The following is a 57671-nucleotide window of genomic DNA, read 5'->3' on the forward strand; positions in this document are numbered from 1 at the left end:
TTGAGCAAGCCCGTGAATCATGCGCCGTTCATGTACAGGCCATGCTCGACTTCCACTCCATGGGTGTTCCCACTGTGGATTACGGCAACAACATCCGGCAGGTGGCTTACGATGCGGGCGTCAGTCATGCCTTTGACTTCCCGGGCTTTGTTCCGGCCTATATTCGCCCGTTGTTCTGTGAGGGCAAAGGCCCCTTCCGTTGGGTTGCGCTGTCGGGCGACCCCGAAGACATCTACAAGACCGACGCCAAGATCAAAGAGCTGTTCCCTGAAAACAAACCGGTACAGCGCTGGCTCGATATGGCGCGCGACCGCATCGCCTTTCAGGGCTTGCCGGCACGCATTTGCTGGCTGGGCCTGGGCGAGCGCCACGTGGCCGGGCTCGCGTTCAACGAGATGGTGCGTAGCGGCGAACTGAAAGCACCTATCGTTATCGGGCGCGACCACCTGGATACGGGCTCGGTCGCCAGCCCCAACCGCGAAACCGAAGCCATGCTCGACGGAACCGATGCCGTATCAGACTGGCCCTTGCTCAATGCCCTGCTGAACACGGCAGGCGGTGCCAGTTGGGTATCGTTTCATCATGGCGGGGGCGTGGGCATGGGCTACTCGCAGCATGCCGGCATGGTCATTGTTGCCGATGGCACCGATGAGGCGGCCAAACGGCTGGAGCGCGTGCTGATCAACGACTGCGGTTCTGGCGTCATGCGCCATGCCGATGCCGGCTACAAGGCGGCCATTGATTGCGCCAAGCGCTTCGGCCTGCACCTGCCCATGATCAAGTAAGGCTTCTTTATGTACACCGCTGCCGACATGACGCAATGGAAAGGTCGCATTGATGCCGCCGAGGGCGCCGCGGGCCTGCGCTGGCACCAGCTTATCCAGCCTGTAGCCGCAGGCGCCCATCAAGGCGTGGCGCTTACGGGTTTTGCCTGTGATGCGGGCGTTCATCGTAACCACGGCAGGCCGGGCGCGCATAAGGGGCCCGATGCCATACGTGCGATGTTGGGCAATATGCCGGCGCATGAATGTCGCTGGTTGTTTGACGCCGGCAATATCTCGCCTCAGCGCGTGGGCGAGCACGACGGCCTTGAAGCGGCACAAGATGCACTTTCTCAACACCTGGCGGGGCTTTTGCATCAGGGCCTGCTACCGATCACCCTGGGCGGGGGCCATGAAATTGCCTTCGGCTCATTTGAGGGCCTGGCGCGTTACCTGCAGGTGTCCTCCACCTCTGCGCCACGCATCGGCGTCATTAATCTGGATGCGCATTTTGACCTTAGGCAAGCCGACCGCGCCAGCTCGGGAACGCCTTTTCGACAAATCGCTGAAAGCTGCCAGCAACGCGGCTGGATGTTCAATTACTGCTGCCTGGGAATCAGCCGCTTTGCCAACACGCAGGCCTTGTTCGACCGCGCCGAATCGCTGGGGGTAATGTGGATGCTTGATGAAGAGCTCAACCACATGGCACGCAGCGACCTTATTGCGCGGCTGGATGCGTTCACTCACAACGTTGACCACATTTATTTCACTATATGCCTCGATGTGCTGCCGGCACATATCGCTCCTGGCGTCAGCGCCCCAGCGGTGCTGGGTGTTCCGCTGGATATCGTTGAAACATTGGTCGACCGCATTGCCTCGTCGGGCAAGCTGCGCCTGGCCGACATCGCCGAACTTAACCCCGAGTTTGACATTGATCACCGAAGCGCACGCGTTGCAGCGCGGCTGGTGGCACGCATCGCCAACCAGGCAAGCTCACTATGAACGACACTAGCCCCCACTGGGATTCACTCTGGCTGAACGTGAAGCTGGCGACCATGAGCCCTGCCAGGCGCTACGGAGAAATTCCCGACGGCGCCATTGCCGTGCGCGACGGAAAAATCGCCTGGCTGGGCCCGCGTAATAAGCTGCCCTCCAGTGCTCAAGCCCAAGTAGAACACGACGCAGGCGGCGCATGGCTTACTCCCGGGTTAATCGACTGCCACACACATATTGTCTATGCCGGCAATCGCAGCAACGAATGGGAGGCCCGGCTTAATGGCGTGGCGTACGAGCAAATAGCGCGTCAGGGCGGCGGCATTGTTTCAACCGTGCGTGCAACCAGGGCGGCCGGCTTTGACGAGCTGCTTGCCGCCAGCCTGCCACGGGTCCACGCCTTGGCAGCCGAGGGCGTGACCACACTTGAAATCAAGTCAGGCTATGGCCTGGACTTGCCCAACGAAGAAAAGATGCTGAAGGTCGCCCGTGCCATCGAACAACGCACAGGGCTGACCGTACGCACCACCTTTTTGGGCGCTCACGCCCTGCCCCCCGAATACGCCGGGCGCCCCGACGACTACATTGACGAGGTGTGCGGCAACATGCTGGAGTCGCTTGCGAAACGTGGACTGGTCGATGCGGTCGATGCCTTTTGCGAGAACATCGGCTTTACGCCCGAGCAGACCGAACGGGTCTTCAAGGCGGCCCGCCGCCATGGGCTGCCGGTCAAGCTGCATGCCGAACAGCTTTCCGATCTGGGCGGCGCCGCGTTAACGGCCCGGTATGGGGGGCTTTCGGCCGACCACCTGGAGCATTTGTCACATGATGGCGTAGCCGCCATGGCCGCAGCGGGTACCGTGGCTGTTCTACTGCCGGGCGCCTTCTATTTCTTGCGCGACACTCGTCTGCCCCCCATTCAGGCACTGCGAGACGCCGGCGTACCCATGGCGGTGGCCACCGACTGCAACCCGGGCACTTCGCCCATGACCTCCCTCCTGCTGGCCATGAACATGGCGTGCACGATTTTTCGGCTGACTCCGCAAGAGGCCTTGGCCGGCACCACCCTGCACGCTGCGCGCGCCTTGGGCCTGGCTGACTCGATCGGCAGCCTCGCGCCGGGCAAGAATGCCGACTTCGCCCTATGGGAAATCGACCGCCCCGGCGACCTGGCCTATGCCATGGGTTTCAACCCCTGTGTGCAAATAGTCAAAAACGGAAAGGTCGCCGGTCAGGTTTAATCCGCTAACTCCCTGCGAACCCAAGCGCGCATCATTTCCATACCAGCCTGCCACTCGCCACCCTCGACCGGGTTTCGATCAAGCGCGAGCTCGACACGTTGGGCGAGCAGCCGCCGCACGCGGGCATTACCAAGAACAAATCATGATCCCTGCTTTACTTATTTTCCTGGTCACCATCGTGCTGGTCATCTGGCAGCCTCGCGGCCTCAGCATTGGCTGGAGCGCGTCATTGGGCGCTGCCCTGGCGCTCATCTTCGGTGTGGTCGGCGTAGCCGACATCCCCGTGGTGTGGGGCATAGTCTGGAACGCGACGGCGACGTTCATTGCCATTATTATCATCAGCCTGTTGCTTGACGAGGCCGGCTTTTTTGAGTGGGCCGCGCTGCATGTGGCACGCTGGGGCGGCGGACGGGGCCGCCTTTTATTTGCCTTGATCATCTTGCTGGGCGCGGCCGTATCGGCATTTTTTGCCAACGATGGCGCGGCACTGATCTTGACGCCTATTGTCATGGCCATGCTGCTTGCCTTGGGTTTTACGCCGGCGGCAACGCTTGCGTTCGTCATGGCGGCCGGCTTTATCGCCGATACGGCAAGCCTGCCGCTGATCGTGTCAAACCTGGTCAACATTGTGTCGGCCGATTTTTTCGACATCAGCTTTGCACGCTACGCCGCTGTAATGGTGCCGGTCAATTTCGTTTCGGTGGCCGCCACCCTGGCGGTCTTGCTGCTGTATTTCCGCACGAGCATACCCGTGCGCTACGATGCCGGCCAGTTGAAGGCTCCACGCGATGCAATTCGAGACTGGGGAACGTTCCGCGCCGGCTGGTATGTACTGACTTTGCTGCTTGTCAGCTTCTTCGCTCTAGAAGGCTTTGGCATTCCGGTTAGTGCAATTGCCGCACTGGGCGCTCTGATATTGCTGATTGTGGCTGCTCGCGGCCATGTAATCAGCACCCGCAAGGTCATACGGGAAGCCCCCTGGGCGATTGTCGTTTTCTCACTGGGCATGTACCTGGTCGTGTACGGCTTGCGCAACGCCGGGCTGACGGACATGATCGCGGGCTGGCTTGATGCGCTTGCCAATGAAGGCCTATGGGCGGCCACCATCGGCACAGGCGTGCTGACCGCCCTGCTTTCATCGATTATGAACAATCTGCCTACCGTACTGATCGGTGCGCTGTCGATTGAGGCAAGTGAGGCAAGCGGGCTTGTTCGAGAGGCCATGATCTATGCCAATGTCATTGGCAGCGATCTGGGTCCGAAAATCACCCCCATCGGAAGCCTGGCCACACTGCTATGGCTGCATGTGCTTTCGCGCAAGGGAATGACCATAACGTGGGGCTATTATTTCCGGGTGGGTATTGTGCTGACCCTGCCGGTGCTGCTGCTTACCCTTGCGGCGCTGGTGCTGCACCTGCAGACGCTGTAAGCGAAGCCTTGGCCCTCATGGCTGCTGCAATGGCCTCTTCGGAATGCTTAATGGTTCTTTCGAAATCACTGCGTAGCGGCCGAGTCAGCTCGGGAAGAATCTTTCGCTCGCCAAAATCCTTGACGCTGTTTACATCGACTTCGAACCTATAACTTAAATTATGGGCGTTTTGAACCTCGGGCGTACGCCACGCCCGACATTCGAAACCAGGTTCGAAAGAGGTCTTCAGGGTTTTTCCGCTGGGCAAGCCGCCCCGATGCGCGAATACGCCCAGAACGCGGCAATGGCGCCCGGCACCTTCTTCTGCGTCAACAAGAACCCAAGCGTCAAAAGCCAGAAACGAAACGTCGTAGGTGCTGCCGTTTCGAACCATGTACTCAAAGTCCATCTTGCCCGAGAACCGGTTTCTTACAAAACCGATCGGCGTAAACGTTATTTTGTTGAGTTCAGTGGTCGCCGATTCGACTTGCTGTTCTTCTTGCGCCCAACGCTGAGCATGTTTGGCCAGACCCTTGGTCGATTCGCCTATCTCGGCTGAGTGGCGCTTGATGGAGTACTCTGCCTCGTTCTCTATCAATTTGCGGGGCGTAATGGTGGAATAAGTGGCCGTCAGCTGCTCAAGCGTAAAGTTGCGAACAGCCCAGTTATACGCTTCTTGCTGTGCGGGCGTCATGCTTGCCCAGGCCGCGCTTAGTGTTTTCTGATAATTGGCTTCGCTGTCGGTGACTATGTTTTTGTCAATGCCCGCTTTGCCGCAGCCCGACAATACAAAGGCCGAGGCCAAACCTAACGAAACCAAAAAAAAAATGCCGGAGCGCATAAATAATCTCATTTATTGCCATTACAAAGGCCAATGCGACGCGGGTATAAAAAGCAAAGCACCAATCGATCAATTAGTCTGAACACCTTGATCAGAAAGGTAGCTTCCATGCCGGTTGGTAGGGGGTTGAAATTATACAGCCCGGCCGAAATTACGACCCGCTGCGGGGCAAGTGTTTAAAGCCCGCGACTAAGGCGTAATGCCCCGGGCGTGACGCCGGTAAGACGACGAAACACGCTGTTCAAGTGACTTTGGCTTGAAAACCCGGTTCGCACGGCAATTTGACTGATGGCTTCGTCGGAGCCAAGCAGCAGCTGCCGTGCTCGCGCCACCCGGCGTTGCAACACATATTGGTGTAAAGGTTCGCCGGTATGCCTCTTGAATGCCCGGGCGAAGAAGCTCGGACTGTAATTGGCCACTTGGGCCAGCGCAGCCAAGCTCAGGTCGCTGCCCAGCTCGGCATCGATATAGTCAAGCACGCGCCGCATGCCAATATTTGATATACCTCGGCGCATCGCCGCTTGCGCCGGGCGCGTATCGGCATCGCCCAAGGCGAACAAGGTCTGAACCGCCAAAGCATTGGCAAGACTGTCGACATACAGACGGTCGTCGGCGCCCGGCGCACGCAAGGCCGACAGCACCGCCAGCGACAACTGCTCGAGCAAGGGCTCGGCCTCGCCCAAAATAGGCCGAATCTGCATGCGGCGCTCGTCGCCCTCAAAAACATGGTTTACAACCTGTTTGAGCAATGAGCTGCGCAAATAAAGCAGCATGACTTGCGGAGTCCCTTCGACCCGCCAGCAGGTGTCGGCACCCGCCGGGATGCTGCCAAAATACCCGGGCCTAAGCAAAGCGCGATGCGACGCGACATTGCCTGAAATATGCCGGGTAATGCTTGCCGAACCAGACACACAATATGCCAGGCAAAAATGGTCGACCCCGCCTATGGCGGCCGACCACGACTGTTCGTTGGCAACTGACACGTAAAGATCGTGCCAGCCCTTTCCCTCGCTGGACAATTCCATACGGTTTCCCGGCAAAGCGGGAATACGATGGGTTTCGCGTAGCGGAAACTCGCCGTGCGATCTGAGCTGCGCCTGTGCCATCACTTGCCAAGCTCCGTAGTTCACATCGTTATAGATTAAGGAAGTTGCTGTCCTTTACCCCATCAGGGTTTGTACCAGATCGGTTTCTGAAAGAACCGCGCGAAACCTGATAGCCGCGTCTTTTGCCCGCCTTTACAGTCGACTCATAAAAATTGAATGACAGGCATCAAACCGGGAGACTAACCATATGATTCACACCGATGTATTGGTCATAGGCGGCAGTCTGGTGGGGCTTTCTGCTGCAGCCATGTTGGCCCATCACGGCGTGCAGTGCCTGGCTGTAGAGCGCCACGAGGGAACGGCCATACATCCGCGCGCGGGCCACTTTCACCTGCGCACGCTTGAGGCTTTTCGCGCCATTGGCCTGGAAGACGCAGTGCGCCGCACATCCGAGGCGCAGTTTGACCCCGATGGCGGCATCAGTGCGGTCGAATCCCTGGCGGGTAAGGAGATAGCGAAATATATCGCTAACCTGAACGAAGGGGTAGAGCACCACAGCCCCAGCCGCAGGCTGTTTCTGACCCAGCAAAGCCTTGAGCCCCTGTTGCGTCAGCGGGCACAAGAGCTGGGTGCACAGCTGCGGTACAGCACCGAACTTATCGATTTCGAGCAAGACAGTCTGGGTGTAACCGCAACCGTACGACATGTCGAAACAAGGCGAGAAGACACCATACAGGCGCAGTACATGATCGCCGCCGATGGCAATCGCAGCCCGGTGCGCCACCAATTGGGCATCGGCATGTCTGGCCATGGGCAGCTTTCGCATAGCGTTACCCTGTACTTTCGAGCTGACTGCGCCAAGTGGCTTCAAGGCCGCAACCTCGGAGTCATCTACGTTAAAAATGACGATCTGCGCGGCTTCTTCCGTATGGAGCGCAGCGGAAAAAGTGGCTTCTTGGTCGTCAATACCGTAGGCGACGTCAACCGCCCCGAAGCGCACAACATCGCCGACGTCATCACGCCGCAAATCGCAGAGCAGCTGGTGCGCTCGGGCCTTGGCGACCCCGATGCAACCATCGTCATCGAAGATGTCGCACGCTGGCAGGCCGTGGCCGAAGTGGCACAGGCATTCAGCAAGAATCGCGTTTTTCTGGTGGGCGACGCCGCCCACATCATGCCGCCCACGGGTGGCTTTGGAGGTAACACCGGCGTGCAGGACACGCACAATTTGTGCTGGAAGCTTGCACTCACACTACAGAAAATTGCTTCACCCGCGCTGCTCGATACCTACGATTCCGAGCGTCGCCCCGTCAGCGCCCTTACAGTGGAACAGGCCTACACGCGCTATGTGCTGCGCATTCACCCCGAACGCGACCGCGAGGGCATGCAGCCGCTGGTCGACGACCTGAATATGGAGATCGGTTATTTGTACCGGTCACGCATCATCATGCCGGTGCAAGACGACCACGATCGTGTCTACGAAGACCCACGCCAGGCAACAGGTCGCCCTGGTAGCCGGGCTCCACATCTTTTACTGCAACGCAATGGCCAAGAAACCCCCGTAATCGATCTGGTGGCAAACCGCCACGTACTGCTTGCGGGGCCCGAGGGCGAAAAATGGGCGCCGCCCGCCCAAACTGCAGCAACCCGTCTCGGGCTTCCTTTGGACATATACGTATTAAACGGACAGGGCGCAGTCAGCGACGCGCAGGGGGCGTTCCCCTCGCGCTACAACGTCTCGAGAAGCGGCGCGGTGCTGATCCGCCCCGACGGATTCATTACCTGGAAGGCCGAATCCGACCAAAACGCCGACACACCGTATATGCAAGCTGTGCTGCGCATCGCCCTGGGCTGGACGGCATGAAGGCACGACCCTGAGCGTCGCTCAACGACGCAACAGGACCTTTTCCGGCCCGAAATACATTGTGTCAACGCGGCTTATCACCTCGGCGTCCAACTGCCCTACCGCGCCGGCCAGAGCCAGCCGGGCAAGGGCATATTGCAGGCGGGCCTGGGTCAGGTCCAGCTGCGCGCGGTAGCTTTGTTCTTGAACATCGAGCACATCCAGAACGGAACGCGTTCCCAGCTGGTACCCCATACGGGTGGCCTGCAACGCTTCGGCACTGGACTTCACCGCCAGCACCAGCGCCTGAATACGCTGTGCACCGCTTACCACCGCCTGATACTGCCGCGTTACCTCGACAGCAATCCTTTCCCGGGTGGCGGCCAGTTCTTGTAGCGCTCGCTGATGGTTGTGTCTGGCCTGCTTGACCTGAGCACTGACCAGGCCTCCGGAATAAATTGGCACGGCCAGTTGCAAGCCGATGGATGTGGTATTACTGGATTGATCACGGGTGGAAATGGTGTCGGCGTCGACGTTGCGACGTGCGGCAATCAGATCCAGGGTGGGCAGGTGTCCGCCAAAGGTCCGGTCGATCTCCTGATCCGAGACACGAAGATTCTTCTCGGCGGCCTGGATCTCGGCGTTGTTTGTCATGGCCATCGCCAGCCAGCTTTCCTGGGTGGGCGGGTCGAGCGGCTGCGGCGCAAAATCCGACTTAACGGCGGTAAGCTGCGTGGGGGGCTGACCCAGCATTTCCTGCAGCTCGCGTTGCGCCACAGAAAGCTCATCTTCGGCCTTGATCAGCTCAGCCCGCGACAGATCGCGCCTGGACACGGTTTCTCTCACCTCAGGCAATGTACCCTCGCCTGCATTGAAGCGAGAATGTGCTGCCTCCACTTGCTTCTCATTGGCCTGAAGCTTGCTCTTGGCCAGCACAACGTTCTCGTAAGAGAGCAAAGTTTGAAAATACCGGTTGATCAGCCGCAACGAGGTGGACTCGGCCCGGGTCTCGAAAACCGCCAGGCTGTAATCGGCTCGTGCGTGTCCTTGACGGTACTCGGCGATACGGCTCCAGTTGAATAGAGTCTGCGTCGCACGAATTTCGTTGACGCGACTCATGTAGTTCAGGTCGGTGCACTCAGGGCCGCAAGCACCTGGGCCTTCCAGCGTGCCGCGAATTTTATGTCGCCCCAGCGAGGCGTTGACTTGCGGCAGCAGCCCCGCCCTGCCGATGGCCCGGTTGGCCTGCCCCGCTTCGCGTTCACTGATGGCAGCCTGATAGGTGGGGTCGTTCTGCATTGCGCTTTGCCAGGCTTGCGACAGCGTCACGGCCCCACCGGTATCTTGAGGCGGCGTGGCAGAAGCCGCCGATGCGGTGCAGAGCCAGGCCAAAAGCCAGTAAAGGCTGACCACTTGAACGGTTCGCATTTACTGCTCCTTGAACGACTTATCAAGCCTTTCAAGGAACGGCTTGAACAAGTAGCTGAGCATGGTGCGCTCGCCGGTACGAATCAAAACCGATGCGGGCATGCCCGGGCGGATGACGTTCTCGCCCAACATCGGAACGCCCTCCTCAGTTACTTCGATCTGGGCAAGGTAATACGGTGTTTTGGATTCGGGGTCGGTGAGGCGGTCGGCCGACACGGTAAGCACTTTGCCCGGAATATTGGGCGTGCGCGCGTGATTGAAGGCGGGAAACGTAATCTCCACGTCCAGACCGGGGGCCATCTTGTCAATCGCCTGCACGGGCACCTTGGCGTGGATGAGAAAGGCGTGCGCATTGGGAACCAGCTCCATCAACACCGTGTCGGGGCCTATTACCCCCCCGATGGTATGTACGCTAAGGTTCTGTACATATCCGCGGGTGGGTGCGCGCACCTCGGTCTCTCGAACGGTGTAGTCCAGCGCATTCAGTCGATCACCCAGGGCAGAAGCCTCTTTTTGCACGTCTGACAATTGCGACTGCACTTCTTTTTGGTAGTCCTGACTACGTTGCATGATGCGAAGCTTGAGCTCTGCAATCTGATTTTGCGCACGACCCACCTCAACCACGTCGCCCGACAGCGACGCCCTGAGATGAGACGCATCACGCTCCAGCTCAAGCATGCGATTGCGGGGCAAATAGCCTGCCTTGGCCAGTTCGCGGACCCCCTTGAGTTCGCTGTTTATATAGCCCACCTGCGCCTGCCGGTTAGCGTGCACCTGCACCAGGCCTTTAAGCTGAGCCTCGGCCCCGCGCTGGTTTTCGAGCAGAATGGCGATTTCGCCGCTTAGCGCTTCGCGCCGTGCATGAAATAAGCGCTCTTGTGCACGGCCGGCCTCGATAAACCGCGGGTCGTTCTGGAAGCGCTCCATTAACTCAGGATCGTGAACAATCGTGGACAGGCCGTCGCGCTCGGCCAAAAGTCGAGCCTCAATAACCCGGGCGGTAATGTACTGAGAGCTGACCACACCCTGCTCGGCCAGGGCTCGCGTGCGGTTCAGGCGCAGCAAGACCTCTCCGGCATCGACCTGGTCGCCTTCGCGCACTAGAATCTCTTCCACCGTACCGCCCTCAAGATGCTGAATCACCTTACGATTGCCGGCGACATGCACGGTGGCATCGGCCGGAACGCCGGCATCGAGCGGCGCAAAGGCCGACCAGTAGACGAAGCCGCCGAAACCGAGCAGCAGAATGACCAGCCCCCGGCGCAAGGGCTTGTGGGAATTGAGGTCTACATCTACCACGCTATCGTCGGACATTTGCACAAGGCTTCTGGAGGACGTGTTCATGATGTACCTATCCGTTGGAAACAACTTGAAGGGCTGCATTGGCCTTGGCCTGTGCCGTCGCGGCTTGGGCATTGGCCTTGGCTTGGGCGGTAACGGCATCTACCTTGGCCTGGGCGCCGGCAGCTATCGCCTGAATCTGCTGCTGACGCAGAGCCTTCAGAACCTCTTCGCGCGAGCCATACATGTCGACTGCGCCATCGCGCATCACAAGCAATTTCTCGACGACATTCAGAACATTCATGCGGTGAGTGATGATGACCACAGTTGCGCCACGCTGCTTCAAGCCCGCAACCGCCTCGACCAACGCACCCTCGCCCAACTCATCAAGATTTGAGTTGGGTTCGTCGAGCACGACCAACGCCGGGTCGCCGTAAAGTGCGCGCGCCAACGCAATGCGCTGTTTCTGGCCCCCCGACAACGAGGCTCCGTCGACGCCCAGCCGGGTATCGTAGCCCTGGGGCAGATGCAATATCATGTCGTGAACACCGGCCTTCTGAGCCGCCCGAATCACTTGCTCGTCGTCCTGATCTCCGAATCGCGCAATGTTCTCGGCGATGGTGCCCTCGAACAGTTCGATGTCTTGCGGCAAATAACCCAGATGCGGGCCAAGCTGCTCTTTGTTCCAGTGAAAGACATCGGCGCCGTCAAGCCGCACGTTGCCCCGGTTGGCCTGCCAGACCCCCACCAGCAACCGGGCCAGGGTCGATTTACCGGAGGCGGACGGCCCAATAACCCCTATGACTTCGCCCGGTTCAACCTTGAAGCTGACGCCCTTCAAAATCGCTTCCTTACCGCCCGGAGCGGCCGCTACCACGCCGTCAAGCTCCAGCCTTCCTTTGGGCGCCGGCAGACTAAGGCCGTGTTCGTTAGGGGGTGCCGCCTTCAGCATGTCGTCAATGCGCCCGTAGGCGGCTCGCGCACTTAGAAACTGTTTCCAGGAGCCGATCACTGCTTCGACCGGCCCCAAGGCCTTGCCCATCAAGATAGAGCAGGCGATCATCATTCCGGCCGTGATGGAGCCGTCTATAACCAGCATGGCACCGGCGCCCAGGCTGAGCGACTGCAATGAAATCCGTACGAATCTCGTCAACGAGCTGATGCGAGCACTGCGATCGGACGCCAGCGTCTGCAAAGAAAGCACCCGCCGATGCTGGCCGAACCAGCGCGACTGCAGGCCGGGCAACATGCCCATCGATTCTATGACCTCGGCGTTGCGCAGATGATTATTGGCGAACTGCCCCGCCGCCATCGAGGCGCGGCTTGCCTCGGCCAGCGGCTTCTGTGTCACGGCATGCGTCACACAGGCCAGAATGAATAGAACAATAGATCCACCCAGGGTCAGATGACCCAGCAAGGGGTGAACCATATACGTAACGGCTATGTAAATAGGTGTCCAGGGGGCGTCAAAGAACGCGAACAGTGCATTGCCCGACAAGAACTGACGCACATTGGCCAGATCTTGCATGGCCTGAGAGGGATTGCCCGGCGCACCCACCAGGTTGCGTTCGAACGCGGCGCTAAAAACACGCGTATTAAGCATCATGTCGAATCGGTTGCCTATGCGGATCAGCACCGACGAGCGTGAGAACTCGAGAAAGGCAGACAACAGAAACAAGCCCACCACCAACAAGGTCAGCATCATCAGCGTGGTTTCGTTGCCGCTGGCAAGCACCCTGTCGTATACCTGCAGCATGTATAGCGACGGCGTAAGCGCCAGAATATTAATGACACAACTGAACGCTGCCAGATAAAAGAACGTCATACGAAATCGTTGAAGGGCAGTGCTCAATTCAGTGCGTCGTGACGGTTTCATGAAAGTACCCCTTTTATGCCTGCGTACCCAGCGTGGGAGCATGCAGTCCAAAGCTGACCGTACCCCCGCTGTTCAAGAACTCGAGGTCCAGGTCTTCGGCGCCGGCCAGCGGCTGATCCGGCGTGCCCGCCTTGCGCTCTTGGGCCATGCGATGCAACTTCGCCACATGCTGGACGGAGAGCAACTGACAATAGATGACGGGCAAGGCACCCGTACGACGAAGCTCGTCAAATTCGCTGGTGCCCAGTTTCTCAAGGGCGGCTTTATTGATGCGAAACAAGCCTTCGGCATACTGAATGCCGACCTCGGTTTCGCACTTGAACTGCCACGGCTCGATAAGCCTGTGTTTTTGCAGCACACTACAAACGCGCCGGGTTGCCTTTCTGTGATTGGCAACCTCAACCATGAACTCAAGCACCTGCGTCAGACAAGGCGCCCGCTCGCCCTGTTCGTCGAAAAAAGGTTCGCCACCGGCTTTCACCAGCAGGTCGCTGTCTTCAAGTACGCAAAGTATCGGCTCCCCGTCGCGCGTCGCTCCCAATGCAAACGGATGGCTTCGGTAAGCGGCTGGAATATAGTCGCCCAGCCAGCTCCCGTCTTCGGCAACAAACAGATTCTGCCCAGGCTCCAGCCCCTGTACCGCGACGGGAACCAGGTTTTCGCGCACCATGATGAAGCCCACGGGCATGGCCAGGCATGCCCGCGAGATCTCGGGCAGAACCAGGTGCACCACGGCATCGGCCGCGGCATGTTCATAAGAGCCAAAACGCTGCCACATCAGATCGGCATGTCGCTCTTTTTGCACTACTTGCACATTGATCACAAGAAGCCTCCTTTTCTATTTACCGGAATAGGCCAACGACACGTTGTCATGACGCCTGTCGCCCGGCAACGCTATGGGCCCATCCAGGAAGGTATCGTCAATTTCGTCTATGGCTGCGGCCTCGAGCCGACCGACGGAAGCCAGCAACTGAAGGCGTGCCAGCAGGTAGTCCAGTTGCGCCTGCGCCAGGTCGTACTTGGTCTGATACAGCTGGTCTTGCACTTTGAGCACTTCAAGATTGCCGGACACGCCCAACAAGAAACCCTTGCGAGCCGAATCAAGGCTGAGCTGGGCAGAAGCCACCGCCTCTCGAAGCGCATGGATATGGTCGGCACCCGTTTGCGCATTCGTGTAATGGCGCGTCACCTCGGCCTGTGTTTGCTCGATAACGGCCCTGAGCTCATGTTGCCGCTGAAGCCGTTCTGAACGCGCCCGCGACACATTGGCCCGGTTGTATCCGCCGGCAAACAAAGGAATACTGACCTGGATACCGACAGAGAAAGTGTTGGTCTTTTGGCTGATGGATGAAAGGTTTTCGCTCTTGGCCCTGCCATAGGCCGCCACAAGGTCGGTGCTGGGTGCATAACGGCTGGCGGCCACGTCGACCTCGGCGCTGGCCACACGGACCGCCTGGCGCGCTGACTGAACCTCGGCGTTATTGGCCGAGGCATGGTCCAGCCATTCCTGAAGCGACGCGGGAATCAGCATGGGCAGCGGAAAATCAGCGCGCAGCATGGCCAAGTGCGTGGGCGCTTCGCCGAGCAGTGCCTCGAGCTCACGTCGGGCCAGGGTCCATTCATCGTTCGCGGCGATCAGGTCGGCCCGCACCACCGCAAGCCGGGCTTCGGTCTCCTGTGCGTCGATACGCGTCGCTTCATGCCGACGATAGCGCTCTTTTATGACGGCCAGCTGTTCCGCCAGCGACGACTCAAGCGAACGCTGCAGCGTCCAACCCTCGTAAGCGAGCAGGACGTTGAAATAGGCAACAGCCAATCGAATGCCGGCGTCCTGCCGCTTGGATTGAAACACTGCCATGCCGTGTTCGGCCCGCGCCACGCCCCGTCGATAATCGGAATACCTTCCATAGTTCAGCAGGGGCTGCTGCAGTTGCACGTAGGCATTGGAAGAGTCGTAGTCAAGCCGGGAGCTGCCTGAACCACCCAGCCATGAGCCGTGTTGCGTGGCGTTTCCCTTTACCTTGCCAAAGTAGTATCCGGCCTGTATCCGGGGCAGCAGGCCGGCACGCCCTTGCGCTCGTTCGGTCTGCGAAGCAGCCTGTTCGCTGATGGCGGCCTGATAGACATGGTCATGTTCAAGGGCCCGTCTCCAGGCCCGCGAAAGATCCATCAAGTCATAGGTGCTCGCGCTGGGCGATGTCACTTCTTGTCCGGTCTCCTGGGTGAAGGCAACGCCGGAGCCCAGAACGAGCGCCAGCACGCTCGCCCGGCAAAAGGCCTTCAAACCGCAACGCAACGCTGTAGCCACCATCTGCCCCTCCTTGTTGTAATACTCGTGGGCGTGAACACCGCTTGCTGCTTTCATCCGAGCGGCTGGGCCGGAGCAACCCGACCCAGCCGTTGGATCAACAAAGGAAGTAGTCGTCGATAGTGGGCACCGGATTGTTCAACGTGCCGGTCGGGTCCGGGTTGTTGAGGTTGGGGGCTCCTGCGGCCGCAGAGTCAGCAAGTATGAACGAGTCCATGCCCACATCTTGCGGATTGATGTCCGACACCAGCATGGTGTCACCCAGGATCTTCAGCTGCATGTCGTTGCCGGCTGCCACGAGGCTGACCTTCGCACCGAACGTTTCAAGGGTGATGCCCAGTTTGCGCAGGTCGATGCGGTCTTGGCCGACCGTAAAGTCGGTGATCAGATCGTTGCCTCCGAAGACAAAAATGTCGTCGCCCGCACCGCCGGTCAAGATATCGTCGCCCAGGCCGCCATGCAAAATGTCATTACCCGAACCGCCGTTCAGAATGTCGTCGCCCGCGCCTCCTTCCAGGGCGTCGTTACCGGAACCGCCGTTCAGAATGTCATCGCCGGCGCCTCCGTCCAGCACGTCGTTTCCGGAACCGCCGTTCAGAACGTCGTCACCGCCGCCACCAAACAGGCGATCATTGCCCGATCCGCCGTTCAGCACATCGTCGCCCGAGTTCCCCCGCAATGTGTCAGCACCCGATCCGCCGTTCTGCACGCCACCCGCGCTTCCAACTCCCTGCGACGCCTCCGGCTGCGGGCCGGGGGAACCATCCGGCTCTTCACCGACATCAGCATCATCGTCTACCCAGTCGTCATCGTCGTCGTCATCGAGGCCGTCATCGTCATCATCAGGGTTGGAATCGATGACGAAGGTCTGTCCGCCGGCCAGCTGTATGGTTGGCAGCCCCTCGCTCGCGAAAGTCACGCTGTGGCCGTCGCCCGTGATGGTGGTCAGGCCGTTCGTGCTGCTCAGCGTCGACCCTTCTTGTGTCATGCCCTCGGGAAGCTGGATCACGTCCTGTGGACGCAAGGCACCCACGATCATGTCATTGCCGCCGTTTGAACGGAAGACGATACGATGAGCCGAAAGCAGCGAGCTGATATCCACGACGTCGTCGCCGTCGCCACCGTCGATGGTGATCGTGTTCAGGTTAAGACTTGTTTCGGTGAAGTCTCCCACGACCTGGATCAGGCTGGCACCGCTGACGCCACCCCCGATGCCGCCCGGCGAGGACACGTTAAGCGTATTGACGTAGATCTCTTCGATGTTGGCCAGTTCGGCAATAACCAGTCCGTTGCGGGCCACCACAATATCGGTATTGGCGGCCAGCACCAGCCCCGCAATGGCGGCTTGTGCCGTGCTGCGTGTGTAGATGGTAAAGAGCTCTCCACCCGAGCCATTTAGCTGGTAGGTGTCGACCCCCGCGCCGCCGTCGACAATATCCCGGCCACCGGTGCTGCCGGTTTGCCGGATCGTGTCGTTACCCGCCCCCGCCAGAATGATGTCGTTTCCGGCACCGCCGTTGATGGTGTCGTTTCCGCCTAGACCGAAGATCAATTGTGAACCGCTGGCCCCATTGAAACCATTCAGGTTCTGGTTGGAGCCCTCGGTACCCGTCACGATCGAGTAGTCGACGCCCGCGAACTGAATGGTTTCGATACTGGTCAGGGTGTCGGTGCCCTCGGCACCGCTATTGTCGGTGACCGTAATCGTGCCGCCCACGCGATCAATCGTGAACGAGTTGGCCTGGCCCACATACATGGCCACGTCGTTGCCGGTGCCCCCCACCAACACATCGTTGCCCGCGCCGCCCATCAAGGTGTCGTTGCCCGATCCGCCATTCAGCACGTCGTTGCCCGCTCCGCCAAATAGGGTATCGGTTCCGTCCTCGCCGTTGAGCACATCGTCTCCGGCATCACCCGACAAGAAGTCGTTCCCGCCGCGTCCGTCGGCAATTTCGTCGCCGGCGCCGCCAATGAAAATGTTTGCCCCATTGGTGCCGACCCAGTGGTCGCCGACGCCACTTGTCGGCTCGGACAAGAGCGTCTCGACATTGCCCCTGCCGTCGGTGAAGCTGACCGACACACGCAACTGGACACCCGGGTTTCCATTTACGCCGCCCATATTGCCCGTGGGAACAAAGGTGGCTGCAGTGGCACCGTTAATGTCGGCCCAGGTGGTGCCGCCGTCGGACGACACCTGCCATTGATACGTAAATACGCCATTACCCATGCCGTTCTCATCGGCAATGTTGCTGGTGTCGACCGTAAGGGGCCGGCCTTCGGTGGGCGTGGTGTCGCTGATGATCGGGGCCCCCGTCGCGGCAATGTTGAAAAGTTGGTCGACACGATAATCGACCGTTCCTCCGTTGCCGTCCGAGAACCTGAGCATCTCGATATTGAACAGCCTGTCGACCCCATCGGAAACGGGGTTCGGAGCGCCGTTTTCCAGTCCTTCGGGAACGGCGTCCGGATCGAAACCACTATGGTCGACCGTGATGCTTCCGTCGGCATTCTGGGTGAATGTATAGTTCTCGAACACGTCGGTGTACACCGCCGTATCAATGTCACCCTCGACGTTGCCATTCAATATTTCGCGAACAATAGACAGGTTGCCCGGGTTGATGGTGCGATCAAACACCAGTGCATCCAGCGTACGTCCTCCAAACAACAAATTGCCGGCGGCGTCGCGCACCTGCTGTGTCATTCCATCGGCCGAGCCGATTTCATTGCCTTGCGCATCGTTAATGGCAATACGCACGTTCAGCCAACGATCGCCGTCGATAATGTCGTCACCCGCCAGGCCCTTGATGACGTCGCTGCCGCCGCCGCCCAGCAAAATGTCGGAGGCATCCGCGGTATCCATCACGATGGTCTCGGTAATGCCCGCCACCGTTACCGTCGTGCGCTCTTTGTGTGCCACCAGTTCGGCCAGCCCGTTGATCAGCGACAGGTTCTTTTCCAGCAGCGCATTGGAATAAGAATCAAGAATGCTGTCGGCCCCCGGAATAGCCGCGGTATTGTCCAGCTCTGCCCGGGCGTTGACGGATTCCCGGCGGCCGGTCAGCACGTCGTTGTAGATCCATCCGGACAAACCTTCGACCAGATCAAAGCGGTCGCGCAAGATGAAGGCTTCTTGGGTGGCGAACAACGGAATACCCAGGTCGGAGTTGGCCGCCTGGTGGTCGCCCTTGTGAATCGCCCAGTCAAAGCCCGCCATGCCGTTGCTGCGTTGTATGCCCGCGCCCTGGAACATGATGTCGTCACCGGACTCAGCATCGTAGTCGGTGTCGTTGCTGCCGCCGTTCAATACGTCGTGACCGATGATGGACGAGTTAAAGAACAGCTCGGAGTTTTCGCCCGCCAGCGTGTCAAATCGGCCTCCTCCTTCTATCCAGTCGTCACCCTCGTTGCCCAGCAAGAAGTCGACGCCGTCGCCACCAAGAATAAAGTCGTTGCCCAGGCCCCCGAACACTTCTTTGCCGTCAGGCCCGGCCACAATAAAGTCTTGTCCGTCATTGCCGAATATCAGGGCCAGCCCGCTGCCGCCGTGAATGGCGTCATTACCGTTTCCGCCATGCAGAAAGTCGGTCTCGCCAATGTCCGTGCCCGAGTTCGTGATAATGTCGTCGCCGTCGCCGCCATAAATATGATCTACGCCGTAGCCGGCCTCGATCGTGTCGTCACCGCCGTAGCCCCACACCGTATCGTCTCCGGCACCGGCGACAATGATGTCATTGCCCTCGGTGCCACCGATGACGATGTGCTCGCTGCCGTGATACACAATCTTCTCGTCGATGCCGTCACCGTTGGCGTCCACGCGCACCACTTTGGGGCTCAACGCCTGCAGGAACGGATCGTCGAACGTTGGGTCTTCACCGACCTGGCGTGCGCGTACCATCTCAAGAATGTGGTCGGGGGTAGAAAAGATATCGCCCGGCAAGGCCGTGACACCGCCTGCGCCCAGATCGGTGTTGCGGATCATCATCTTGCCCAGGGTGTTGTTCTCGAGCTCGTTCAGCAAGTTCAAACCCTGCACGCGCGACAGATAATAAAAACGGTCGCCGTCTTGCAGGTTTTCAAGCTGCAGCTCGAACACGAAACTGAAGGTCGAGCCCAGCATGCCGCCGAAATCCATGTGCTTTTCGGCCATGCCCCCCATCCAGAGGTCGACGTTATTCAGACCGGTTTCAATGGTGCTCCAGGCCCCGGTGGAATTCAAGAAAGCGAGGCGGTCGGGCGGAGAGTTATCCCCCGCAAACACCAGGTCGTAGGCGGCAGCGCGCTTGCCCTCAAGGGTACCTTGCGCCGTGATGCTGCTGTGCGTGCCGTATGCCGCAATGAAGTTCACGATGGACGCCGGGTTCTTCAGGTTCAAGGCAAAGTCGGTCCAGCTCTCGTACGGCTTAAGCTGAGTGTCCTGATTGGCTATCTGATAGAACTGGGCTCGGGCTTCGTTCAACGAGGGCAGGCCGGTATCCCGACCGCGCGCAATGTTGATGGCCGCCAGGTCCAGCGGAATACCCAAAAGCTGGTTGCGCAGCGCATTGGTCACGAACTCGTCAATCTCGTTGCCCGCCTGGCGCGTCATGCCTCGAATCAGCGCACCCATGGCGACGTCATGATTAACGATTACATTGCCCTCGGCATCAACGGCGCCCATCGACAAGGGGTTCAAAAAGGCATTGAACAAAGGAATATGCTCTGCGGGAAGCACGTTGCCCTGGGCATCGACCGGAATGATGTCGAAACCATCGGTCAGCATCGAGTGCCCAAAGCGATAGACCGCATGGGCGAACTCAGCAAAAATTGCCGGATTGATGTCGGCCGACGGCTCGAATACAAAAGCGTCGATGTCGGGCTGCATCTTTCGCGCAAACTCTTCGAAGACCAGGTGCTGGTATTCCATTTCGTTGGTAAAGCGCGCTGCCTGGAACAGACGTGCGCCATTCCACTGCAGCGCATCGATTCCGGCTTCGGTGGTTGGCACCGCGGTAACCGGCACCAGCAGCCATTCATTCAAAAAAGCCAGATCATTCGACGCCAGGACAACGTCCTTGGTGTGCTCGACCAGTCGATTGTGTTCGCCATGAAATACATGGTGAATGGTGCTTAGCCCGACGTTCTCGTTTCCACGTCCGTCGCCCGTAATGTAGTGCGCATCCAGCAGCTCGTTGTCGTAGGCAAAGGGTCGACCCTGGGCGTCATAGCCCTGCGTATACCCCACCACATCGTCGGCATCGGCCTGCAGTACCCCGTTCACCATGAAGGGCACGGCCGCATGGGCAATGTCGTCCAGAAAGGCGTGATCAATACGGATCGCCGCCGCGGTACTGACGGGCGCGCCCGGGCTTCCGGAAATCAACACATCATCGGCGGTGTTGGGAATCATGTCCGGGCCAAGCCCGGTGACAAGCTGGGGAAAGCCGTTCTCGTCAGGAATGAAGTTGCCGTACGGATCGACACGCACCATGGGAATATTGGCCACGTCGGCGTCGGTCAGCTCGATGCCCAGGATATCTCGCGCTTGAGCCTTGACGTCGGCCCAGGTCGCCAGGCCGCGCGCCCCCTCCAGCAAATGCCCAGTAGCCACCGGCTTGCCGTCAACCAGCACATACTCACGCAAAAACACCTGATGCGATGCGTCCGAGGTGTATGTCTGGTTCTGATCGACCAGAGGCGTCGTAATGTTTTGAGGGTTGGGCGTAGACCGGGTCATTGCCATGAAGTTCGTCGGCGAGCCCGGTACGTATAACGGGTCGTCGGCTTGCAAGGGAATGAAGATCGTACCGTTGCCTGCTTTGGGAACCAGATCCAGACCATGGTCGAAGAATTGCCCGAAAAGCGTGAAAATACCGTTAAAGGGGGCCGAATCGCCGATATCGGGCGAAATATTCGGAAAATGGTACGTAACCACCGGAATCGGTTCACCGCTTACCGGGTCGAGAATCTGTGCCCCACTGGCGTCAGTTCGAAAGACCTGTACGCCGTTGTTCAGCACCGGCGTTTCAGTCACGGTATAGCCGGCATCGCGCAGTTGCTGCGCAACCACCACGGCAGCGGGGTTGTTGTTGGTCTGGTCAACGATCAGATTCGAGATCAGGCGGGGGTCTGAATCAACCACGTTACCCGGCGCGCCGTAATTCTCGTTGCTGACCCCATTAAAATCGGGGTCGTTTCCTTCGTTGCGAAACACCGGCGTGGTCAGCGGAATAAACGGCTGATCCGCCGCGCCCCAGGTTTCACGCCCTTCCAACAAGTTGTTGTACGTACCGTCGACGGTGCGCAAGCCGTACGGAAGCAAGTGCGCCTGTAGCGAAGCGGTACCGGCACCGGCACCCAAGCCGGCTTCGGCCACCAACTGGGCCAAATCCCCCCCATTGGCGTGGGCCTCTGCAATACGAATTTGCTTCAGAATGAATTCAAGATCGTGCTTAACCAGTGTAACCATGACTTTCTCCCCTGGGTGGATCACCCGTGCAGTGCGACATCAGCGCATTTCTTTAAACCCCCCGGAACTGCGACGCTTTTCATGCTTCTCCGGGCTTCCCACCGCGGAGTTACAACACAACACATTTTCTTTAATACGAAATATCGAGACATGAATGAACAAGGCTTCATGTCCGAATGTATCTTTTGTGGCCAGGCAAGCAGGTTATCAGCGTAGGATTTGTGTCAGCAATCCGGATAGAAGGCTTAGGCTAAACGCGGTATCAACCCAAAGGGGGATGCGTTGATGCAAAGTCAGTGCTAGACTAAAAAGTTTTTCGCTCGAAAAAAAACAAAAACCCCTGAAATATCTGCTTGGTTAAAACAGATATTTCAGGGGTTTTTTGTGGCGCTTTGTATGGCGCTTCGTGTCGAGCTTTGTATGAAAGCTTTGTATGAAATTGGTCGGGGTGAGAGGATTCGAACCTCCGGCTCCTACGTCCCGAACGTAGTACTCTACCAGGCTGAGCTACACCCCGATTTGTTCTTTAGCGGTCTCGCTCGACCGCGAAAGAACAAAATTTTAGCAAAGAATCTCGATGCGCGGAAACCGGAAAGGTGTCAAGTGCCTGACGGGCCTGTTCGGCTTCGGCAACGGCTACCTGACGCGTGTATTCAAGCGCGTCGGTTTCATGTATGGCGCGGGCAACGGCTTCGAAATCGCCGTCGCCGGCTTCGATGGCGTCGGCAATAAGCCGGCGCTGGGCCTCGGTGCCAACCTGCATGGCGCGTATCAGCGGCATGGTGGGCTTGCCTTCGCGCAGGTCATCGCCCACGTTCTTGCCTAGCGAGCCGGCGTCGCCGCTGTAATCCAGCACATCGTCGACCAGCTGAAACGCCGTACCCACGTGCCGGCCGTATGACGCGGCGGCCTCTTCCTGGCGGGCGTCTGCACCGGCGATAATCGCGCCCACCTGCGAAGCGGCCTCGAACAGTTTGGCTGTTTTGTATCGCACCACCTGCATGTAGCGGTCGATGGATACGGCCGAATCATGCACGTTGAGCAGCTGCAGTACCTCGCCCTCGGCAATAATGGTGGTGGCTTGCGACAGCACCTGCATAATCCGCATGGAGTCGGCCTCGACCATCATCTCGAACGAGCGCGAATACAGGTAGTCGCCCACCAACACGCTGGCAGCGTTGCCGAACACGGCATTGGCCGTGCTGCGTCCGCGACGCAGGTCTGATTCATCGACCACGTCGTCGTGCAGCAGCGTAGACGTGTGAATGAACTCGACCACTGCCGCCAGCAGATGGTGCAGCGAGCCCTGATAGCCCAGTGCGTTCGCGACCATCAGCAACAAGGCGGGACGCATGCGCTTGCCGCCGGCACCAATGATGTAGTCGCCGACAGTTCGTATCAGGACGACATCAGAGTTCAAACGAGACCGAATGACCGCATCGACGGCTTTCATGTCGTCTGATATAGGGGCAAGCAAATCGGGTAGGCTCAAGGAGAAATCCGCAACAAAAAGCCAAAGGGCAACTCAAGACCGCCGGCGGCTGCCTGGGGCAGCGGGGCGGAGCCAGGCTAGATTATACGTGTTCACCAAAGGCTCTCCGGCCCGAAATTGGCGATAATGGTGGTTTTCCTGGAATATTCTGGAGAATCGCTTGAGTGCACTGGATTTGACCACGCTCGTTGAGCGCGCCGAACGCGTTCTGGCCCAACTGGAAGCCTGGCTGCCGCCCGTCCCCCCCGAAACCGACTGGAGCGCCCCCGCTTTTCGCTGGCAGAAACGCACCGGCCGTGGCTGGATGAAAGCCATTCGGCATGTCTCGCACATCGAGACGCGCGACCTGCAACATATCGAACGGCAAAAAAACATTATTGACCGCAACACCCGGCAGTTCATCGAGGGCAAGCCGGCCAACAACGTGCTGATGACCGGCGCGCGCGGCACCGGCAAAAGCTCGCTGGTCAAAGCCATGCTCAGCACCTACGCAGACCAGGGCCTGCGCCTGATCGAAGTCGACAAAGCCGACCTCGCCGATCTGGACGACATTGTGGATATGGTCAGCAACCGGCCCGAACGCTTTATTATTTTTTGCGACGACCTTTCTTTTGAAGAAGGCGAACCGGGCTACAAGGCGCTTAAATCGGTGCTTGACGGCTCAATCAGTGCTGCCGGCGACAACGTGCTTATTTATGCCACGTCCAACCGCCGCCATCTCATGCCCGAGTATGTCAGCGAGAACCTCAGTGCCAAGCATCAACCGGACGGCGAGATACACCCTGGCGAAACCGTTGAAGAGAAAACGTCGCTGTCTGAACGCTTCGGGCTGTGGCTGTCGTTCTACCCCTTCAAGCAAGACGACTACCTGGACATCGTCAACTACTGGCTGGGCGTGCATGGCTGCACGCCTGCCAGCATTCAGGAGTCGCGCGTCGAAGCGCTGCAATGGGCGCTCGAACGCGGATCGCGATCGGGGCGCGTGGCACGGCAGTTCGCTCGTGACTGGGCCGCGCGTCATGTCTAAACCGTTCGTCGATGTCGCTGCCGGGCTGATACTTCGACCAGACGGCGCCCTGCTATTGGCACAGCGGCCAAGCGACAAGCCCTGGGCCGGTTGGTGGGAATTGCCCGGCGGCAAGATCGAGTCGGGCGAAACCGTGCTGCAGGCGTTGGGACGCGAACTCAAAGAAGAGTTGGGCATCGAAGTTACCGACGCCACGCGCTGGGTCACCTACATACACGAGTACCCAAAAACCATCGTGCGCCTGGCCTTCTGCAAAGTAACGGGCTGGCAAGGCACGCCCACCGGGCTCGAAGGGCAGGCCCTGAGCTGGGTTCAAACCGATCGGCCCTTAGAAACGGGCCCGTTGCTGCCCGCCACCGAGCCACCGTTGCGATGGCTGCAACTGCCGCAGCGCTATGTGCTGACCTCTATCGGCACAAGCGACGCGTTGGCAGGGTTTCTTGATCGGCTGCGCGCCACGTTGTCGGAAGGCCCGGCGTTAGTGCAATTTCGCGAGCCCGAGTGGGCGCAGACTGCGCCTGCCCAAGAGGTCCGCGCCGGCCTGGAAGCCGTGCTGCAAGTGTGCCGCCAAGCGGGCGCACGTTGCCTGGTCAACAGTGTTCACCCTGAAGACTGGTGGACCAAGGCCGACGGGGTGCACCTGCGGGCCCAGGATGCACATGACTTTGTCACGGGGGCACGCACAGCGCTCCAGCGCATTCAGAGCAACATGGCCCCCAACACACCCACGCACGACATGGACCCAAACAGCATGCAGTACGCCATGTCTCGCCTGGACGCCCATTTGACGCCTCGCCGCCTGTTGGGCGTATCAGCGCATAATAAGCAGGATCTGGCCGCAGCCCGTGCATTGCAAGCCGATTTTGCCGTGCTGGGTCATGTGCTTGACACGCCCTCGCATCCGCAGGAACAGGCTCTGGGCTGGGAAGGCTTTGCCGACTTGTCCAGCGAGGCAGGCTTGCCTGTGTACGCTATCGGAGGGCAATCTGCTGCGACACTTGCAACCGCACAACAGCATGGCGCCCACGGCATTGCAGGCATCCGGGGGCTGCTTGCGCCTTAGGCCGACAGCGCCGATTGCCAAGCTTCATTCATCGACTTCAGCCTCGGCCGGCCGAGGCTGCTGCCAGTCTTCGGGTACCTGCCAGCCCCCACCCAGCGCCGTCATCAATTGCACGGATGCCAACAGGCGGCTCAGACGCAGCGAAACTGCGGCACGCTCGGCGCTTAACGCCGTCGCCTCCACCTGCACCACACTCAGATAATCGATCAGGCCCGCGTCATACTGATTCTGCGTCAGTTGCAAGGACTCACGCGCCGAGGCCAATGCACGGCCTTGGGTTTCTTGTTCCTGCTCGAGTACACGCAGCGCGACCAGGTAGTCTTCTACCTCTTGCAAGGCGGTTAGTACCGTAAGGCGGTAAGCCGCCACCTGCTCATCGTACGCGGCGCGTGCTTCGTCCAGTTGCCCCTGACGTGCCCCGCCGTCGAACACGGTTAGCGCAAGCGCGGGCCCCAACGACCAGAAATGAAACGGCGCACTCAACCACTGCGCCCATTGGCTTGCCCGATAGCCGCCTTGGACGCTAAGCGTCAGATCGGGAAACCATGCAGCTTGCGCCACGCCGATACGGGCATTAGCGGCAGCGGTACGGCGCTCGGCAGCAGCAATGTCGGGACGACGCTCCAGCAATTGCGAAGGCAAGCCCACCGGCACAGCGGGAAGTACCGTGCTTATTGCACCGACAGTGACATCCAGTTGCGAAGGCGGGCGACCCAGTAACACCGCCAGGGCATGTTCCAGTTGGGCACGCTGACGATCCAAGGCCAGCATTTGGGCGCGCGCATTTTCAAGCTGAGTGCGCGCAGTGGCCACATCCGCCTGCGCGGCCACCCCAGCCGCGTAGCGGTTCTGGGTCATTTCCAACGAACGCTCGTAGGCCTGCACCGTTTTTCCAAACAGTTCTTTCTCGGTATCAAAGGCCCGCAACTGAAAATAGGTTTGAGCCAATGTCGATTGCATGCTCAGGCGCGTAGCCGCCACGTCGGAAGCACCGGCCTGAGCACCCGCCTGGCCGGCCTCGACCGTGCGCCGCACGCGCCCCCATAAGTCGACCTCCCAACTGACGTTGCCGGACAAACTGTACTGACTACCGGTTGTGCCGCCCGAGGCGCCGGCGCCTCCCGAACCCGCACCCGAGCGCGTCGCCGAGACAGTAGAACCAATGGTGGGGAAAAAGCCGGCGCCGGCCGATCGGACCAAGGCCTGCGCCTGTCGGTAGCGAGCCTCGGCTTGTGCAATGCTAAGGTTGGCCCCCAGCATCTCGTCCATCAACCCGTTTAGTTCATTGTCTTCAAAGCTGCGCCACCAATCGGGGCGAGGAGCCTGGTCACCGGGCTGAGCGGGCTTCCAGCCCTGCGCCTCTTTGTAGTGGCTGCCCACCTGCACGACCGGCAAGCGGTAGTCGGGCCCGACGGCACAGCCTGCCAGAATCAAACTGAAGACCAGCACCCCTAGACGTTTGCTGGTTCGCCAACCTGAGAACCGCTGCTGAAAACTCAAATCAGTTTTGAACATTTCTCTCTCTTCATGCCTGGCGGCCCAAATGGATGCCGTCATGCGCTGCGACGAGGGCAGCTTCACTGGACGACTGACTTCGGCGGCCTGGCTTTACCCGGCCTGCGCACCCCAAACCGACCTGCGGTCCATAGGCGCAAACGGTCCAGATACAAATAGACTACCGGCGTCGTATACAAGGTAAGTACTTGGCTAAGAATCAGGCCGCCGGCAATCGTAATGCCCAGCGGCTGGCGAATTTCGACGCCCGCACCGGTGGCAAAAATAAGCGGCAAGGCCCCGAACAAAGCCGACATCGTGGTCATCATGATCGGCCGGAAGCGCACCAGGCAAGCCTCGTAGATGGCATCACGCGTGGAAAGGTGGCGCTGTCGCTCTGCTTGCAGCGCAAAGTCGACCATCATGATCGCGTTCTTCTTGACGATGCCGATCAGCAAGAACACCCCGATAAGCGCGATCAGGGAAAACTCGTGGCCAAGCAACAGCAGGGCCAGCAAGGCGCCAATGCCCGCCGAAGGAAGCGTGGACAAAATCGTGATGGGGTGCACATAACTTTCGTACAGCATGCCCAGCACAATATACATGGTGACCAGCGCGGCAAGTATCAGCCAGGGTTGCTGCTGCACGGCTTTCTGCAGGTCTTGCGCATCGCCCAGAAAGCCCGCCTGAATCTGGTCGCTGGGCAAGCCGATGCGGGCCACGGCCGCTTCTATGGCCGCTACCGCCTCGGGCAGCGTAACGCCGGGAGCAAGATTAAAAGAGATGTTCTCGGCCGCGAACAAGCCTTCGTGCCTGACACTGGTAGGCGCCGTGCCCGACTCGAAACGCGTAAACGCCGCCAGGGGTATGCGGTTGCCCTCAGCGGTAATGACCTGCACCTGTTTAAGCGATTCGACATCGCGCGAATAGCGCGGGTCGACGGCCATGACCACGTGGTACTGATTCAGCGGCCCATAAATGACCGATACCTGACGCTGGCTGAACGCGTTGTTCAACGTAGACGAGATCAGGGACATGTCAACGCCCAGGCGGGCTGCCGCATCTCGGTCAATCACCAATTCAACGCGCTGGCCTTTGTCTTCGACGTCGTCCTCCACATCGACAAGCTCGGGCAGCCCGGCCATGGCCTCGCGCACACGTGCCACCCAGGTCTTGAGCAAGGGCAGCTCGCTGGCCATCAACGAGTAATCGTACGAACCCGAACCGCGGCGCCCCGCCCCACGCAGGTCTTGCTCGGGAATAAGAGTTAGTCTGGCCCCCGGCTCATTGGCAAAGCGCCCACGCAAACGGTTGACAACATCCATGGCCGCCACGCCGCGCTCTTGCAGCGGTTTTAGCTGGATCATCATGAAGCTTGAGGTACTGCCGCCACGCCCGCCCATGAAAATAGTGACGGTATCGATGGCGGGGTCTTGCAGCAGGACGTCGCGAAACTTCTCGAGCTTGGGCTGGGCGGCCTGAAACGAGGTGCCCGGATCGACCCTGAAAAAACCCATTAGCTGACCGGTGTCTTGCTGTGGGAAAAAACTTTTTGGTACGACCGAATACAGGTACACGTTCAAGCCTATGGTGGCCAGCAACAGCAGCAACATAAGTCGGCTGTGCCGTAAGGCCCAATTCAGCGATATGCGGTAGCCCTGCAGCATGCGGTCGCCCGCCCCCTGCAGGCTGCGTCCCAGAAAGCCCGGCTCGCGCTTGCCCGCAGCCTTAGGCTTTAGCAGGCGTGAACACATCATGGGGGTCAGTATCAAAGACAACAACAACGAGACCAGAATCGCCGCGGTAAGCGTAATGGCGAACTCTTGAAACAGACGCCCAAGCAAGCCACCCATGAGCAAGATGGGAATAAACACGGCCACCAGCGACAGGCTCATGGCGGTCACCGTAAAGCCCACTTCGCGCACACCGCGTATGGCTGCGCGAAACGGCGACATACCTCGTTCGATATGGCGCGAGATATTCTCGAGCACAACAATGGCGTCATCAACGACAAAGCCTGTCGCCACAATAAGCGCCATCAGAGAAATGGTGTTCAAGCTGAAATCGAACCACCACATCAGGCCAAAGGTGGTAATGAGCGAAGCCGGCACAACGACGCTCGGTATAAGGGCCGCCCGCCAATTGCCCAAAAACAGCAACACCACCAGCACCACCAGAATCACCGCAATAAACAGGGTCAGCTCGGCCTCGTGCAGCGAGGCCCGTATGCTGGGTGTACGATCTTGCGCGATAGTCAGGTTTACATGTGCCGGCGCCATCGCCTGAAACACGGGCAGCTGCTCGCGTATGGCGTCGACCGTTTCAATAATGTTGGCGTCGGGCTGACGGCGAACAATCAGCAATACCGACCGCTTGTCGTTGAAGTAACCAACGTTGTATATCTGCTCGACTGAATCCTCGACGGTTGCCACGTCGCTCAGCCGTATGGGTGCATTGTTGCGCCACGCAATGATCAAGGGCGCATACTGAGCCGCCCGGGTCAGTTGCGTGGTGGACTGCAACCACCACTGATGCCGCTCGTTCTCGACAATACCGCTGGGTCGCAAGGTGTTGGCATTGGACAAGGCAGCGCGCACTTCGTCCAGCGAAACCCCTGCACTGACCAGCGCCTGCGGGTTCAGGTTTACCCGCACCGCAGGCAATGAACTACCACCCACCGTCACCTCGCCCACTCCCGACACCTGAGATAGCTTCTGCGCAATGACGGTAGAGGCCAGGTCGTACAGCTGACCCTGCGTTGCCACATCGGACGTCAACGCCAACACCATAATGGGGGCCGATGACGGATTCACTTTGTTGTAAGTGGGGCTGTTGCGCAGCCCCGAAGGCAGCATGGCGCGGGCCTCATTGATGGCGGCCTGAACGTCGCGGGCGGCACTGTTGATATCCCGGTCTATGTCGAACATCAGGGTGATGCGAGTCGACCCCTCGGAGTTGCGCGACGACATCTCTTGCAAGCCGGCAATTGAACCCAGGGCCTGTTCAAGCGGCATGGCCACGCTCGAGGCCATGGTCTCCGGGCTGGCACCCGCCATGCTGGCAGTGACCGAGATCATCGGGACATCGATTTCGGGCAATGGAGCCACCGGCAGCAGCCGGTAGGCCAATACGCCCGAGAGCACCAACGCGATGCACAGCAGCGTCGTAGCCACCGGCCGCACAATGAACAGTGTGAGCCATTTCATGGCTGCACCTGCGGGGCGACGCCTCGTCTGGTCCGCCCGGCGCGGCGTGAGAGCCGATCGAACATCAAATAGATGACCGGCGTGGTGAACAGGGTAAGCAACTGACTGCAAATCAGCCCGCCCACCATGACCAGGCCCAGCGGCTGCCGCAGCTCGGACCCCGCACCGGTGGAGAGCATCAGAGGTATGGCGCTGAACAGCGCTGCAAACGTGGTCATGAGTATGGGCCGAAACCGCAACAAGGCCGCTTCGTAAATGGCGTCACGCGGCGCCAGGCCTCGCCCCCGTTCGGCATCGAGGGCAAAGTCGATCATCATGATCGCGTTTTTCTTGACGATGCCGATCAGCAAAATAATGCCGATGATGCCGATCATGTCCAGTTCCTTGCCGGTAAGCAACAAGGCCAGCAAGGCTCCAATCGCAGCCGAAGGCAAGGTCGACAAGATTGTGACCGGGTGAATGTAGCTTTCGTACAGAATGCCCAGAACGATATACATCGCCACCACCGCCGCAAGCATCAGCCATAACGTGCTCGACAACGAGGCCTCAAAGGCACGCGCGGCGCCCTGGAACTGCATTTCGATGGTCGCCGGCATGCCCAGCGAACTTTGCGCCCGCACAATGGCGTCGACCGCATCCGACAAGGCTACGCCTTGCGCCAGGTTGAACGACAGCGTTGCGGCCGGAAACTGCCCGAGGCGCTCTATAGACAACAGCCCCGCTTGTTGCGATGCCCTGACCACGCTGGTCAAAGGGGTCATGCCGCCCGACCCGCTGCGAATATAGATATTATTCAATGCGCCGGGGTCGCGACGAAACTGCTCATCCACCTCAAGCACCACCCGGTATTGGGCCGACTGAGTAAATATGGTTGAAACCAGACGCTGGCCAAAGGCGTCGTACAAGGCTTCGTCAACGGCGGCGGTAGAAATGCCCAGGCGGGCCGCCGCGTCGCGGTCAATTTCCAGCACCGTTTGCAAGCCGCCCGACTGCTGGTCGTTGTTGACGTCTTCCAATTGAGGCAACTGCCGCATGGCTGCTTCCAGGCGCGGCGCCCATTCGATCAGTACCGCGCGATCAGGGTCGGACAATGACATCTGATACTGCGTTCGGCTGATGCGGTCTTCGATTTTCAGGTCTTGCACCGGTTGCATAAATACCTGTATGTCGGGTATTTGGGCCAGTTGCTCGTTCAACCTGCGTATGATCGCGTCGGCCTTGGCGTCGCGCTCGGCGAGAGGCGCCAGCGCAATTTGCATGCGCCCCGTATTGAGGGTGGGGTTGGTGCCGTCCACGCCGATAAATGACGTCACCGCCGCGACATCCGGGTCTTGCAAAATAACGGCTGCGGCTTCTTTCTGACGTTCGGCCATGGCACTGAAGGAAACAGAAGCCGGCGCCTGACTGATCGCCTGAATTTGCCCGGTGTCCTGCTGCGGAAAGAACCCCTTGGGTACCAGGGCATACAACAGGGCCGTGAGCAACAGTGTGCCCACCGCCACCCATAAGGTCAGCCGCTGATGGGCCAGCACCCAGATCAGCCCGCGGTCGTACGCAGCGACCAGACGATCCATGCCTTGGCCCAACCATTGCTGGAATCGGCTGTATGAGCGCTCGGATTCAGGCCGCAACATGCGGGCGCACATCATGGGGGTCAGGGTCAGCGAAATGCCCAGCGACAGCAATATGGCGACCGCCAGCGTAATGGCGAACTCGCTGAACAGCCGGCCGATCACATCGCTCATGAACAGCAAGGGTATCAATACGGCAATCAGCGACAGGGTCAGCGATACCAGCGTAAAGCCGATCTGGGCGGCCCCCTTCAGCGCTGCCTGCAAGGCGCTTTCGCCCTGCTCGATGTGCCGGGCGATGTTCTCGATCATGACAATGGCGTCGTCCACCACGAAGCCGGTCGCAATGGTCAGCGCCATGAGAGTCAGGTTGTTGATGCTGAACCCGGCCAAATACATGACGGCGAAGGTTCCGACCAACGACAGCGGAACGACCACGCTGGGTATGAAGGTGGCGTTCCAGCTGCGCAGGAAGGCAAAGGTCACCATGACCACCAGGGCGATTGCCAGCAGCATCTCGAACTGAACCTGGCTGACCGACTCACGGATGGTTTCGGTGCGGTCGGACGCCACCGTTACGTCAACCCCGACGGGCAAGGCCTGCCGCAATGAAGGCAGCAACTCTTTGACTCGGTCCACCACTTCGATCACGTTGGCGCCCGGCTGTCGTTGAATGTTCAGCAACACGGCCGGCTGGTTGTCGGCCCATGCGGCCTGGCGGGTGTTCTCTGCGCCCCGGGTCGCAACCGCCACGTCGCGCAAGCGCAGCGCCGCACCATCCTGATAAGCAAGAATCAGGCTTTCGTAGTCGGCAATGGAACGCAGCTGGTCGTTTGCATTGATGGTCGTGGAGCGTTGCGGACCGTCGAGGTTGCCTTTTGGCTGATTTACGTTGGCCGCCACAATGGCCGAGCGCAGGTCGGACAAGGCCAGGCCCCGGGCAGCAAGCGCCTGCGGGTTGGCCTGAATGCGCACCGCCGGACGCTGCCCCCCGGCAATACTGACCAGGCCCACCCCCGTTATTTGCGACAGCTTCTGCGCCACACGAATATCGATCAGGTCTCGCACCTCGTGCAGCGGCAAGGTAGGCGAGGTTACGGCCAATGTAATAACGGGCGTATCGGCCGGGTTTACCTTGTTGTACACGGGCGGGGCCGGCAGGTCGTTGGGCAACAGATTGGACGCCGCGTTAATGGCCGCCTGCACCTCTTGCTCGGCCACGTCCAGCGCCAGTTCAAGATCAAACTGCAAGGTAATGGAAGACACACCGCCCGAGCTGGTCGACGTCATCTGGATCAGCCCCGGCATTTGCCCAAACTGCCGCTCTAATGGCGATGTGACCAGCGCCGCCATGACCTCGGGGCCGGCGCCGGGATACTGGGTAGAGACTTGTATGGTGGGGTAGTCGACTTCGGGCAGGGCCGAAACCGGCAGCAGCCGATACGCCAAAAATCCTGCGATAAGCAGCGCCACCATGATCAAGGTGGTGGCGACAGGTCGCAGGATGAAAAGACGTGAGAAATTCATGGCGTAACCCGGTGCCCTTCAGCCCTAGTGCGCAGGCCGCAAGCCAGTGCCCCGGCCGCCTCCGGCCGAAGCCGGCGAAGCTGGTTCCGCAGTGGCGTCGCCGGTAATCACCTTTACCCGTGCGCCTTCGCGCAGCCGGTCCACGCCTTCGATGACCACCCGCGCACCGGCTTCCAGGCCGCTTTCAATCGCAACGCGATCGTCGTTCATGACGCCGGGCGTGACGCGCCTGATACTTACCGTATCGTCGTCATTCAGGACATACACGAACGCCCCTTGCGACCCCTGCTGTAGCGCCGCCGAGGGTGCCACAATGGCCGGCAGATCGGCACGCACCTTCAGGCGAACATTGACGAACTGATTGGGAAACAATATTTCGGGCTCGTTATCTACTCGGGCCTTGAGGCGGAGCGTACCGGTGGCGACATCAATTTGATTGTCCACGGATGCAAGCCGGCCCGACGCCAGTTTGCGCGCACCGGCGCCGTCATAGACTTCAACGTCCAGGGTGCGCCCCAGCCTTAATTGTTCAAGCACATCGGGGACCTGCGCCTGGGGCAGAGTGAAGGCCACCGAGATGGGCTGGGTTTGAGTCAGCACCACCAGGCCTTCGGTGCTTGAAGAAGCGATAAGATTGCCCTGATCAACCTGGCGCAGGCCCAGACGGCCGTCGATCGGTGCCACCACCTGGGTAAAGCTCAATTGCAGCCTGGCATTGTCTACTGCCGCCTGATCGCTTTTCTGTGAACCCAGAAACTGCTGTACCAGCGCCGCCTGGGCGTCGACCTGCTGCTTGGCGATGGAGTTTTGTTTATACAGCAGTTGATATCGCTGCAGGTCGCGCTGGGCGTTTTCCAGCTGAGCCTGGTTTTGTCGCTGCTGGCCCAAAGCCTGATCCAGCTGCACCTGAAAAGGCCGAGGGTCGATGCGCGCCAGCACGTCGCCCTGCTTGACTTTCTGGCCTTCTTTGAAGAGCACTTCCTGCAGCAGGCCGTCGACCCGGCTGCGCACGATAACGGTGTTGTAGGCCGTAACGGTGCCAATGGCACGGTAAACGATGTCGATCTGGTCGTCCTGGACCTGGCCTACACGCACCGGTACTGCTCCGGCTGCCATAAAGGGGTTGCCTGGTCGACCCGCATCGGGAACAGCCTGTTTTTGCCCCCCCCAATACCAATACCCAAGCGCAGCCACCACCACAACGCCCACCAGCCAGCCATAGCGGGCAACACGGCGCCTGTTCATCCCGGAATACGGATCCGACATGCAATGCTCTCCATTGGGAAAAACTCAGCCGCTATTCTCGCCGATTCCGTCAGGGGCGCGAACAAAAACAAGACGATTGAAATCTACCGCAACACCTTTGCGGCGCGTGCGCGGCGCCGCCCAGCCACCACCCATATCTGCCCGCAGGACGGGTTAGAGGTTACAGCGCGCCAAGCGGAAAGGGATGTCGGTGGTAACCGGCTGCGGCTTGAGCTCGTTGTCCTGGTTGGAGAACCTGATCCAGATCACGTACTTGTTGGCGCTCATTTCGGGAAAAACGCCCAGCTTGGGATCGACCCAGGTGCGCAGCAACTGATAGGTCTTGCCGGTCAGCATTTCTTGATACGCCCCCTGGTGGGCTTCGAGCGATTCGACATCGCTTGAGTCGCGCAGCATGCGCAAAATAAGCGCCAGGCCGTTATACAACGGCAAGAAAGGACTGATCCAGGTTTTGAGATCATTGACGCGGGTGTCGTGAGTTTTGATCTGCCACGCGTAATACGAAGGAATGTCGGCGGGGGAAGACCCCCCGGGTACGGACAAGCGCCCGCGCAAGCTGGCCAGCCACTCGTTGTCGCGCAGTACTTGACCGATGCGCCCTTGCGCCCCGAGCGATGCGGTGCAATCCTGGATTTCGCTGAGCATGGCGTCGAGCGCGGCGGTATCAACGCCCGGATGCTGGCGTAAAGCGCCCAACGACAGACGCTGGCGCTCAAGATCTTGAAGCACGGAGCCGCGTAGATCAGTGCGCTCGGAAACATCAAGCAGATCGAACAGGGTTTCGAGGGCTATTTGGTGATGATGGACGTCGGGGCCGTTGGCAAAGAAAAAAAGCCTGCCAAACAAATGCTCGACCCTTAGCAGGGTCCTAACGCGTTCGTTGCAAGGATATTCATAAAGAATCACGCGACCAGAAACCTATGTTGGTTAGTACACTACGCCTATCCCGGAGAGTGGAGCCGAGCGGCCGACTTGCACCAGCTTTCGTGCAGCACACGTGAACGGGCCTCGAGCTGATCAAGGGTGGTGGCACCGTCGTTTAGGACAATGTCGTCGGCTGCTGCCAGACGGGTCTCGCGGCTGACCTGAACCGACATGATACGCTCAATAGCCTGTTGCGTCAGCCCACTACGCGCCTTCACGCGAGCGATCTGAGTTGCCGGATCGCAGTCGACCACGCAGATCCGGTCTACCTTGTCGCGCCAGCGGCCCGACTCGACCAGCAACGGCACAACGAACACAAGGTAACACCCTTGAGCCTGCTGTGCCTGTTCGTGTGTAACCTGGCCTATCATTGGGTGAAGAATCGATTCGAGACGAGTGCGCGCTTCGGGTTGTTTGAATACAAGCTCGCGCATGGCGCCACGATCAAGCGAGCCGTCGGCGGCGATCATGGCGCTGCCAAATTCACTACGAATGGCTTCAATGGCCCGCCCTCCGGGCGCGGTCAGCTCGTGGGCGATGACATCGGTGTCAATCACCGCCGCCCCCCAAGCCTGAAAAAAATCGGCGACGCGTGATTTTCCGGAACCGATACCACCAGTGAGACCGACTTTGAACATAAGACCAGACCTTGTGTGCCAAAACCAGCAATGTACCTCGCCAATCGCCTGCAAGGCGACCCCGGCGTTCTAAAAACCAGGTGCGCGGCGGCGATCTACCCTGTTAAGATACCCGAAATACCCACACCCGAAACCGGGCCCTTGACCTCTCACCCTCAACAAGAAGCCGCCATGCCAGCCGTATCGCCTACCCGCGTTTCGTTCCCCTTGCGTACCCGTTTGTTCATTGCCAGCATCGCGTTACTAACGCTTGCGGGCTGCGCGGCACAGCAGCCCACCCAGCAGCGTATGCAGGAATCAACCTTGACAGATGCCCAGGCGCAGGCGCAAGGCCGCGCCACCAGCCGTGCTCCGACGCAACTGCAACTGGGGTTTGGCGAGAACGCCCCCCGACAGGCTCAGGCCGCGCCCACAGAGGCCGAGCAGGCCGACAAAGCCGCCATCAACACACAGGCCCTGCCCATACGCGAAGCCAGAACATTTCTGGGAACGCTGCCGTGCCTGTTGGGCGGCTCGTGCGAAGCGGCTCGTACCACGCTTACCCTGGCGCCCAACGGCCAGTGGCGAGCACGCTCTGAACCATTAACCGCCGCCGGTGCCACCACGGGCTCGGCCCAGCAAGGCTGTTGGGAGGTTACCGGCATAGAGCCGTGGCGCATTCGCTTGCGCACCGCAGAAAGCGAATCTTCTATGGCCAGTTTTACCTTTGTTAACGACAATATGCTGCGCGTTAACTCGGTTAACGACCACCAGCCCATGCTCGAATATCACCTTACCCGTCAGGCTGACGTTGACGGCATCGACGAGCTCAACGCCGCCAAAGTACCGGTTTGCAAGTAAGCTGACCGCTGTCTGGCTACGTTCATGAATACACGCACGGGCTGGCCCAGCCTTACTGGGCCAGCCCGTGCGGCCCCTGCCATTAGCCCGAAAACTGGTGCGAGAACATGACCCGGCGCGCCAGTTCAACTGCATTGCGGACCCGCAGCTTCTGAAAGCACCGCGCACGATGCGCCTCGATGGTGCGCTGTGAAACACCAAGCTCGGCCGCAATGATCTTGTTGGGCGTACCCAGGGCAACATAACGCATGACATCGCGTTCGCGAGGGGTCAGGGTTGAAATCAATGTGTCGATGGGTGGTTCAATAGCCATGACTTCCTCTTCGTGAATAGAAGTGAAGGGATTTTGTCATGAATGGTAATGTTTTGTCGCCTGTCAGTTCTGACAGAAAAAAGCGCTTAACAGCGGTTAAATGATGCTATTTTTGCGCTGTTTCACCCAGGCTGAGCATTTCCAGGTTGTCGATCAGACGCGTTGAACCCAGCTTGGCCGCCGCCAGCGCTACCAGCGGCTCGCCACTGCGTATTTCATCGAGGCTGGGCACGCCCAAGTCGCGCTGCCGACGCAAGGCCATGTAATCCACCTGCCAGCCGCGGCGGCTCAACTGGGCGGCGGCTTCGCCTTCGATCTCGACTCGATCAGAGGCCCCGGAATCAAGGCGGGCCTGAATTTGCTGCAGCGTGGCATACAGACGGGGAGCTTCCTGGCGTTCGGCCGGCGTTAAATAGGCGTTGCGCGATGACAGCGCCAAGCCATGTTCGTCGCGAACGGTTTCATGAGCCAGAATATTCACAGGCAGTTGAAACTGGCGGCACATGCTGCGAACCACCATCAATTGCTGATAGTCCTTCTTGCCAAATACAGCAACCCGCGGCTGCACACAAGAAAACAACTTAAGCACCACAGTACCCACGCCGGTAAAGAACCCAGGCCTGAACTCACCCTCGAGAATACCGCCCAGATCACTGGGGGGCTGGATCTGAAAGCTTTGAGGCTCGGGGTACATCTCGCGTTCGTGCGGGGCGAACAACACGTAGACGTCGCGCTCGCGTTCGAGTTTCTCAATGTCCGACGCCAGCGTGCGCGGATACTGATCGAAATCCTCATTGGGCCCGAACTGCAGGCGATTGACGAAGATGCTGGCGACCACCGGGTTGCCATGCTGTCGCGCCAGCTTCATCAGTGCAAGATGACCCGCATGCAAATTGCCCATGGTCGGCACAAACGAAACATGCAACTGGCCGCGCAACTGATCACGCAACTCTTCAATGGTGTGTACGACTTTCAAGAAAACTCTCCGTGCAGGGGCGATTGGCCGCCCTCAGGCTGACGCCGCAGTGTATGACAAACGCACATAAATGGGTGCGTAAGGTTCGGCCTGCGTGATTTCAAGCAGCGACTCGCGCGCCAGCTCGAGCATGGCCAGGAAATGGACGACCACCACGGCCACGGTATCGCCCTGCTGAATCCGCTCGCTGAACAGCTCGGAAAACTCCATGAAGCGCACATTGGCCAGGCGACGCAGGATCTGGCTCATGTGATCGCGGACCGACAGTTGCTCGCGCGTGATGCGATGATGGGCATTCAGTTTGGCCCGTCGCATAATGTCGGCCCAGGCCTGCCGCAGATCGTTCGCATCCACCTCGGGCAGCATCCGCTCGACGTGAAGATCCATGAAAGCGTGGCTGCGCTGAAAATCGCGGCCCAACTGGGGCAGTTCGTTCAGCTTTTGTGCGGCCAGCTTCATTTGTTCGTACTCAAGCAGGCGGCGCACCAGTTCGGCCCGAGGGTCGTCAGGTTCTTCGCCAGTATCGGTGTGTTTGACCGGAAGCAGCATGCGCGACTTGATTTCGATAAGCAGCGCGGCCATCAGCAGGTATTCACCGGCCAATTCCAGGTTCTGATTGCGGATCTGCTCTACATAAGACAGATACTGCTTCGTGACCTCGGCCATGGGAATATCGAGCACGTTGAAGTTCTGCTTTCGGATCAGATACAGCAGCAGGTCAAGCGGCCCCTGGAAGGTTTCCAGAAACACCTCGAGGGCGTCGGGGGGAATGTAGAGATCTTGCGGCAACGCGAACAAAGGCTCGCCATATAGCCGCGCAAGCGCCACGCTGTCGACGACGTCAGGGGTACTGTCTACCTTGGGGTCGACCAGCGCGCTGAGGTCATCGGCCGGAACGGCGGATGCTGTCATTGGAGCGGGTTAGTCCGTTTGATAGACGTAGGGTTGCTGATTGACCCGCCCCGCACGGAAATACTCGAGTTGCTCGGGGTCGAGGTTTTTATCCCAGAGGCGAGCGCGGCCTTCGCGCTGGCGCTGCTCGGTATCGGCGTGTTCGCGCTTGTACTGGTTCAGGAACTGCGTAATTTCGGATTCGTAATGGCCAGCCATGTGTCTTGTTTCAATAAGATTAACCGTCAACCAAGAGTTTAACGCAGACGCGGCCATTTCGAGCCTGCCCTGGCAGGCGTACGGCTTTCTTGCAGACCTGCTGTGTTTGCGCGAACCCCGGGTCTATGGCGTTTAGTCGGTCATGAGCATGACCAGCTTGCAGTCGGGCCGAATGGCCGAGCGAAACGTGATCTGGCGATAATGAACCACCCCCAACTGCCGATGACGAAAACCGCGCAAGCCGCCCTCGCGCTCGACCACGGCCTGTCGACGCCACCAGTGTGCAAACACCGGGCTTTCTTCCAGCAAGCTGTCGATCAGCGTGCGCACGTCGGGTTCGTCGGCGTAGGCCGCCACATCAGCCCGCAGCTCGGCCACTACCCGGCGCGCACGCGACTCCCAGTCCACCACCAAGTGCTGGGCTGCGGGGTCCAAAAAGATATAACGCAACAGATTGGGGTGCTCTACCCTATCTGGCCAGCCGTCGAATAGTTCAAGCAGGGGCTCGTTACGCGCCAGGACGTTCCAGCATCGGTCCAGCACATAGGCCGGTACAACGATGCTGTGCACGCACTGCTCCAGCCCTTCGGGCAAGGGGTCGGACGTCTCGCCCCCGTGCTCAGGGTCGGCGCACTCGGCCAGCTCAAACAAATAGTGCCGCTCGGCGCGCGTCAGATGCAGGGCGCTGGCCAAGCGGGCCCACACCGCCGGCGAGACGGAAACGTCGCGCCCCTGCTCTATCCAGGTGTACCAGGTAACGCTGATGCCACCCAACTGGGCCACTTCTTCGCGTCGCAGGCCCGGTGTGCGCCTGCGCGAACCAGGCGGCAGACCGACGCTTTCGGGGCTAACCCGGGCACGCACACTGCGCAGAAAATCGCCCAAGGCGGCGCGCCGGACGGATCTTGCCTGGCCGTCGGTCTGGCCGGGCGCATCAGAAGCGGAACCGGTCACCGACATGCCCGCCTACGAGCGCAGCACGCTGGCAAGCGTGCGTCGCACGTCTTCTTCTTCGCGCCCGCTGCGATTGATATAGTCTTGCAACTGGTCGTCGCCGATATGGCCCACATTGAAATACTGCGACTGCGGGTGGCTTAAATAAAAGCCCGACACGCTTGAAGCCGGATACATGGCGTAGCTGTCGGTCAGCTGCATGCCGATCTCTTCTGGCCGTAGGTGCAAGAACATGTCTTTCTTTACCACGTGCTCGGGGCAGGCCGGATAACCCGGCGCAGGGCGGATGCCCTGGTACTTTTCGGCGACCAGGGCTGCGTTGTCCAGGTCTCCGTCGACCACGTAGCCCCATAGATCGCGCCGTACCCGCGCGTGCAGGCATTCGGCAAAACCCTCGGCGAAGCGGTCGGCCAGCGCTTTGAGCATGATGCTCGAGTAATCGTCGTCGGCATCCAGAAACGCCTTGTCATGCGGCTCGATACCCAGCCCGCCCGTGACGGCAAACATGCCTATGTAGTCGGCCACACCGCTTTCTTTGGGTGCTATATAGTCGGCCAGACTCTTGTAGTCGACACCCTCGCGCTTGAGCGTTTGCTGGCGTATGTTGCGCCAGGTAAACAGCACTTCTGTACGAGACTCGTCGCGATAGACCTCGATATCTTCGCCGTTGACGGTATTGGCTGGATAGAACCCCACCACACCGCTGGCCTTCAACCAGCGGCCGTCGATAATTTTGCGCAGCATGGCCTGGCCTTCTTCGAATAGCTTGACAGCCTGTTCGCCCACCACCTTGTCCTGCAAAATGGCGGGATACTGGCCAAACAGGCTCCAGGTCTGGAAAAAAGGCGTCCAGTCGATATAGCGCGCAACTTCGGCCAGGTCGTAGTTTTCGAACGTGCGCCGTCCGATAAACTTGGGTCGGGGCGGCACATAGCTTGACCAGTCTATAACCGGCTTGCCGGCGCGCGCCTCTTCCAGGGTCACCAGCGGCGTCTCTTTACGGTTGGCGTGGCGCTTGCGAACCAGCTCGTACTCTTCGGCCACTTCGGCCAGATAAGCATCGCACTGATCCGACATGAGATTGGTGGCCACCCCCACCGAGCGGCTGGCATCGGGCACGTAAATAACCGGGCCTTCGTAGTTAGGGGCGATTTTTACTGCAGTATGTACCCGGCTGGTAGTGGCTCCACCCACCAGCAACGGCAACTTGCGGCTTAGAAAATAGTCGTCGCGCTGCATTTCTGAGGCGACGTAGGCCATTTCCTCGAGGCTGGGGGTGATCAGGCCGGACAGGCCGACGATATCGGCGTTTTCTTCTTTGGCCTTGGCCAGGATGTCGGCGCAGGGCACCATGACGCCCATGTTCACGACCTCGAAGTTGTTGCACTGAAGCACGACCGTGACAATGTTTTTGCCGATGTCGTGAACGTCGCCCTTGACCGTGGCGATGACGATCTTGCCCTTGGAACGCACGTCGCCGCCCGCGGCCGCAATCTGACGTTTTTCTTCTTCGATGAAAGGCACCAGATGCGAGACGGCTTGCTTCATGACCCGAGCCGACTTGACCACCTGAGGCAAGAACATTTTACCGGCGCCGAACAGGTCGCCCACCACGTTCATGCCGTCCATGAGCGGGCCTTCGATGACCCCGATAGGCCGCCCGCCCTGGTCGGCGATTTTCTGGCGCACCTCTTCGGTGTCTTCGACAATGAAGGTGGTAATGCCGTTGACCAGGGCATGGGTAAGGCGTTGCTCAACGGGTTGCTCGCGCCAGGCCAGATCTTCTTCCTTGCGCAGACCCGACCCTTTGACCGTTTCGGCGAACTCGACCAAGCGCTCGGTGCTGCTGCGTTCGTCGTTGGGGTCGGTGCGCCCGACCGGCTCGGCGCGATCCAGCACGACGTCTTCGACCAGATCGCGCAGGGTCTTGTCGATGTCCTGGTACACACCCAACTGGCCCGCATTGACGATACCCATCGTCAGACCTTGCTGAATGGCGTAATACAGGAAAACGGTATGAATGGCTTCGCGAACCGGCTCATTGCCCCGGAATGAGAAACTTACGTTCGAAATGCCCCCCGAAATGCGTGCGTGCGGCAGGTTCTGCGTGATCCAGCCCACCGCATCGATGAAATCCATCGCGTAGTGGTTGTGTTCGTCGATACCGGTGGCAATGGCAAACACGTTGGGGTCAAAAATAATGTCTTCAGGCGGGAAGCCCACCTCTTCGACCAGCAGACGGTAGGCTTCCCCGCAAATATCTTTGCGTCGTTGCAGTGTGTCGGCCTGGCCCTTTTCGTCAAACGCCATGACCACCACCGCCGCGCCATACTTGCGGCACAGTCGGGCGTGGTGCAGGAACTCTTCGACGCCTTCCTTCATGGAGATTGAGTTGACAATGGGCTTGCCCTGAATGCAGCGAAGGCCGGCTTCTATGACCTCCCACTTCGAGCTGTCGACCATGATCGGCACGCGAGCGATGTCGGGCTCGGACGCCACCAGGTTAACGAAGCGATGCATGCAGGCCACTGAATCCAGCATGGCCTCGTCCATATTGATGTCGATGATCTGAGCACCGCTTTCAACCTGCTGACGCGCCACCACCAGCGCTTCTTCGTATTTTTCTTCGCGAATCAGTCGCAGGAACATCTTGCTGCCTGTGGCGTTGGTGCGCTCGCCCACGTTGATGAACAACGATTCAGCATCGAAATTAAGCGCCTCAAGGCCCGAAAGGCGGGTACGCACCGGCACGGTGGGAACCTTGCGCACAGGCAGGTGCGCGGTTCGTTCGGCAATGGCCCGAATGTGCTCGGGGGTGGTGCCGCAACAGCCGCCCACCATATTGACCAGGCCCGCCTGGGCGAACTCTTCGAGCAAGGAAGAGGTGTCTTCAGGCGTTTCGTCAAAGCCGGTTTCGGCCATGGGGTTGGGCAGGCCGGCGTTGGGGTAGACGCACAGATAGGTGTCGCAGATCTTGGACAGCTCGGCCACGTAAGGCCGCATCAGAGCGGCGCCCAGCGCACAGTTCAGGCCGATGGTAACCGGGCGTGCATGGCGCACCGAGTTCCAGAACGCCTCAACGGTCTGGCCCGACAAAATGCGCCCCGAGGCGTCGGTAACGGTGCCCGAAACCATGACAGGCAGGCGCACGCCTCTTTCTTCAAAAACACTTTCGACCGCGAAAATGGCCGCCTTGGCGTTAAGCGTATCGAAAACGGTTTCGATCAGGACAATGTCGATGCCCCCGTCGAGCAGACCGTTGAGTTGCTCGGAATACGCAATACGCAGCTCTTCGAACGTGACATTGCGCGCCGCAGGGTCATTGACGTCAGGCGAAATCGAGGCCGTTTTAGGCTGTGGCCCAAGCGCCCCGGCCACAAACCTGGGGCGGTCGGGCGTGCTGAACTCGTCGCAGGCCTGACGGGCCAGACGGGCCGACTCCACGTTGAGTTCATAGGCAATTTCGGGAAGCCCGTAGTCGCCCTGAGCAATGGAGGTGGCCCCGAAAGTGTTGGTTTCAATCACGTCGGCCCCCGCCTCGAGATACTCGCGATGTATCTGCAGGATCAGATCGGGCCGAACCAGCGACAGCAGCTCGTTGTCACCTTTTACGTCCTTGAAATGCTCGGCAAAGCGTTCACCACGAAAATCCAGCTCGGTCAGCTTGTGCTGCTGGATCATGGTGCCCATGGCACCGTCCAGTATCAGCATTCTGGAAGCCAACAGGCGCACGAAGTCGGCGCCACGAGTGTATGAGGACAAGGGGTACGGCAAAGAAGGATGGGACACGCGCTTACCTGAAGAACTATGCAGACGCCGGCATTTCCGGCATCGGGGATTCGACCAAGACAACACTACATTGTAGCGGCATTACCACAGCACGCACCCAATGACAACGCCGCCAATGGGGCTATACCCGGGTTGCCGGCAGGGGCATTTGAACCCCGCCGCATGCTAAATTCTCGGCTGAAGGTGCTTTCGGTGTGGTCGCCGTTTTTCGGCCGCCACACTGCGAAAGTTCAATGGGAAACAGCCCGCCGGCCACATCGATCGATGTTCGCCCCCGCGCAAACTGTGCTGCCCCCGCAACGGTACGGTGTGTTTGCACCAGCCCGATACCAGCCTTCATCGAGCCCACCGCTGTCACCATCGCCGCGCCTTGCCGGCCTTGGCGGCTACGTGGTTTTTTCTTCTTGGCGTGCGGGGACGCACGTCATGCTCTGGTATCACATATGAATATCCTTCCCCGGGCGCGCGCTCTGGCCGCCCTGTCGTTCTGTTCCTTTGGTATTGCCCCTGCTGCGCTGTTCGCTCAGACCTCGATTGCCGAGCTGGATAATATTGTTGTCACGCCCGGGCGCTCGGCCCAACCGAGCGGCAAAGTGCTAGGTGATGTCACCGTTATCGATAAGAAAGTACTGGAACAAGCCGGCCAGGACAGCTTGGCTGAAGTACTGGCCAAACACCATGGCATCGAGTTTTACAATGGCGGCGGCCCGCAAACCATAACGGGCATTTACATGCGTGGCGCCAATAGCACTCAAACCCTGGTTCTGATTGACGGCGTTCCGGTAAATAGCGCCACGAGCGGCATGGGTGCCCTGAACGCTGTTCCGACATCCAGCATCGACCGGATTGAGGTAGTGCGTGGTTCTGCCAGTAGCCTATACGGCTCAAATGCCATTGGCGGCGTGATAAATATCATTACCACGCCCAATACCGACAAACCGTTTTCGGCTCATGCGTCGGCAGGTGCAGGCACCTACGGCACCAGCAAATACAGCGCCGGCATTGCCGGCAACAAGGACGGCTGGAGCTACAGCCTGGGCAGCTCTTACGAACAAAGCCATGGCATCAATGCCACAAACGCTTCCATCGCAAACGGTCTGTACAACGCCGACAAGGACAGCTATTACCTTCGGAATCTGCGCGGCACGCTGGCTTATGAGTGGAAAGCGGGCCAAACATTGAAATTCATGGCCTACAACACGCGTGTAAACGGCGGGATTGATCTGAACAAAGGCACACCGTTTAATGACCGTGGAATCCAAACATTGGAAACCTATAGTCTTGCCAGCGAAAACCAATTGACGTCGTACTGGAAAAGCATCATTCGCTATACCTACACGAACGACGAGAACAGAACGATTGATGCCGCCGACAACACGCTGTTTCGTACACAACAGCACCAATACACGTGGCAAAACGAATTCGATCTGGACGAAGCACAAAAGCTGGTCATTGCCTACGACCACCTGCACCAAAGAGCTTCGGGCGATATCAACACGTTTAATCCCGATTGGACGCCCGGCCCCGTTGTCGACTTCAGCAAAACGCGACGCTACAACAATGCGTTCACCGCGGTATATACAGGTGATTTTGACCGTCATCATGTTCAGGCAAGCGTACGCAACGACCATGAGTCACAGTTTGGCAATGCCACAACGGGCGGTCTGAGCTACGGCTACGATCTGACCCCGGCCCTACGCGCTCATGTCGCGGTTAACACCGGCTTCAGGGCACCGACATTCAACGACCTTTACTACCCCCCCTATACCCCGGGCGGCCCCCTGCCCTCGAACCCCAACTTGCAGCCTGAAAAATCCCGCAATGTAGAAGCAGGCCTAAGCTATTCGACGTCGGAAACGACGATCGGCGCCATCGCCTATCAAAATAAAGTTCGCAATTTGATCACTCTGGATAATGAGTACGTTCCACAAAATTTGGGGTCAGCCACGCTACGTGGTTTCAGTCTTACCGCCGAACACAATTTCGGCGCAACGACTCTACGCGCGAGCGCAGACTTCCAGAACCCTCATGACGACGAAACGGGCGACCAGCTGCTGCGACGAGCAAAGCAAATCTATCGCATTAGCGCCCAGCACCGCATCAAGGCATGGACGTTAGGTAGCGAATACATCTTTACAGGCAAGCGCTATGACCTGCGTCAAGATGAGTTCTTCAACTACCATCGCACCCAGCTTGGCGGTTACGGCCTGTGGAATCTAAGTGCGAACTACGAGGTGAGCAAAAACGTCGCGGTGCAGGTCAATTGGAACAACGTGCTCAGCAAGGATTACACCACGGCCTACGGCTACAACACGCCTGGTTCAAACGTGTTCGTGAACCTGACTGTCAAGATGTGATCATGCAACGCCCACGACGCAACTTCCTCGCTCGAATGGCATCGCGGCCATTGATGCAGTTGGCAACGATGCCGGCGTGGTGCTTTCCAGACAGGCCACGCACATCCGCATCTAAAGTATCGGGTGTCGTGCCGGGCTTTCTGCTTTGCTTCTTGCTTGGCATCTCGCCCGCATGGGGGCAGAGCGTCGAACGCCCTGTTCGCGTGGTAACACTGGCCCCTCACATCACCGAAATGGTGTACGCCGCCGGCGCGGGGACCAGCCTGGTGGGCACGGTGGTTAGCAGCGATTACCCCGTGGCCGCACGCAAGCTGCCCAAGGTCGGAGACGGCGCAAGCAGCGTCAGCGTCGAAAAACTCGCCCACCTGGCGCCGGATCTGGTGCTGGCCTGGCAGGAAACGGGCGTCATATCAGCGGCCGCGCGCAGCCTGCAGGGTTTGCATATTCCTGTGGAGTACGTGGCCCCGGGCAAGCTGGACGACATTCCGGATCAGATCCAGTTGCTGGGCAAGCGCCTGGGCACGTCTTTGCACGCGGATCAAACAGCGGCCAAATTGCGTGCCGACCTGGATGCGCTGCGTAAACACTATGCTGAACGTCCAAAGGTGTCGGTCTTCATAGAGATTGACGATACGCCGTTATACGCAGTGGGCAACGACGTGATGCTGAACGATGCGCTTCGCACTTGCGGCGGCGTCAATGTTTTTAGCGACAGCCCGCTTGCTGCACTGCCCATCGGGCCGGAGCATATCCTGCATAAACACCCTGATGTGATCATTGTGGCGCAAGCCACGCCGCAGCGCGAGCAGCAGGCGGCCGCACGCTGGGCGGCTCTTGGGCTCGATGCGGGCTCGGGCACCCGGGTATCCAGCATCGACCCAGACACGCTGTTTCGACCTGGGCCTCGTTTCATCGAAGCGACTCAGAAACTATGCGAAGCGCTCGAAACTGCTCGGCGTTAATGTTGCGCCTGGGCCGAGAACTCCGCCAGCCGCCACTGCAAGCTGCTGGTGGCGAGGGTGTCTGGGCCGGGCGTTGGAGGGCGCTGCCTCAAACCGCCCGACCGCCCGGCCCAGGCACCCTCGCCACCAACGGCGCTTAGAAACTCAGACCGCCTGTATAACTGAACTGCTCTGTTTGAGTTCTAAAACGCCGTCGGGAGCGGTACAGGTATTTTCGGGCGGTCGGGCAGTTTGCGGCAGCGCCCTCCAACGCCCAAAAATACCTGTACCGCCCCCGACGGCTAACGTTTGCGCAAGGCATGTATACAGGGTAGAACGGCCCATTACAGAGATACCCCTTATCCGTCAGCCTCAACTGTGAGCCGCTGGTGGCGAGAGAGGCAGCCACACAGCGCGCGACAAATGCTTTATCCTTCCACATTGAAAGTAGCAAAATCTTCACACATCAAGCGCCTGTGCAACACCAGCCCGGCGCCCGCACGATACCTCTCGTAAATGACGCAAGCAGACACCTTCTCGCTGGCCGGCCGCGAATACACATCGCGCCTGCTGGTCGGCACCGGCAAATACAAAGACTTCGACCAAACGCGCGCCGCCATACAAGCCAGTGGCGCGCAGATCGTCACCGTCGCCATTCGCCGCACCAACATCGGCCAGAATCCTGACGAGCCCAGCCTGCTCGACTTTCTCCCGCCGTCCGAATATACGATCTTGCCCAATACCGCCGGCTGCTACAACGCCGACGAGGCCGTTCGCACCCTGCGCCTGGCGCGCGAGCTGCTGGATGGACACGAGCTGGTCAAGCTTGAGGTGCTGGGCGACCAGAACAACCTGTTCCCGAATATGCCCGAAACCCTGAAAGCGGCCAAAACTTTGGTCGACGATGGTTTCAAGGTAATGGTTTATTGCACCGACGACCCGATACAGTGCCGCATGCTCGAAGACATCGGTTGCATTGCCGTCATGCCCCTGGCGTCGCTTATTGGCTCGGGCATGGGCATACTCAACCCGTGGAACCTGCGTCTTATCATCGACCAGGCCAATGTTCCCGTTCTGGTCGACGCCGGGGTGGGCACCGCCTCAGACGCCGCCGTGGCCATGGAATTGGGTTGCGACGCCATTCTTATGAATACCGCCATTGCCGGGGCACGCGACCCCATTCTTATGGCCGGCGCCATGAAAAAAGCGGTTGAGGCCGGGCGCGAAGCCCATTTGGCCGGACGCATGCCGCGCAAGTTCTACACGGCCGACCCAAGCTCCCCTGTAGAAGGCCTGATACAGCCACGATAGGCCGGGCCTCGATAGGCCGGGCCTCGATGGGCCGGGCCTCGATGGGCCGGGCCTGAGCTTAGCGCATACGCTTTTTACCGCAGGTATTTTCGTCAAGACATGATCCCAAATACTCTTTCGATCGCCGGAGTCGACCCTTCGGGGGGTGCCGGCGTGCTGGCCGACGTCAAGGCCATGAGCGCCCTGGGCGCTTACGGCATGGCGGTAGTGGCCGCCCTGACTGCCCAAAATACGCAAGCCGTTACCGGCGTTCAGCCGGTTCCTCCGGCCTTTGTGGCTTTGCAGATCGACACCTTATTTGCCGATATCCGTATCGATGCCGTCAAGATCGGCATGCTGGGTCAGCAAGCGGTAACACGTGTTGTGGCCGAACGGCTTGCTCACTGGAAACCGGCTCATATCGTGCTTGACCCGGTCATGATCGCAAAAAGCGGTGACTCATTGCTAGAACGCGACGCCATCGACGAACTACGCGAAAGCCTGCTTCCGCTAGCCACCGTGCTAACCCCGAACCTGCCCGAAGCCGCAGTACTGGTGGGCGGCGCCACGGCGGAGAACCTGCGCGACATGCGCCGCGTGGCCGAGAAACTGCGCCGGCTGCTGAGCGACTCCGGGCAGCGCTGGGTATTCCTTAAAGGGGGGCACCTGCCCGGACAAGATACCATCGACCTGCTGCACGACGGCGACCGAATGATCGAACTGCCCGGTCGGCGCATCGACACCCGCAATACCCACGGCACCGGCTGCACTTTGTCGGCCGCGCTGGCGGCGCTGCTGCCGCAGCACCCCGATCTTCCCACTGCGGCGCAGCTTGCCAAAGCCTACCTTGTTGCGGCTATCGGCCAGGCCGACCGGCTGCAAGTGGGCTCGGGCCACGGCCCGGTTCAGCATTTTCATGCATGGTGGTAGGCGGCATGGCCCTTGCCCGCCAACACCCGCCGGCTATGAATCGGTACAATGTGGCCTGTTTGATTTTCTTTCTTTACGTAACGCTATGACCGCGACAGGCCTTTCCGAAGTCGAACTTGCTCGCTTCAACATGATCGAGCAGCAGATCCGCCCCTGGTTGGTTCAAGACCCCAGAGTCCTGCAGGCCTTGGTCGACGTACAGCGCGAGCGTTTCGTGTCTGCGCAGCTTCGTGCGCTGGCATTTTCAGACGTCGAACTGCCGCTTATCATTAACGCTGCCGACACGCACGAAACCATGCTGACGCCCAAGGTAGAAGCGCGACTGGCCCAGGAGCTTCTGCTTGAGCCCACCGATTGCGTGCTTGAAATCGGCACTGGCTCGGGCTACCAGGCCGCCTTGCTGGCCACGCTGGCGCAGCAGGTCACCAGCATTGAAATCGACAGCCGCATCGCCGCTTTCGGCGCCGATAATTTAAGCCGAAATAAGGTCGACAATGTAACGATTGAAATTGGCGACGCCCATGCAGGCTGGGGCACCGCCGAGTACGACGCTATTTTGCTGACCGGTTCAGTGCCCACCGTACCCGACGCGCTTAAGTATCAACTTAGCATCGGCGGACGCATGGTGGTGGTGGTTGGCACAATGCCCGTCATGACCGCCTGCCGAATTACCCGTACCAGCGCGGCCAGTTTCGACACCGAAGGCCTGTTCGACACAGTGATCAAACCCCTGCGCGGTACTGCAGTGTCACAATTTAAGTTTTAAACATGTGTCGGGCTACGTTGCGCGCCCTGTTTACCACCCTGCTTGCTTTAACGGCAAGTGTTCCGGTATTTGCCCAAGACCTTCTATCGGTCTGGTCGGCAGCCTTGCAACGAGATCCGGTTTACGCAGCGGCACGCGCCGGGCGCAACGCCAACCAGGAAAAAATCCCGCAGGCGCGGGCCCGTCTGCTTCCGTACATTACCCTGGACTCTGCAGGCGAGCTCGAAGACGTTCGTCGCACCCGCAACTTGCAGCACCACGAAACCCGCCGTGTCGGGCTCTGGGCGCTGACGCTTACCCAGCCCGTATTCGACGTCGGCCGATGGGGCCAACTTCGTCAATCCCAGTATATTGCCGGCTCGGCCGACCTTGGCCTGCAACAAGCGTATCAAGATCTGATCCTGCGGGTCGCACAGGCGTACTTCGAGATTCTGGCCGCCCAAGACTCACTCAAGACCATCCAAGCGCAAAAGCAAGCCGTCGAGACCCAGCTTCGTGCGGCCGAAAGGGGTTTCGAGGTGGGGGCAACCACCGTCACCGACATCCACGAGGCGCGCTCCCGGCTCGATTTGCTGAACGCGTCAGAAATCGAAGCGCACAGCGTATTGCAGGTAAGTACAGACCAGCTTGCGAAAATCATCGGGGAACGGCCCGGCCCATTACTGGGGCTCGCGACTGAAACATCATTGCCGGCGCCCAACCCGGCCCGGCTCGACGACTGGACCGCACAGTCGTCGCAGGCCAGTCTTGACGTGGCGCGCGCGCATCTGGACACCCTTATCATCGAGAAGCAGATCGACATCGCGCAAAGCGGCCATTACCCCAGTGTAAGCCTCTATGCGCAAACCGGCAGTGCCAGCGACCGCGGCATATACGGGCAACGCAACGGACCTAGGTCTTTGGATTCGGTCGTGGGGCTGCAGCTTTCGATCCCCATCTTCAGCGGCGGCGAAGTTTCGTCGCAAGTACGCGAACAAACCTCTCGGCTACAGCAGGCACGCTATATATACGAGGCAGCCAAGCGCCAGGCCGTGCAATCGACCCAGCAGTATTTTTCGGGGGTGATCTCGGGTTTGGCCCGCATCCAGGCCTTGCGCGCGGCCGAAGCATCAAGCCAGGCATCGCTTGACGCCAACCGCACAGGCTACGAACTGGGTGTCAGGGTCAATATCGATGTGCTCAACGCACAACAACAGCTGTACGAAACCCGCCGCGCGCTGTCGCGTGCCCGCTACGACACGCTAATGAGCAGCCTGCGCCTAAAGGCCGCCAGCGGCATACTTAGCGATCAGGACATCGTCGCCATCAATGAGTTGCTCGATGCGCCCACCACCTCAACAAACCAGCGCAGCGACGGCTAGAACCCGACCGTGCATATGTTGGCAAGGCTCATAACGCTTGTTAAGCGCGTATCTTCTGCAGCAACGAAGTTGTAGAGCGCTGAAACTCGAACGGAACGGCCACGGCACGCCCCCCCCATGACTGGACCAATGCCGTTTCGGGCAGTGTCTGCATGTCGTAGTCGCCGCCTTTTACAATGACGTCGGGCCGCAACTGGTTGATAAGTTCGAGCGGAGTGTCTTCATGAAAGCTGGTAACCCATGACACCGACTCGAGCGCGGCCAGCAAGGCAGCGCGGTCTGATTCAGTATTCAGCGGCCGGTCGGGCGCTTTGCCCAGGCGACGCACCGAGGCGTCGGTATTCACGGCTACGATCAGTGTGGCCCCCAAGCGCGCGGCCTCGTCCAGATAACTGACGTGGCCGCGATGCAGGATGTCGAAGACCCCGTTGGTAAACACCAAAGGCCTTGCAAAGCCGCCCGCCTGCGCGCGAGCGACGCAGTCTTCGCGCGATAGGATCTTGGCCTCGAACCGGGGGCTCATGCGCCGGCAGGCTCGGGCGCGCCTTTTGTAAGGCTTTTGCGATAGCGATTAAGGTCTTGCACGGTGTTGAAGGTGCTGTCCATCAGCAGCGACATATTGTGCAGGATGCGGGCGCTTACCTTGCCTTCCCATTCTTTGTCAAAGCAGATCTGGTTGTCGAGCCAGTTTTCAAGCCAACCCGGGCTGGGCAGTTTGGACTGCACCGTATCGTTGGGGAACATGTCTTTGTTGACATGCAGGTTGGTGGGATGCAACGCCTGAGGGGTTCGATGCGCCGAGGCCATAAGCACGCCAATCTTGGAAAACGCCAGGCGGGCGTTACGGCCGAACTCTTGGCCCTGATGCGCCAGGGCGCGCTTCATGTAACGCAGGTAGGCGCCGGCGTGCCGCGCCTCGTCCTGGGCGATAATTTTATAAATAGCCTGGATGACCGGCTCGGTGTGCCAGTCGGCCGCGCGGCGATACCAATGGTTAAGGCGCACTTCGCCGCAAAAATGCAGCATTAGTGTTTCAAGGGGCGGAGCCGGGTCAAATTCGAATCGAACCTTGTGCAGCTCTTCTTCGGTGGGCACCAGCTCGGGCCGAAAGCGACGCAGATATTCGATTAGCGCCAGCGAATGCTTTTGTTCTTCGTAGAACCAGATCGACATGAAGGCGCAAAAATCGCTGTCGTCGCGGTTGTCGCGAAGAAACATCTCGGTCGCAGGCAACGCCGCCCACTCGGTGATGGCGTTCATTTTGATGGTGTAGGCCTGTTCGTCCGAGAGCTTGCTTGCGTCGAACTGGTCCCAGGGAATGTCGGAGCCCATATTCCAGCGCACCGCTTCCATAGATTTGAACAATTCAGGATAAAGCATATAGATCTCTCTTAATTCGTAAATGGCATGAACCGAATCGCGCACGTATCGTCGACAAGCCCTGCCGCCCCAGCTTAACTTGCAATCTTGACAAGTTTTTTAAACAAGCGTAGTACCCATTTCAATGGGCCGCAAGGGCCCAAATTGCAACACCTATGGCCACGGCCACCGTCGCGGCAAACACTATAAGTAAACGATTAGTTTGCTCTTGTGCCTTGCGCAAGCGCAAAAGTTCGGCATGCATATGAGACTGCATGTTGGGCCGCGCCAACGCCGCATAGGTAAGACGGGGCAACTGGGGCAATATCTGCCCCCATTGCGACGCCTCTTGTTCCAGGCGCGCGCGCATGCCCGACAAGCCCACCCGCTCCCGCATCCAGCGCTCCAGATACGGCTTGGCCGTTTTCCAGAGGTCAAGGTTAGGGTCCAGCTCGCGCCCCATACCCTCGACGTTGAGCAGGGTTTTTTGCAACAGCACCAATTGAGGCTGAATCTCGACATTGAAACGGCGCGAGGTTTGAAACAGCCTCAGCAACACCTGCCCAAGCGAAATTTCAGCCAACGGCCGATCAAAGTAGGGTTCGCATACGGCGCGCACGGCGCCTTCAAGCTCTTCTTCGCGCGTGCTGGGCGGAACCCAGCCCGACTCAATGTGCAATTGCGCTACCCGCCGATAATCACGCCGGAAGAACGCCAGGAAGTTCTGCGCAAGGTAGTTTTTGTCGTGCTCGGACAAAGAACCCACAATGCCGAAATCCATCGCAATGTAGCGCCCTAGCGTTTCGGGCGCGTCAGAGACATAAATATTGCCGGGGTGCATGTCGGCGTGGAAAAAACCGTCGGAAAACACCTGCATGAAGAAGATTTCGACCCCTGTACGGGCCAACAGTTCAATATCAATGCCTGCCTTGCGCAGCTTGTCGATCTGGCTGACTGGAATGCCGTGCATGCGCTCCATGGTAAATACAGTATTTGATGTGTACTGCCACACTACCTCGGGCACCATCAGCAGATGATGGCGCCCGGTTTCCGGGCCGAAATTACGGCCCAGTTGACTGCAGTTGGACGCTTCGCGCATCAGGTCAAGCTCGTCATGCAAATACTTGTCAAACTCGGCCACGACCTCGCGCGGGCGCAATCGACGCCCGTCTGACAGCGCACGCTCGACCATACCTGCCAGTATGCGCATCAGGGCCAGGTCTTTATCAATGACTTTAAGCATGCCCGGCCGCAACACCTTCACCGCCACTTCGCGGCCGTCGTGCATGACTGCAAAGTGAACCTGCGCTACCGACGCCGAGGCCACGGGGTCGACTTCAAAGTGCTGGAAGAGTTTTTGTGGCGATGCCCCCAACGCCGCCTCGATGGACGCAGCCGCCTGCTCGGACGGGAACGGCGGCACGCGGTCTTGCAACAAGGCCAGCTCGGTGGCCACATCAAGCGGGATCAGATCACGCCGGGTAGACAGCACTTGGCCGAACTTGACAAAAATAGGCCCCAGCGCCTCGAGCGCCAGCCGCAGGCGCACGCCGCGCGCCATGCGGGGCGGACGTCCGAAACGCACGACCTTGAGCAGCCCGTAGGCCAATGGATGCTTGATGCTGGACAACACCAGTTCGTCGAGCCGATAGCGCAGGCATACAAAAACAATGCGAACCAGGCGAAATAACGTCCACATGATCAGGCCGGTCTCCGCGCCGTAGTATTGCGCTCAAGACGCTGGACGCGGCCCTCGAGGCTGCCCAGCCGTTGCTGCAGGGCGGCCAGACGTTCGCGCCATTGCTCGAAGGCAATGCGACCCAGCACCTGGGGGTTTTCTTCGACCAGAAACTCGCCGATATTTTCGGCCATGCGTTGCGTCGAGCGCTGGGCGCTGCGGCCCAGGCCACGCGCGACGCTGACAAGGCGTACTGCGGCGACATCGCCGACCACCCTGGCCAGGTCATCTTCGATGTCCCAGCGCAGGCCGCGTGCCAGCTCGGACACTACTTGCGCCAGCCCCGCTTCGCCCTGGATATGCAGCAGCGCCGTGATTTCGTCGGTGTCGCCGCGACGCAAAATGGCCGGTAGTTGACCCAGCTTCTCGGCAGGCAGGGTAAGCGTGACATCCGGGACAATAACCGGGTCTGAGGCCTCGACTCGACCGTCGGCTCGGATACCCAGGCTGATCTGCCAAGGCGCCACGACAAATCGTATCGATTTGCCGGCATGGCGCGCCAGTCGCTCCTGGGCCCAGTCTTCGCGTGCCAACAAGCCGTTGAGCAGGCGTACGCACACCGAAGCAGGAGCGAAAAGAGACGGAAAAGCGAGCATGAGAGGTTGGACTGCGGCGACGCCGCCCTTAGCAAAAGGGAATTAGGCCCTAAGTTTAACGGTTTTGGCGATTAGAGCTCGCCTGCGCCGAAAGGGCCCTTGGCCGCTTTTACAAAAAACACCCCAAAGGCTGCATTGCGGCATGCCTTTGGAGTGCGAAAGCATTGGCGTGGGCCCGCCGGGGCCCACGCAATTAGTTGGCCTGATCGCCCGGAATTTGCTGAATACCGGCCAAGAGCCAGCCCGCATCCTCTGCCTTGTACAGGTTCCAAACTTCTTCGAAGCGGAAAGCCTCGGCTCCGGGCGCCTCGCGCAGCATGCCCGAATAACGAACGCTGGCAAGGTGGCCGCCCGCTACCGCCTCAATGCCCAGAAGCTCGGCGTTAAGCAGCACCACTTCGGTGTGCTCGGGCCGGCCTTCGCGAGCCTGGATCTGCGGACGGAACTCGGCGATCAGGTCGTCGGTGAGGTATTCGCCAAGCTGATCGACATCGCCGCGGTCCCAGATACCCTGTATGGCAATAAACTGCTTCTTTGCGTTGGCCAGGAAACCGGCCGTATCAAAACCACCCGGAATGAACCAGCTGTCTTGAGCTTGTGCGGCTTCGGGCGCCGAGGGCTCGGCGATGGGCGCGGAAGCGGCCACAGGGGCGGCCGGCGGCATCGACGGACGCTGCCAGTCGGCGTTGCCCATGCCTTCGCGGCGCATGCCACCGGCGCCCTGCGTTGCCGCAGCAGGCGTACGACGGAAGCGGCGCACGATGAACAGAATGGCAAATGCGATTAGAGCAATGACGAGCATGCTAGATAGCGCTTCGAGCAAGGCTCCGCTAAGCCCCATCTGGGACAGCAGCCAACCGATACCGAGACCGGCGGCAATGCCCATAAGCGGGCCCGTGAAACGCGACATGCCGCTACGCGCGGCCGTACCCGCTGCTGCACCCGTGGCCGCAGCAGGCGACGCCGCACTGCGTTGGGTGGTACCCGCGGCTGCGGGCGGGGTGGCGGCGGGTTGATTCTGGGTGACCCGTTGCGATTGCTTGCCGAAGCTTTTTCCGCCGCCAAAACGGCGTGCTTCGGCGTCAAACGAGACGGAGACCATGCTGACGGCGCAGATAGCCAAGAGGGCCGTAGCAAAAAAACGGGAAAACCGTTTGTTCATGGAGTGCTCCTGTGCAGCCGGGCGTTTACGCCGCCGACCACTGACGAAGGTTTTGGAGTAAGTGAGCTTACTGGAACCTGAATATTAACGTAGTTATGACCAGGTACCCAACCGAAAAGTTCACCGGCGACGGAAATGCTAAGATCGGGACCCGTTTTGTTTGACATGATTTGTTTCGTATGAAGAGCCTTGCCGCCCTGTTTGCCGTCGTCGTTTCTTGTCTTGGTCCTACCGCAGCCGCGACGCTGCATGAGGCCGACGCCGCCTACGACCAAGGCAACTATGCCGCCGCAGCTGAACAATACCAAGTTGCGGCAGAGCAAGGCGATATCAACGCCCAAAGGAAACTGGGCGCTTTGTTTTCGTCGGGGCGCGGCGTACGACAAGATTACGCCCAATCGGCCAAGTGGTATCGCTTGGCTGCCGACCAAGGAGACCCGTCGGCGCAGGCCAGTCTGGGATACGCTTATGAAACCGGCCAAGGCGTTGCGCAAAACTACGCTGAAGCGATCAAGTGGTACCACGCGTCGGCGGAGCAAGGCTATTACATGGGCCAGTCAAATCTTGGCCATATGTACGAACAGGGGCGCGGGGTAGCGCAAGACTACAAAGAAGCCGCGCGCTTGTATCGTCTTGCCGCGGAGCAGGGCAACGCATGGAGCCAGGCTCAACTGGCCGGCCTGTACAACGCAGGCAAAGGCGTAGCGCAAGATCATGCCCAGGCCTTCACTTTATACAAGCTTGCCGCCGAACAAGGTAACGCCTTTGCACAAAACAGCATGGGGTATTTGCTTGAAACAGGCCAAGGCGGTGCCCAAGACCATGCAGAGGCGGCCAAATGGTACCGCTTGGCTGCCGATCAGGGCAACGCTTATGCACAAGGCAATTTGGGCGCCATGTATCAGCACGGACGCGGAGTAAAGCAAGATTACAAGGAAGCGGCCCGTTGGTATCGACTGGCGGCGGATCAGAAGGAAGCTCGCGCGCAACACAACCTGGGGCAGTTATATTTTTACGGTCAAGGGGTGGCACAAGACCACAAGCAGGCGGTTCAGTGGTATCGGCTGGCCGCCGAGCAGGGTAGTCGCGACGGCCAAACCAGCCTAGGTTATATGTATGACCTAGGGCAAGGTGTGGCCCAGGACTACAAAGAGGCAGTCAAATGGTACAGACTGGCTGCCGAGCAAGGTAGCGCCACAGCGCAAAGAAACCTCGGCATCCTCTACTCTAATGGAAACGGTGCACCTAAAAATGCGGTCGCTGCGTATGCATTGTGGAATGTCTCGGCCACGACAGACGCGTCGTCCGCAAATCCAGCTCCGCAGAATCGCAACGCCATCGCAAAAACCTTGTCTCAAGAAGAGATCGAGCAGGGCCAGGCCCTGACGACCGAACTGATGGCCGCCGGGAACTTCCTGAAAGCGCTGGATAACCATGTGCTGAAGGCCGATCCAAACTATATGCGCCCCGTGATCCTGCCATAACAAGCCACAGCGCAGGGCTTATGGCC

Annotated in this window: 41 protein-coding genes and 1 tRNA gene; 15 read left to right on the top strand and 27 right to left on the bottom strand. The window is 59.5% G+C overall.

Going from position 1 to position 57671, the window contains the following annotated elements:
- The 4 genes from hutU to VL003_RS10740 form a co-directional block, all read left to right on the top strand.
- The coding region (gene hutU / locus VL003_RS10725; RefSeq protein WP_325442300.1) for a urocanate hydratase at positions 1-785 on the top strand (785 nt) is incomplete at its 5' end.
- 9 nt (positions 786-794) lie between these two features.
- Positions 795-1763 (top strand): formimidoylglutamase, encoded by a 969-nt coding sequence (gene hutG / locus VL003_RS10730; protein ID WP_325442302.1) that lies wholly within the window; start codon positions 795-797, stop codon positions 1761-1763.
- Positions 1760-2995: an imidazolonepropionase gene (gene hutI / locus VL003_RS10735; RefSeq protein ID WP_325442304.1), complete on the top strand. Its 1236-nt coding sequence runs from the start codon at positions 1760-1762 to the stop codon at positions 2993-2995. The genes hutG and hutI overlap by 4 nt, the downstream gene beginning before the upstream one ends.
- Positions 2996-3137: 142 nt before the next feature.
- A complete protein-coding gene (locus VL003_RS10740; RefSeq protein ID WP_325442306.1) occupies positions 3138-4424 on the top strand; it encodes an arsenic transporter in 1287 nt (428 codons plus the stop codon).
- Here VL003_RS10740 and VL003_RS10745 read toward each other — a convergent pair.
- Positions 4384-5244 carry a hypothetical protein gene (locus VL003_RS10745; protein ID WP_325442308.1) on the bottom strand — a complete coding sequence of 287 codons (861 nt, stop codon included), beginning with the start codon at positions 5242-5244 and terminating at the stop codon, positions 4384-4386. The two genes, VL003_RS10740 and VL003_RS10745, sit on opposite strands and share 41 nt — an antisense overlap.
- A gap of 176 nt (positions 5245-5420) precedes the next feature.
- Entirely contained in the window at positions 5421-6350 is a 930-nt protein-coding gene (locus VL003_RS10750; protein ID WP_325442310.1) for a helix-turn-helix transcriptional regulator, read from the bottom strand.
- A gap of 187 nt (positions 6351-6537) precedes the next feature.
- On the opposite strand from VL003_RS10750, the gene VL003_RS10755 reads away from it, so the two are divergent.
- On the top strand, positions 6538-8154 hold the full coding sequence (locus VL003_RS10755; protein ID WP_325442312.1) for an FAD-dependent monooxygenase: 1617 nt from the start codon (positions 6538-6540) through the stop codon (positions 8152-8154).
- Positions 8155-8175: 21 nt separating this feature from the next.
- On the opposite strand, the gene VL003_RS10760 is transcribed toward VL003_RS10755, so the two are convergent.
- The 8 genes from VL003_RS10760 to VL003_RS10795 form a co-directional block, all read right to left on the bottom strand.
- Complete coding sequence (locus tag VL003_RS10760) at positions 8176-9561, bottom strand: TolC family outer membrane protein (RefSeq protein ID WP_325442314.1); 1386 nt, start codon at positions 9559-9561, stop codon at positions 8176-8178.
- Positions 9562-10905, bottom strand: coding sequence for an HlyD family type I secretion periplasmic adaptor subunit (locus tag VL003_RS10765; protein WP_325442316.1), 1344 nt, complete (start codon positions 10903-10905; stop codon positions 9562-9564).
- Positions 10906-10912: 7 nt separating this feature from the next.
- A complete protein-coding gene (locus VL003_RS10770; protein WP_325442318.1) occupies positions 10913-12667 on the bottom strand; it encodes a type I secretion system permease/ATPase in 1755 nt (584 codons plus the stop codon).
- A gap of 64 nt (positions 12668-12731) precedes the next feature.
- A complete protein-coding gene (locus tag VL003_RS10775; RefSeq protein WP_325442320.1) occupies positions 12732-13541 on the bottom strand; it encodes a SapC family protein in 810 nt (269 codons plus the stop codon).
- 15 nt (positions 13542-13556) lie between these two features.
- Positions 13557-15029 (bottom strand): TolC family outer membrane protein, encoded by a 1473-nt coding sequence (locus VL003_RS10780; RefSeq protein WP_325442322.1) that lies wholly within the window; start codon positions 15027-15029, stop codon positions 13557-13559.
- Positions 15030-15123: 94 nt separating this feature from the next.
- Positions 15124-21471, bottom strand: coding sequence for a peroxidase family protein (locus VL003_RS10785; RefSeq protein WP_325442324.1), 6348 nt, complete (start codon positions 21469-21471; stop codon positions 15124-15126).
- A gap of 440 nt (positions 21472-21911) precedes the next feature.
- Positions 21912-21988 (bottom strand) — tRNA-Pro (locus VL003_RS10790).
- Between the two features lie 9 nt (positions 21989-21997).
- Complete coding sequence (locus VL003_RS10795; protein ID WP_325442326.1) at positions 21998-22963, bottom strand: polyprenyl synthetase family protein; 966 nt, start codon at positions 22961-22963, stop codon at positions 21998-22000.
- 160 nt (positions 22964-23123) lie between these two features.
- Between VL003_RS10795 and VL003_RS10800 the strand changes: the two genes are divergently transcribed.
- Both VL003_RS10800 and VL003_RS10805 read left to right on the top strand, forming a co-directional pair.
- The gene (locus tag VL003_RS10800; RefSeq protein ID WP_325442328.1) at positions 23124-23990 is read left to right on the top strand and encodes an ATP-binding protein; all 867 of its coding nucleotides are present in this window, start codon (positions 23124-23126) and stop codon (positions 23988-23990) included.
- Positions 23983-25053, top strand: a complete 1071-nt coding sequence (locus VL003_RS10805) for a thiamine phosphate synthase (RefSeq protein ID WP_325442330.1) — start codon at positions 23983-23985, stop codon at positions 25051-25053. The genes VL003_RS10800 and VL003_RS10805 overlap by 8 nt, the downstream gene beginning before the upstream one ends.
- A gap of 24 nt (positions 25054-25077) precedes the next feature.
- Here VL003_RS10805 and VL003_RS10810 read toward each other — a convergent pair whose 3' ends face one another.
- From VL003_RS10810 to coaE, 6 genes are all read right to left on the bottom strand, one after another.
- Complete coding sequence (locus tag VL003_RS10810; RefSeq protein WP_325442332.1) at positions 25078-26568, bottom strand: efflux transporter outer membrane subunit; 1491 nt, start codon at positions 26566-26568, stop codon at positions 25078-25080.
- A 62-nt stretch (positions 26569-26630) separates the two neighbouring features.
- On the bottom strand, positions 26631-29753 hold the full coding sequence (locus VL003_RS10815) for an efflux RND transporter permease subunit (RefSeq protein ID WP_325442334.1): 3123 nt from the start codon (positions 29751-29753) through the stop codon (positions 26631-26633).
- The gene (locus VL003_RS10820) at positions 29750-32851 is read right to left on the bottom strand and encodes an MdtB/MuxB family multidrug efflux RND transporter permease subunit (RefSeq protein WP_325442336.1); all 3102 of its coding nucleotides are present in this window, start codon (positions 32849-32851) and stop codon (positions 29750-29752) included. Before VL003_RS10820 ends, VL003_RS10815 begins: the two co-directional genes overlap by 4 nt.
- A gap of 24 nt (positions 32852-32875) precedes the next feature.
- Positions 32876-34096 carry an MdtA/MuxA family multidrug efflux RND transporter periplasmic adaptor subunit gene (locus VL003_RS10825; protein ID WP_325442338.1) on the bottom strand — a complete coding sequence of 407 codons (1221 nt, stop codon included), beginning with the start codon at positions 34094-34096 and terminating at the stop codon, positions 32876-32878.
- Between the two features lie 174 nt (positions 34097-34270).
- Positions 34271-35023 carry a cell division protein ZapD gene (gene zapD / locus VL003_RS10830; protein WP_325442340.1) on the bottom strand — a complete coding sequence of 251 codons (753 nt, stop codon included), beginning with the start codon at positions 35021-35023 and terminating at the stop codon, positions 34271-34273.
- A gap of 35 nt (positions 35024-35058) precedes the next feature.
- Positions 35059-35679: a dephospho-CoA kinase gene (gene coaE, locus VL003_RS10835; protein ID WP_325442342.1), complete on the bottom strand. Its 621-nt coding sequence runs from the start codon at positions 35677-35679 to the stop codon at positions 35059-35061.
- 171 nt (positions 35680-35850) lie between these two features.
- Between coaE and VL003_RS10840 the strand changes: the two genes are divergently transcribed.
- Positions 35851-36519 carry a hypothetical protein gene (locus VL003_RS10840; RefSeq protein ID WP_325442344.1) on the top strand — a complete coding sequence of 223 codons (669 nt, stop codon included), beginning with the start codon at positions 35851-35853 and terminating at the stop codon, positions 36517-36519.
- Positions 36520-36601: 82 nt separating this feature from the next.
- Here VL003_RS10840 and VL003_RS10845 read toward each other — a convergent pair whose 3' ends face one another.
- From VL003_RS10845 to metH, 6 genes are all read right to left on the bottom strand, one after another.
- On the bottom strand, positions 36602-36832 hold the full coding sequence (locus tag VL003_RS10845; protein WP_325442346.1) for a response regulator transcription factor: 231 nt from the start codon (positions 36830-36832) through the stop codon (positions 36602-36604).
- 106 nt (positions 36833-36938) lie between these two features.
- Positions 36939-37808 (bottom strand): pantoate--beta-alanine ligase, encoded by an 870-nt coding sequence (gene panC, locus VL003_RS10850; protein WP_325442348.1) that lies wholly within the window; start codon positions 37806-37808, stop codon positions 36939-36941.
- A gap of 33 nt (positions 37809-37841) precedes the next feature.
- The gene (locus VL003_RS10855) at positions 37842-38720 is read right to left on the bottom strand and encodes a segregation and condensation protein A (protein ID WP_325442350.1); all 879 of its coding nucleotides are present in this window, start codon (positions 38718-38720) and stop codon (positions 37842-37844) included.
- Positions 38721-38729: 9 nt separating this feature from the next.
- Positions 38730-38918 carry a DUF3460 family protein gene (locus tag VL003_RS10860; RefSeq protein WP_325442352.1) on the bottom strand — a complete coding sequence of 63 codons (189 nt, stop codon included), beginning with the start codon at positions 38916-38918 and terminating at the stop codon, positions 38730-38732.
- A gap of 132 nt (positions 38919-39050) precedes the next feature.
- A complete protein-coding gene (locus VL003_RS10865; RefSeq protein ID WP_325442354.1) occupies positions 39051-39878 on the bottom strand; it encodes a helix-turn-helix transcriptional regulator in 828 nt (275 codons plus the stop codon).
- 6 nt (positions 39879-39884) lie between these two features.
- The gene (gene metH / locus VL003_RS10870; protein ID WP_325442356.1) at positions 39885-43661 is read right to left on the bottom strand and encodes a methionine synthase; all 3777 of its coding nucleotides are present in this window, start codon (positions 43659-43661) and stop codon (positions 39885-39887) included.
- Positions 43662-44104: 443 nt separating this feature from the next.
- Between metH and VL003_RS10875 the strand changes: the two genes are divergently transcribed.
- From VL003_RS10875 to VL003_RS10900, 6 genes are all read left to right on the top strand, one after another.
- On the top strand, positions 44105-46018 hold the full coding sequence (locus VL003_RS10875; protein ID WP_325442358.1) for a TonB-dependent receptor domain-containing protein: 1914 nt from the start codon (positions 44105-44107) through the stop codon (positions 46016-46018).
- A 2-nt stretch (positions 46019-46020) separates the two neighbouring features.
- Positions 46021-46980, top strand: a complete 960-nt coding sequence (locus VL003_RS10880; protein WP_325442360.1) for a helical backbone metal receptor — start codon at positions 46021-46023, stop codon at positions 46978-46980.
- A gap of 495 nt (positions 46981-47475) precedes the next feature.
- The gene (locus tag VL003_RS10885) at positions 47476-48270 is read left to right on the top strand and encodes a thiazole synthase (RefSeq protein ID WP_325442362.1); all 795 of its coding nucleotides are present in this window, start codon (positions 47476-47478) and stop codon (positions 48268-48270) included.
- A gap of 99 nt (positions 48271-48369) precedes the next feature.
- A complete protein-coding gene (gene thiD / locus VL003_RS10890; protein ID WP_325442364.1) occupies positions 48370-49179 on the top strand; it encodes a bifunctional hydroxymethylpyrimidine kinase/phosphomethylpyrimidine kinase in 810 nt (269 codons plus the stop codon).
- 85 nt (positions 49180-49264) lie between these two features.
- Positions 49265-49945, top strand: a complete 681-nt coding sequence (locus VL003_RS10895; protein ID WP_325442366.1) for a protein-L-isoaspartate O-methyltransferase family protein — start codon at positions 49265-49267, stop codon at positions 49943-49945.
- 2 nt (positions 49946-49947) lie between these two features.
- Positions 49948-51306 carry a TolC family outer membrane protein gene (locus VL003_RS10900; protein WP_325442368.1) on the top strand — a complete coding sequence of 453 codons (1359 nt, stop codon included), beginning with the start codon at positions 49948-49950 and terminating at the stop codon, positions 51304-51306.
- A gap of 40 nt (positions 51307-51346) precedes the next feature.
- Here the strand turns inward: VL003_RS10900 and rfaE2 are convergent, their stop codons facing one another.
- The 5 genes from rfaE2 to VL003_RS10925 form a co-directional block, all read right to left on the bottom strand.
- On the bottom strand, positions 51347-51829 hold the full coding sequence (gene rfaE2, locus VL003_RS10905) for a D-glycero-beta-D-manno-heptose 1-phosphate adenylyltransferase (protein ID WP_325442370.1): 483 nt from the start codon (positions 51827-51829) through the stop codon (positions 51347-51349).
- Positions 51826-52686 (bottom strand): ferritin family protein, encoded by an 861-nt coding sequence (locus tag VL003_RS10910; protein WP_325442372.1) that lies wholly within the window; start codon positions 52684-52686, stop codon positions 51826-51828. Before VL003_RS10910 ends, rfaE2 begins: the two co-directional genes overlap by 4 nt.
- Before the next feature lie 121 nt (positions 52687-52807).
- A complete protein-coding gene (gene ubiB / locus VL003_RS10915; RefSeq protein ID WP_325442374.1) occupies positions 52808-54364 on the bottom strand; it encodes a ubiquinone biosynthesis regulatory protein kinase UbiB in 1557 nt (518 codons plus the stop codon).
- A gap of 2 nt (positions 54365-54366) precedes the next feature.
- A complete protein-coding gene (locus VL003_RS10920) occupies positions 54367-54999 on the bottom strand; it encodes a ubiquinone biosynthesis accessory factor UbiJ (RefSeq protein WP_325442376.1) in 633 nt (210 codons plus the stop codon).
- A 193-nt stretch (positions 55000-55192) separates the two neighbouring features.
- A complete protein-coding gene (locus tag VL003_RS10925; protein ID WP_325442378.1) occupies positions 55193-56161 on the bottom strand; it encodes a Tim44 domain-containing protein in 969 nt (322 codons plus the stop codon).
- A gap of 179 nt (positions 56162-56340) precedes the next feature.
- Between VL003_RS10925 and VL003_RS10930 the strand changes: the two genes are divergently transcribed.
- The gene (locus tag VL003_RS10930) at positions 56341-57645 is read left to right on the top strand and encodes an SEL1-like repeat protein (RefSeq protein WP_325442380.1); all 1305 of its coding nucleotides are present in this window, start codon (positions 56341-56343) and stop codon (positions 57643-57645) included.
- Positions 57646-57671: the final 26 nt, after the last annotated feature.

This window comes from Pusillimonas sp., from assembly GCF_035515275.1.
Lineage (GTDB): Bacteria > Pseudomonadota > Gammaproteobacteria > Burkholderiales > Burkholderiaceae_B > Pusillimonas.

What these genes read in the sequence shown, in the direction of transcription:
- VL003_RS10760 (WP_325442314.1), bottom strand. Translation starts at nt 9,561, where the DNA reads ATGCGAACCGTTCAAGTGGTCAGCCTTTACTGGCTTTTGGCCTGGCTC.
- VL003_RS10875 (WP_325442358.1), top strand. Translation starts at nt 44,105, where the DNA reads ATGAATATCCTTCCCCGGGCGCGCGCTCTGGCCGCCCTGTCGTTCTGT.
- VL003_RS10765 (WP_325442316.1), bottom strand. Translation starts at nt 10,905, where the DNA reads ATGAACACGTCCTCCAGAAGCCTTGTGCAAATGTCCGACGATAGCGTG.
- VL003_RS10925 (WP_325442378.1), bottom strand. Translation starts at nt 56,161, where the DNA reads ATGAACAAACGGTTTTCCCGTTTTTTTGCTACGGCCCTCTTGGCTATC.
- VL003_RS10820 (WP_325442336.1), bottom strand. Translation starts at nt 32,851, where the DNA reads ATGAATTTCTCACGTCTTTTCATCCTGCGACCTGTCGCCACCACCTTG.
- VL003_RS10755 (WP_325442312.1), top strand. Translation starts at nt 6,538, where the DNA reads ATGATTCACACCGATGTATTGGTCATAGGCGGCAGTCTGGTGGGGCTT.
- VL003_RS10780 (WP_325442322.1), bottom strand. Translation starts at nt 15,029, where the DNA reads ATGGTGGCTACAGCGTTGCGTTGCGGTTTGAAGGCCTTTTGCCGGGCG.
- VL003_RS10840 (WP_325442344.1), top strand. Translation starts at nt 35,851, where the DNA reads ATGCCAGCCGTATCGCCTACCCGCGTTTCGTTCCCCTTGCGTACCCGT.
- VL003_RS10785 (WP_325442324.1), bottom strand. Translation starts at nt 21,471, where the DNA reads ATGGTTACACTGGTTAAGCACGATCTTGAATTCATTCTGAAGCAAATT.
- thiD (WP_325442364.1), top strand. Translation starts at nt 48,370, where the DNA reads ATGATCCCAAATACTCTTTCGATCGCCGGAGTCGACCCTTCGGGGGGT.
- VL003_RS10885 (WP_325442362.1), top strand. Translation starts at nt 47,476, where the DNA reads ATGACGCAAGCAGACACCTTCTCGCTGGCCGGCCGCGAATACACATCG.
- VL003_RS10930 (WP_325442380.1), top strand. Translation starts at nt 56,341, where the DNA reads ATGAAGAGCCTTGCCGCCCTGTTTGCCGTCGTCGTTTCTTGTCTTGGT.
- VL003_RS10900 (WP_325442368.1), top strand. Translation starts at nt 49,948, where the DNA reads ATGTGTCGGGCTACGTTGCGCGCCCTGTTTACCACCCTGCTTGCTTTA.
- VL003_RS10855 (WP_325442350.1), bottom strand. Translation starts at nt 38,720, where the DNA reads ATGACAGCATCCGCCGTTCCGGCCGATGACCTCAGCGCGCTGGTCGAC.
- VL003_RS10860 (WP_325442352.1), bottom strand. Translation starts at nt 38,918, where the DNA reads ATGGCTGGCCATTACGAATCCGAAATTACGCAGTTCCTGAACCAGTAC.
- VL003_RS10920 (WP_325442376.1), bottom strand. Translation starts at nt 54,999, where the DNA reads ATGCTCGCTTTTCCGTCTCTTTTCGCTCCTGCTTCGGTGTGCGTACGC.
- VL003_RS10810 (WP_325442332.1), bottom strand. Translation starts at nt 26,568, where the DNA reads ATGTTCAAAACTGATTTGAGTTTTCAGCAGCGGTTCTCAGGTTGGCGA.
- VL003_RS10750 (WP_325442310.1), bottom strand. Translation starts at nt 6,350, where the DNA reads ATGGCACAGGCGCAGCTCAGATCGCACGGCGAGTTTCCGCTACGCGAA.
- hutI (WP_325442304.1), top strand. Translation starts at nt 1,760, where the DNA reads ATGAACGACACTAGCCCCCACTGGGATTCACTCTGGCTGAACGTGAAG.
- VL003_RS10745 (WP_325442308.1), bottom strand. Translation starts at nt 5,244, where the DNA reads ATGCGCTCCGGCATTTTTTTTTTGGTTTCGTTAGGTTTGGCCTCGGCC.
- VL003_RS10805 (WP_325442330.1), top strand. Translation starts at nt 23,983, where the DNA reads ATGTCTAAACCGTTCGTCGATGTCGCTGCCGGGCTGATACTTCGACCA.
- VL003_RS10910 (WP_325442372.1), bottom strand. Translation starts at nt 52,686, where the DNA reads ATGCTTTATCCTGAATTGTTCAAATCTATGGAAGCGGTGCGCTGGAAT.
- VL003_RS10815 (WP_325442334.1), bottom strand. Translation starts at nt 29,753, where the DNA reads ATGAAATGGCTCACACTGTTCATTGTGCGGCCGGTGGCTACGACGCTG.
- rfaE2 (WP_325442370.1), bottom strand. Translation starts at nt 51,829, where the DNA reads ATGAGCCCCCGGTTCGAGGCCAAGATCCTATCGCGCGAAGACTGCGTC.
- VL003_RS10825 (WP_325442338.1), bottom strand. Translation starts at nt 34,096, where the DNA reads ATGAACAGGCGCCGTGTTGCCCGCTATGGCTGGCTGGTGGGCGTTGTG.
- coaE (WP_325442342.1), bottom strand. Translation starts at nt 35,679, where the DNA reads ATGTTCAAAGTCGGTCTCACTGGTGGTATCGGTTCCGGAAAATCACGC.
- hutG (WP_325442302.1), top strand. Translation starts at nt 795, where the DNA reads ATGTACACCGCTGCCGACATGACGCAATGGAAAGGTCGCATTGATGCC.
- VL003_RS10740 (WP_325442306.1), top strand. Translation starts at nt 3,138, where the DNA reads ATGATCCCTGCTTTACTTATTTTCCTGGTCACCATCGTGCTGGTCATC.
- VL003_RS10865 (WP_325442354.1), bottom strand. Translation starts at nt 39,878, where the DNA reads ATGTCGGTGACCGGTTCCGCTTCTGATGCGCCCGGCCAGACCGACGGC.
- ubiB (WP_325442374.1), bottom strand. Translation starts at nt 54,364, where the DNA reads ATGTGGACGTTATTTCGCCTGGTTCGCATTGTTTTTGTATGCCTGCGC.
- VL003_RS10770 (WP_325442318.1), bottom strand. Translation starts at nt 12,667, where the DNA reads ATGACGTTCTTTTATCTGGCAGCGTTCAGTTGTGTCATTAATATTCTG.
- VL003_RS10880 (WP_325442360.1), top strand. Translation starts at nt 46,021, where the DNA reads ATGCAACGCCCACGACGCAACTTCCTCGCTCGAATGGCATCGCGGCCA.
- VL003_RS10895 (WP_325442366.1), top strand. Translation starts at nt 49,265, where the DNA reads ATGACCGCGACAGGCCTTTCCGAAGTCGAACTTGCTCGCTTCAACATG.
- VL003_RS10845 (WP_325442346.1), bottom strand. Translation starts at nt 36,832, where the DNA reads ATGGCTATTGAACCACCCATCGACACATTGATTTCAACCCTGACCCCT.